We start from the raw sequence: 57,181 nt of genomic DNA on the forward strand, positions 1-57,181 counted from the left end.
AATCGCGGCGCCGTCGGCGTTCGACAGCCCGCGCACCTGGCGCAGGCCGAGCCGAACCGCGAGGTAGCGGCCGCCTGTCGGCTCCAGTGTACAGTCCCAGCGGCTGGCATTGATGCACGGTGGCCGCACCTGGACGTCGTGCGCCTGAGCGTCACGGACGATCTGCGCTGGTGCATAGAATCCCATCGGATACGCATTCAGCAGCGAGGCGCAGAAGACGTCGGGATGATGATGCTTCATCCAGCTCGACGCGTACGAGATCTTCGCGAAGCTTGCTGCGTGGCTTTCCGGAAACCCATAAGAGCCGAAGCCCTCGAGCTGGCGGAAGGTGCGTTCGGCGAAGTCACGGGGATAGCCACGCGCGACCATGCCCTCGACCAGCTTTTCCGAGAAATGCGATACGCCACCGGTGACCTTGAACGTTGCCATGGCGCGGCGCAGCTGATCCGCTTCGGCCGGCGTGAAGCCGGCGCCTACGATGGCGACCTTCATCGCCTGTTCCTGGAATAGCGGCACGCCGAGCGTCTTTTCCAGCACCGCGCGCAGCTCGGGCCTGGGATATTCAGGCTTCTCCAGCCCCTCGCGCCGACGCAGATAGGGATGAACCATGTCGCCCTGGATCGGTCCGGGTCGGACGATCGCGACCTGGATCACGAGATCGTAGAACCGTCGCGGCTTCATCCGCGGCAGCATCGACATCTGCGCGCGGCTTTCGATCTGGAAGGTGCCGAGCGTGTCGGCCTTCTGGATCATCGCGTACACCGCCGGATCGTCGTCCTGGAGGTCGGCCAGCCCGACGCGGATGCCCTTATCCTGCTCAAGCATGTTGAAGGCGCGGTTCATGCAGCCGAGCATGCCGAGGCCGAGCACATCAACCTTCATGAACTTCAGCGCATCGATGTCGTCCTTGTCCCACTCGATGATCTGGCGATCTTCCATCGCAGCGGGCTCGATCGGCACGAGATCGTCGAGCCGATCGTGCGTCAGGACGAACCCGCCGGGGTGCTGGCTCATGTGGCGGGGTACGCCGATCAGCTTGCGGGCGAGCTCCAGGGTCAGGCGCAGCCGGCGATCCCCGATATCGAGGTTTAGCTCCTCGACCTGCTTCTCGCCCACGCCTTCGGCGGACCAGCCCCACACCAGCCCGGCAAGCGAGGACGTCAGGTCTTCGGGCAACCCCAGCGCCTTGCCGACATCGCGCACCGCACCGCGAGCGCGGTAGCGCTGGACGACTGCAGTCAGCGCGGATCGGTCACGGCCGTAGGTCTCGTAGATCCACTGGATGATCTCTTCACGGCGCTCATGCTCGAAGTCGACGTCGATGTCGGGTGGTTCGCGCCGCTCGCCCGACACGAAGCGTTCGAAGAGAAGCTCGTGCTTGATCGGATCGATCGAAGTGACGCCTAGCACGAAGCACACGCACGAGTTCGCGGCCGAGCCACGCCCCTGGCACAGGATGCCGCGGCGGCGTGCTTCGCGCACGATCGCATAGACGGTGAGGAAATAGGGCGCGTAACCCAGCTCGCTGATCAACCGCATCTCGTGGCCGATCTGGTCGGTATAGGCAGCCGGCACGTTGCCATCGAACATCCGCTCGACCGCCTCGGTGGCGAGCTTCTGCAGCGCGTCCTGCGCACTGAGGCCATCGATCAGCCGCTCGTGGGGATATTGATAGGCCAGCTCACCAAGATCGAAGGTACAGGCCCGGGCGATATCGACGCTGGCGCGCAGCGCATCGGGATAATCACGAAAGCGCCGGACCATTTCCTCCGGCGATTTGAGCGCGCGATCGGCATTGACCTCGCGTCGATAGCCCAACTCGTCGACGGTGCATTTCTCGCGCACGGCCGTAACCACGTCCTGCAGGAGGCGAGCCTCGGGCGCATGGTAGAGGACGTCACCTGTCGCGACCGCGCGAACCCCGGCGACCATTGCCTGCCGCGCCAGCGCGTCGATCCGCACGGCGTCACCTGGACGCCGACGCTGGAACAGCGCCATGTATCCGCGCCGGCCATAGACCGACTTCAGGTCGGCAAGGCCCGCGAGGTTCGCCTGATCCGCCTCGTGCGGCAGCAGGATAGCGATGATTCCCGCCGACCAAGGCTCGAGGTCGTGCCAGTGCAGCAGGCAGCCCCCCTTCCCCGCCCGTTTCTTGCCGACGGTCAGGAGCCGCGTGATCCGTGACCAGGCGGGGCGATCGGTCGGATACAGGATAAGGCGCCGCCCGCAGGACAGATTGACACGCGTGCCGGCGATCAAGCGGACGCCGGTCGCCTTTTGCGCCTCCCAGGCGCGCACGACGCCCGCCACCGTGCCGATGTCGCTGATCCCGATCGCCGGGTAGCCGAGCAGCGCCGCTGCCGCGAACAGTTCGTCAGGGCTCGATGCGCCGCGCAGCAGCGAGAAGTGGGTGAGCACCTGAAGCTCGACATAGGGCGCGCTCATGCGAACACACCGTGGATCCACCAGCTGAGATCGCCGGTATCATCATGGGTGCCGTCGCCGCGCCGGAATACCCAGAAACGGCCGCCTGCCTCATCCTCGACGCGGTAATAGTCCCGTACCGCCCAGGTCTCGGCGTCGCGGCGCCACCATTCGCCGTGGATCCGCTCGGGGCCATCGCCGGCCACGACCTTGTGCGCCTCGCCACGCCACTCGAAGCGCCGCGGCGGTTGATCGGGCAGCAGCGCAATGACGCCCCATAAAGGTTCCGGTCTGGCGAAGAGCCGCACGGGCCGTCGCCATGTCGGCCACCCTGCCGGCATTTCGACCGGGTCGGCGCGCGCGACCGCGCGCTCGGGTACATGGCTCGGGATCGGCGCGATCCGATAGACGGCATTCGGGCCGATGCGGCCGGCGACGACATCGACGAGGCGCGCGGGGTCGCGCACCAGAACCTCGCCGGCTAGCACTGCGCCCAGATCCACTGCATCGAGCGGCTCGGTATGCGGCGCCACAAGCAGGAACTGCTCAAGCCCCAGTCCGGGATCGATGCGCTCGATCCTGAGCTTCATGAGGCGCAGGAGATGGGAGACGTCGCGTGTCGGCCGCGATGTCCCGACCGCCACGACCTGTTTGGTCCCATCGACGCACAGCCCCGACAGGCGGAGCGATCGCGCACCAAGCCCCCTTGCCTGCAGCACCTCGGCCAAATCGCCGAGTAAATCCTCCATCACCTGCGCGATCGCCTCGGCCGTCCCGATCGGCTCGAGCAGGCGGCGCTCGACGGCTGGAACGGTGACATCTTCGCGCGGCGTTATCGGCTCTGCCACGCCGCCGAGCGCCTGATCGAGCCGGGTGATGGCGGGCACGCCCAGCCGCCGCGCGAGCGGGCCGCGCGCGACCGGCAAAAGGTCTGCGATAGTCTCGAAGCCGAACCGCTTGGCAGCGCTGAGCGCCGTGCCGGTCAGCCGCAAGGCGGCAATCGGTAGGGGCGATATCGCCTGGACAGTACCACCGGCCGGCACGATCGTCAGATCTTCCCGGGCGTACCGGGCGAGCGCGTGTGCGGCACCAGGCGTGTCGGCGACCGCGATGCGCGCGGTAAATCCGGCACGCTCGCAAAAGGTGCGCAGGTGTCGGCAAAAGCGCTCTTCTCCCCCGTAGAGGTGATCGCAGCCGGCGAGGTCGAGCCATAGGCCGTCGGGCGGCGTCGCGGCCGCAATGGGCGACCAACGCCGAACGGCAAGCAGCGCCAGACGGTCGAGCAGGACCGCGTCCGCTCCTGGTTCGGCGGGCCGAACGTCGAGATCGGACACGAGAGCGCGGGCGTGGGTCGCGGCCATTCCGACATGGATGCCGAGCGAGGCCGCCGCAACGCACGCCGCCACGACTTCCTCACGCCGCCCGACCTTGCCGACGAGCGCCAGCGGAGCATGAGCGGTTGCGGGCCGTGTCACGATCATGGCCGGTCGGGTGACCGACTGGCTCTTGTACGGATGGCTCGCGGCTTCCGATCGCCGCCCGAGTTCGCGCATAGGCGGCTTCGCATGCGCCGGAAGCGCCGCGATTTGGCCAGCAACCTCGACCTTGGTCGGCGATTGCGCCCGCGCCCAGCGCGCACCCGGCCTCCATCCGCCACCCCTCGGGACAGAGCATTCACCCGGATCGTCGTCGATCGGGAGCTGGAGCGCTAACCGCTCAGGCCGCGGCGTGGCGTGCCGGTCCAGCCGTCTCAGCCGCTCGATGGCCAAGTGCGGCAGGAACAGCGAGACAACCCGTCTCATCGCACCCCTCCACGATCAAAGAGAAGGACCCGCCGGTGCGTTGACGCGCCAGCTCGACCGACCAACGGGCGCGTCCCACCCCGGCAACCGTGAGCCGCTGCGACGGGGCGCTGGCGACCCGCCAGCGCGTCCAGGCAGCGGAGGGCTCGCCGAGCGGGTCTTGCGATCGGCCCCGCCAGCGGCGCAGGAGCAGTACGGGAATGTCGGCTTCCGCCGCGACAAGCTGCAGGCGGCGGGTGGCGACCATCGAAACCTTTGCCGCCTCGGCCACCACCGCTGCCGGCGTACCATCCCGGATCGCGTCCTCGACGACCGCCAGAAGCGCGGCGTCGTCCCTGGTCTGAGCGTAGATCACGTTTGCCGAGTGCAAACCGGCTTGCGCCACGCCGGGCGCGTAGAGATCGTTCCGGCAGCTTGCCCAAAGCACTGGGGCACGCATGTTCTGCGCTTCTCGTGCGGCAACACCGGCAAGGAACAGCGTGGCAGCCGCATCGTCAACCAGGGAACAGGTGCGTGCGGCGACCTCGTGCAACGCTCCAGCCCGGAGCCCTCCCCCGTTCAGACGATTGTCCAGGTCACCAACCCCGAACGGCAGGACCCGGTAATCGGCGATCGGCATCGCAATGCTTCGCAGATGGGCGATGCTCTGGGGAAGCGAATCGAGGACGGCTGACATGGTGGCTAGACTCTATGTGTTCGCTTTATGTTCCGTTGCCGTCGACGCTTGGTCAACGGGTTTATGTCTGCCAGATCGGGACTTTTTCGCTTGACCACGTCCAATGGCGGGACGGTACGGAGTCGTAACGAACATGTGCGCTACAGCGCGATTCCGAGTGAGTTGCCAGTATCGCCGAGCACGATCACGAGCAGTCGCCACGAAGGCTGGCGGTACGTGTTGCGTGGAACGATTACCCAACAGACCAAAAACAAACCAAGAAGATTTTGCTTTCGTTCTGCCGTCGGCTGACTCATAGAATCGGGATGCCGATCCGCCCCGAGAACCGATGGCTTTACCCGATCGACTGGCGCCAACTGTCGGACGTGATCCGGTTCGATCGGGCCGGCGCGCGCTGCGAGCATTGCTCGAGACCGCATATGCGTCGGGTTGCACATCTTGGCGATGGTCGCTGGTGGGATGCCGACGCCGTGTGTTGGCGCTCCGGTCGTGGCAAGCGGATCGCGCTCAAGGGCGGCTTCAATCTGGCGTCAGTACGAACGACTTATGTCGTGCTGGCTTGTGCGCATCTCGATCACGATCCAGGCAACAGCATGCCCGGCAATCTCGCGGCGCTCTGCCAGCGTTGCCATATGCTCCACGATGCGGCCGAGCATAGATGGCAACGCTGGTGGAACGTCTTTCGTCTGCGCGCGATCCGAGACCTGTACGAAGACCCGCGCCTCACGCGAGAGCGCTGCGCGCGTTAGAAACCCGGTCGACCGCTTTGCGTTCGCTCGGGCGCCAGCTCGGCGACCGCCCCCTGCCCGCACCCCGGCTGATACACGTCGGCCACGTCATGATCGGCCAGTTTGGAGACCATCAGGCGGGCGTCCGCGACTTCGCCTTGTCGAGCAGCATCATTGTATCGCCGCTCGGTACGGCTAAAGGTCCGGCCAGATCCACAAGGGAGAGTAAGTAGCATGAACATTGGTGAGCTGGCGAAGGGCGTTGCTGGAACGACAGGCACTAGCGAGGCAGAAGCCAAGGCCGCGATCGCTGCCGTGTTCGAGCAGATCGCAGGCGCGGCCGCAAAAGGCGAAGAGGTCTCGATCGCCGGCTTCGGCAAGTTCTCGGTCAAGGATCGTCCTGAGCGCCAGGGCCGCAATCCGTCGACTGGCGAGGCGATGACGATCGCGGCGTCGAAGAAGGTTTCGTTCACGCCCGCCAAGGGTCTGAAGGACAGGCTCTAAGACTTGAGTGCCGGCGGGCGGAGCTTGCCGGCCCCGAAAGGGTGCGCGGATGTGCAATCGATACAGGCTGACGGCGAAGCAGGCAGAGATCGCCGCGACGTTCGGCATCCGCCCGCCTTACGAGCCCGACGAGACGTACCCGGTCCCCGACATCTTTCCGACGGGCAAGAAGACGCCGTTCTACGGCCAAGTGGTCATCCAGGACGGCGCCGACCGGAAGATCGAGCGGATGGAATGGGGTGTACCGACCCAGGTGCCGAGTAAGCGCGACGCAAGCGTGAAGCTCACCAAGTACGTGACTAACGTGCGCAATCTCAACTCGAGCTTCTGGCGGTCGATGCTGACAACGCCGGCGCGTCGTTGCCTCGTGCCGGTGACGGCGTTCTCCGAGTTCGGGATCGCACCTGGCGAGGACGGAAAGAAGCCGCTGCACTGGTTCGACGTGCCTAGCCGCCCGATTTTTGCGTTTGCCGGAATCTGGCGACCGACCGAGCGCGGGAATGCCTATGGGTTCTTGACCACCGAGCCGAATGCGATCGTCGCGCCGATCCATCCAAAGGCGATGCCGGTGGTGCTTCACGACGAAGATTACGATCGCTGGCTATCGGCACCATGGGACGATCTGAAGGGGCTCGTCGCCCCCTACCCTTCCCAGTTGATGCGGCTCGGCTGACGCGCCCATGATCCGCGTGATTTAACTGCCGCAGTTGCGGTTTCATGCGCTCCGCTGATGCGCGCTAGGCATCGTTCCAATCGTCGTGATGCTCGGGCACGCGGCTGATGAGCTCGCGCCCGTTCGCTGTCAGGTGATCGCGTGCCTTTTCGAGCAGTCGTTCGGCCGCGCGGCCTCGGTCACCGTAAACGATCACACGGCGGACCTTCTCCGGGATCGCGACGAAGGCGAGCCGTTCGACACCGCCCAGCGCCCATGTCGGCGTTCCGAACCATTCGGTCGCCGACCGCGCGTCCTCGATCCCTTCGGCAAGGCCCAGCTCGTGCGTAGCGGGTGCAAGCCGGATCGCTGCTGTGCCGAGCAGTCCGAGCGCAACCTTCGGCTTTGGGATGGGCTTGCGCAGCACATCGACAGGATCGAGAAAGGTCCGCTGGACGGCGACCAGGCCGCGGTCGTTTTCGACCGCGGCGATCATCGCGGGCATCACGCGTCTATCGGCACCGGAGCCGGATATGGTCGCCGGGTTGAAGCGCAAAGCCTTGGGATAGGGCGCGGCAAGGCCGCGGGCGACGAGATAGGTTTCAGCGAGCGTACCAGCGATCGGCACGCTGGCGTTCCAGATACGCAGGGCGAGCGCGCCCATGTCGCGCTTCGGCTTGCCCTTCGGCATCGCCACGGCAGAACGATCATGGAGCGCCATGCGCTGAAGAGCCTTCAGCACCTCGGGCACTGTGCAGCCGGCAAAACAGTGGAAGAGGATCGCCGAATTGCCGAGGCGGACGGACAGGCTGGGTGAGCCATCGTCATGAGCCGGGCAGCGGCATTCGCCGCGAGTGCCGCGCCACACCCCGCCGAGTTGTTCGACGATGGTCTTGGCTCGGATTTCGGCATCGAGCGGTAGTCTCGTCATCGGCCACGTCCCGTGAAGTTGGTCGGTTTGGGTCACTTTTGGCCTCCGGAATCACCGAAGGCACAGGCGGCATCCTCCACTCTGGATGGTCGGCATAAGAAGGTCGGCCGCGCTCGGCGCGACGATCTCTTTCGTCCGGTTGGCAACCAGGCGAGGATCGTCACCCGGCCGGGTCGGGACGGCCAAGCTGGCTCGACCGCAACGCGGCGGAGGTCGAGCCGTGCCGCCAACCCGCTTCCGACCCCCAATCAGCTATGCTCGGCTTCGGCCTTGGTCAGGATCGAGAAGGTGTCGGCGATCAGCTCGGTGCGGTAGGAAACCTCGTTGCCTTCGCCGTGGTTGCTCTCGCGGACCCGGCCGGTGACATGCACCAGATCACCCTTCCCGGCTGCTTCGACCTGGGGTCCAACATTGGAGAAGCACACGACGCTGTTCCACAGCGTGTCGGTCTTCCAGTCGTCGCCGTCGCGGCGGTTATAATTGGCGACGACGCTCACATAGGTGACCTTCTCGCGCGCCGTGATTTTGCCGATGCGACCGATGATCCGGAACTCGGCAATATTCTGTGGCATGATGTCCTCCTTCGTTGATGTTCGGATCGGATCCGGCGGGCCTGTGCGAGCCTAGTCGCGCTCCTCTTGCCGGTGCGCAAAGTGGTAGCGCGCCACATTCTCGGGCGTCGCGTATGTGTCGTAGGCCTTCGTCCAGTCGCGCCGGATGGCCTGCTGCGCCGTCCGGAGTGGCACGCGGCGCTCGCAAACCAGTCGCCATAAGACATAGGCCAAGGCATTCCTGTCGGCCGCGTTCGCTTGGCCGCGACGGGGCTGGAGCCACAGATCACGTCGGTCGAGCGGCGCGCCGCCAAGCGAGATCGGAATCAGATGGTCGAGTTCGTAGTTCGCAAAGGACTCGCCTGGATGCTGCGCGTCCATCAATCGCCGTTTGACGGGCGCGGTAACCGCAAAGGCGGGGCGGACCGATCGTGCATAGCCGGGTCGGCAGATCGTCGTGCCGATGTTCGCCTGAGTGATAGAGGGATCGACGGCCCCTGGCGTATCGCGGGGCAGCAGGATGCCGGTTCGGTCCACCCGCAAGAAGGGATTGCGGAGCGCCGTCGATAGGCCGGCAACGGCATCGCAGAAGTCATGAGTCGCGGCGACGCTGCAGGCCGAAACCTCACCTCGCCTCCCAGCCCGCTTGTCGTCGAACGGCCGATACCAGAAGCCGATGGCGATCAAGAGCGCCAACCCGCCCGATATAGCTTGCAGCTTCAAGAGCGAATGGCCCGTATATCCACCGTCGTCCCAGTCAACTCGAAACCACTCGACAACTGACTCAGCTAGGTGCTGGCCTAGCTGACAATTGCCTACAGCCGTTTGAAACACATCTCCTATGGTCATGATGCAATACCGTGCCTCTAGTCGCAATAGATTACGCCGTATCACTCCATAATCGCGAATGGATCGCTCCAGATGTGTTGTTGTTTGTCTTATGCTTCAGGTTTAGCCCTTTGATGTCGATGTCCTGTAGTCGCTGACATCTGCTTGGGTTCAATTCAGCAATGGTGCATTGGTGTGCTTCCGGCGAGTATCGTAGCGAAGGCAATTCAACTCTGTGCCGCCGGGCTAGCCGGGGCCGGAACGCCATCTCCCGCGTCGCTCGCAATCTCCGTTCGTTCGGGTGCGGTCCTCGCTAGGCAGCCCGGCAACGCAGCTGACGCAGAGGCGACGGTGCGTGATCTGATCGCGTTGGGCGCGGACTTCGAGGCGGGGCCGCTGGCGATCCGCGGCCGTGATTTCGCGACTTACGGTATCACGCCGGCAACGGTTTTTGATGCCTGCGCGCTCTCGCATATCGACGACGACCAGTCTTCTATCGGCTCCGTGGGCGCGCTCTCGGCGTCGAACGTCGCAGCCCTCGTTCGTCGCGCCTTTGGCTCGCGGATCACCGATACGATCCGCCCAATGAATGTCAGCTACGGCGCGCGGTATAGCTGGCACAAGTTCGGCCAGGCGGTCGATTTCGTTCCCGCAGGCGGCGTCCACGCGATCAACCGCGAGCAGATCCGGGCCCTCATGGCACAGAGCGGTATCCGTATCATCGAGCTGCTCGGGCCGGGCGATCGCGGTCACGCGAACCACTGGCATGTGGCGTTCGCGCGACCCGGACAGGTCATCGACCGGACCCGACCGATCGAAGGCGACGAGGACTGGATCATCACCGTCGCACAGGGCGACGCGCCGTCCACGCCGACGCCCGCCGGAGTTGAGGCGGCCCCCGCACCGACCGCGCCGGCCTCGGCCCTCGCCCTTGCCGCCAATGCACCAGCGCAGTGGGACGTGTTCGCAACCGAAGAGTGGCGCGCAGTTCATGGAGGTGGCTCATGATCAGATATCTGATGACCAAGCTGGACCGCACTACCGGCGCCATCGCGCTTTGCGTGGCCGGCGTCGTGGCGGTCGCGGCCCCACAACCCGCCTACGCGTCGGACTGGGGGTGTCAGGTGGTCCTCTGCCTCGCGACACCTGGTTCGCCGACGAAATATGTCGAGTGCGTCCCCCCGATTACGAAACTCTGGAACGCCCTCGCTGTCGGCGGCTCGTTCCCGACCTGCACCGGGGTCGGCGTCAAAATGAAAAAGGCCAAGCACGGCTACGACCTGACCGTAACGCAGGCCGATGGCGGAACGTCGCGGTACGCGCTCGACACCCGCTACCAGACGGTGACGCAGCAATGATCCACGCCATCGCCGCGATCACCATGCTTGCGCAGCAATGCGCGCCTGAGATCGCGACCGAGGCGGTTGTTCCCCTCGTCGTGACCGAAAGCGGCGGCGACGATCTGGCGATCAATATCAACAAGGGGCCGCGTGTCCGCGCCGCGTCGATCGCCGACGGTGCCGCGCTGGTGCGCCGGTACATGGCGGCCGGCTATACAGTCGATGTCGGGCTGGCGCAGGTGAACTCCGCCAATTTCGCGCGACTGGGTGTCACCGTCGAGCAGGCCTTCGACCCTTGTACGAACCTGCGGCTCGCATCCTCGATGCTGCGGGCGGGATATGGCCTCGCGATCCAGCATTATACAGGGCTGGACGCGATCTCCGCGACCTATTCGCTCTACAACACCGGCACGCTGACGCGCGGTTTCCGCAACGGCTATGTCGGTCGGGTCTGGTCGGCGGCGAGCGGCATGGGGACAATCCAGACACCCCCGCCCATCCCGGGCTTGCCGTCCGCGGCGGTTCCGACGGCGAGCCCGGCCAAGCCGGCGGCCGGCAACGAAAGCTGGGTGGTGGGGCAGATCGCTTCCAGCGCGGTCCAGGTCTTCGAATGAGCGCGGATAATAGCGTTGCGCGGGGAGGCCGCGACGCGGAGGCGCAAGCCGGACAGGCTGCGTTCCAGATCCCGCCCGAACTGGCGACACGCTATCAGGTGCGGATCATCGCGCCGTCCGAGGGCAGCGAGCGCCGCGTCGGCATGTTCCTGCCGACAGATCGTGAGAACCCGTCGATCGAGATCGCCGGCGATCGCATCATCGCGCGAAACGAGGACCCCGAGACCGTCTCGGCCTTGGTCACGATCGCCAAGCACAATGGCTGGGCGGGGATCGACGTCGAAGGTTCGCCTGAGTTTCGTCAAGCCGTGTGGACGGCGGCGTCGCGCGAAGGCCTGACCGTGCGAGGCTATGAGCCGAGCTTCGACGAACAGGCGCGAATGGAGGAGCTGCGTCACGCCGATGCTGCACGACGCGACCGTGAGGTGGCGGAGAAGCCGGCGCCGACTGTCGAACCCGTCGCTCCGACGGCGGCTGTCGGGGCGACGGAGGCGACAGTCCTCGCGCCGTCGGCCGACGCGGAGAGGAACGGCGCGCCTCAGCCGTTGCCAAGCGGAAGCAGCACCGAATTGTCCGACGCAGACAAACGCCTCCTGTTGACGGTGAGCGTCCACACGCAGGATCGCAAGGCGCTCTACGCGGCCGTCAGCGAGGACATGGACCCCTTGCGGAGGGAGGTTCAGGCCGAACGCATCGATCTGAACAGGGATGCGCTGAACGGGGCGCTGGAGCGGGCCTTGGAAAGCCCGACGCTGGTCAGCGCCTTCTCAAGGTCCGGTTATGAACCCGACGGTTTGCGCCAGATGGCGCGCGACGGCGCATGGGACGGCGAGGTCGCCGATGCGATCTACATCGTCCGCTCCGGGCTCAACCGGCACGAAGTCGCCCGCGGCGCCGGTGCGAACGTGCCGCTCGACGGCGCGCTCGCCGCCAGACGCGAAGATCGCCTGGCCGGCGAAGCGACGGCTGCGCCCGAGCGACAGCCCGAACAGGAACCCCATATCGTTCGGGAGGAGCGCCTTCATCAGGCCGCGCCTGAGCGGCGTCACGAAAATGACGAACTGGCCGAACTGTTCCTTCATGGCGGGGCGGAACGGATTGCTGCCGAACCGCGCCTCGCCAACGCGCTGCAGGCGCAGGCGGCGATGGATCAGCATCTCGGTGCGGCATTCGATGGGGACACGGACCGGATGGCGTCCGCGAGCGTCGAGAGCCGCCACATGATCTCGGACGTGCTGCGGCGCGGCCTGGATGTGTCGGTTCGCGAGCCGACGCCTGTTCGCCAGGTCGAGCCGATCCGCCCCACCCACGATCTCGAGAGGTAACCTCAAGCCATGGAGACCCGTATGAAGTTCACTCAAGGTATGGGCCGGATGTTGTCCGACGCCCGCGCGCGGCAGATCGTCGGTTTCGCCGGCGCACTTGTTCTCTTCTCGATAGCGCAACCCGCCGTTGCCCAGAGCGGTACGGCGATTCAGACCGGGCTCGGCACGATCAGGGACTGGATGACCACCGTCGCGTCGGTCGTCGGCGTCATCGCCGTCATGGCGGTCGGCTATGCCAAGCTGACCGGTCGGATGGATTGGGGAAAAGCGGTCACGGTGCTGATCGGTATCGGCATCATATTCTCGGCAGCGACGATCGTCGGCTGGATGGGCGGGTCGGCGTAACATGGACGACAAGTTCGCCGAGGATAAGGTGTTCCTCGCCCTGACCAGACCATCGGTGTTCATGGGATTGCCGCTCGAGGCGATCCTGCCGATCATCATGGTCTGCATGGTAATCTGGGGGATTTTCCACAATCCGTTCTACCCCCTGGCCTTGTTCGGCGCACTCTACTTCCCGGCGCGCATGATCTGTCACTACGATTTCAATGCGTTCCGGCTGTGGGGCCTGTGGTTCCAGACCGGCTTTCTATCCAAGAACCGCAAGTTCTGGGGGGGCGGGAGCTACTCTCCCGTCCGCCTCGCCAAAGGCGTGAAGCGGAAGCATTTCGGTAATGACTGATTTCAGGCTGAAGCATAAGAAGATCGCGGTTCGCGAGACGGATGACATTAAGTTCATTCCGTACACGCGGCACGTGGACGACACGCTGGTTGCGCTCGAAGACGGCTCGCTCATGCGCATGTACCGCGTCGACGGGCGGCCGTTCGAGACCAGCGACGTCGGCGATCTCAACTCTTGGCATAACAAGCTCAACATCGCGTGGCGCTCGATCGGTGACGATCGCGTTGCGCTGTGGACCCACCTCGTGCGGACAGCCACAGACCCCGTTCTTGGCGGCGACTTCCACTCCGACTTCGCGCGAACTTTGCAGGAGAAATACGCCGACACGCTGAAGGAGAAGATCCTCTACCACAACGAGTTCTACGTCACGATCATCGTCCGGCCGTCGAGCATGGCCGGCGAGCAGGTGACGCGGCTTCTCTCCAGGCGAAAAGCCAACGTCGAGATCGACGATCGCGCGCTCACGATCATGGCCGACAAGTGTCGCGACTTCGAAACGCTACTCGCCGATGTCGCGCCGGAGCCGCTCTCGCTGTATGAGCATAAGGGCATCCTTTTTTCACGACCGATGGAGGTGCTGCACTTCATCCTGACCGGCGACCGCATCCGCGTGCCGCTGCTCGACGGCAGGCTGGGTCAAGCCCTGTATGCCTCACGGATAGTGTTTGGTCGCGAGGCAGCCGAGATCCGACTGCCGCACACGTCGCATTACCTCGGCATGTTCGGTGTGCGCGAGTATGTCGCCAGCACGCGGACCGGTCAGTTCAACAGCCTGCTCACGCTCGACTTCCCGTTCGTGCTGACCCAGAGTTTCGCGCCCTTGGTGAAGTCGGTCGCGAGCGAGCGGTTCACCAAGAAATACAAGCAGATGGTGTCCTCGGACGATGCCGGCGTCAGCCAGGCGGAGGAGCTGCTCGACGGCGTCGACGATCTGATGGCGAACCGCTTCGCCATGGGCGAGCATCACCTCTCGATCGCGGTCATCGACGAGAACCCGAAGCGGCTGCTGGAGCGCTTGTCGATCGCACGATCGGCAGCGGCCGATACAGGCATGGTGATGGCGCGCGAGGACGTCGCACTGGAGGCCGCCTTCTGGGCGCAGCTTCCCGGCAATTTCAGGATGCGCGCGCGCCCCGCGGTCATCAACACGCGTAATTTCGCAGGCTTGAGCCCGTTCTACACCTTCCCGGCAGGCCGCAAGTCTGGAAACCACTGGGGCGAGGCGGTAACGCTGCTCAAGACGCGCGCGGGCTCGTCCTTCTGGTTCAATTTTCACCGCGCCGACATCGGGCATACGCTCATCATCGGGCCAACCGGTGGCGGCAAGACGGTGCTGCAGAACTTCCTGCAAGCGCAGCTCGAAAAGACCGGCGCGAAACAGGTGTTTTTCGACAAGGACCGCGGTGCCGAGATTTTCGTGCGCGCTTGTGGCGGCACCTATTTGGCGCTGCGCGACGGCGAGCCCACCGGCTTCGCGCCGTTGAAGGGCCTCACCCGGTCTCCGCACGACATCGCGTTCCTCCGGCAGTTCATCCGTGTCCTGGTACGCCGGGAAAACCGCCCGCTCAGCGTCGCCGAAGAGCGGCTGATCGACGAGGGTATCGAAGCGGTGATGCGACTGCCGGCGCCATCGCGCTCGTTCAGCGCATTGCGCGAGATGCTCGGCTACGCCGATGCCGAGGGCATCGGCGCCCGGCTGGAGCGCTGGTGTCTGGGCGGCCCGCTTGGCTGGGCCTTTGACGGTCCTCAGGACGAGGTGTCGATGTCGGCGCGGTTCATCGGCTTCGACATGACGGACTTCCTGGAGAACCCGGAGATCCGCACTCCGACGATGTTGTACCTCTTCCACCGCGTTGACGAGCTGCTGGACGGACAGCGTGTCGTGGTCGACGTCGACGAGTTTTGGAAGGCGCTTCAGGACGAGGCTTTTCGGGCGTTTGCGCAGGACGGCCTCAAGACCTTCCGTAAGCGCAACGCCTTCATGGTATTCGGCACGCAGTCCCCGGCCGATGCGCTGCGCTCACCGATCGCGCACTCGATCATCGAGCAGACCGCGACCAAGATCCTGCTTCCAAACTCGGACGCCAAGCGATCGGACTATTGCGATGGGCTGGGCCTGACGGACGCGGAGTACCGGCTAATTCGTGAGGATCTGACGCCGGAAAGCCGCACCTTTCTGGTCAAGCAAGGGCACACCTCGATCGTCGCGAAGCTCGATCTCGGTGGGATGCCCAATGAGCTGAAAGTGCTTTCCGGCCGCGAGGAAACGCTCGTCGCCATGGAGGAGGCCATTGCCCTGGCGGGCAACGATCCAGCGGCGTGGCTGCCGCATTTCTATGCCAACCAAAGGAGAAGCTGACATGTCGCTCAAGAGCATCATCATGGTTGCAGCCGCGCCGGTCGCGCTCGCTGCGTTCGCGTCGCCGGCCGCTGCACAGGGCATCCCTGTGTTCGACACCTCTACCTATGTGCAAGCGCTGGCCCAGGTCCAGAACATGATCAAAATGATCCAGCAGGGCGAGCAGCAGATCCAGACGGCGACGACGACGCTCAGCTCGCTCCAGAAGCTCTCCAACGTCAACGCCCTCGCCCCGCAATTGCTCAACGCGCAGGTGCGCAACATCCTGCCCAACACGACGATCGACGCCTCGACGTTGCTCGGTGGGGACCTGTCGAAAATCGGCTCGCTCGGTTCGCTCGCCTCGAAGATCCAGTCCCGTTACGTGCTGCCGGCAAGGTCGTCCTCAGACGCGGACGCGGCCTACACCCAGGCGCTCAGGGACGCGACCAGTTCATCGGCAGCCACGGCCGCACTGGGCGAGAATACGCTCAGCGTCGCCCAGACCCGGATGCAGGGCCTCGACCAGCTCCGCGAGCAACTGTCGTATGCCAAGGATCCCAAGGACGTGATGGACCTCCAAGCCCGGATCTCGGTCGAACAGGCGCAGCTTCAGAACGATATGCTCAAGATGCAGGCGATCCAGATGGCGCAGGCCGGTCAGGCGAACATGCAGATCAGCGCGGCGCAAGTGGCGGCCGGTCGCGACGAAGCAGCTTTCTTCAGTGCCAACACGATCAGGAAGTGATCATGCGCAAGATACTATCGCTCTGCTCGTTGCTCGTCGTCTGCGGATGCCAGCAGAACGTCGTGGTGCCTACCGCAAAGGAACTGATCGCCAGTCCTCAACTCCTCTCGCAGTGGCAGGCGAAGTGTGATGCGGGGGAGTACAGCCATATCCCTGCGGATCAGAAGGCCAAGATGTGCGCGACAACCGGCGACGCCACCATCTCGGTCGCCCAGATCAAGGCTGGTAACGAAGAGGCGGACTTCTTCAAGCAGAACACGATCCGCAAGAAGTAGATTCAATCGCTGCGCCTTGATCGCCGAAGATCGGAACCTTACCCAATGGCTGCCGGCCCACCCAACATCATGACGCTGTTCACGACGATGTATTCGTATGTGGAGACCGCCATAGCGACCTCGGTTGCGAGCTTCGGGGCGGGGCTCGTCAGTTTCGTTGCAGCGCCTTTGGCCCTGGCGGCGATCATCTACTTCCTGCTGCTCGGCTTCGCCGTGCTGCGAGGGGCTATCCAGGCCCCGCTTCGCGAGTTGGTATTCCAGGCCGGCAAGGTCGGGTTCGCCCTCGCGGCCGCCAGTGCGGTTGGCTATTCGGCGTTTGTGGTGAACGTGGTCACCAACTTGCCGAGCGAAATCATCGCGGCTGGATCGGGCACGCCCGTCACCAACCCGGGCACCACCTTCGATACCTATGTCGCCGATACCGGCAAGCTCTCGGAGAAGTTGGTCAATGCGAATCTGAAGGTTCAGTCGCAAGAGCAGAAGGGCATCACCGACTTTCGCACCCCCGTGATCCAGCTCAGCGCCACGCTGATCACCTATCTGTGCGTCGCCGTCCTCTACATCTTCGCGTTCCTATCGGCGTCGATAGGCTTTTGTATTGTCATTTTTGCCAAGCTGTCGGTCGCGATATGCGTGGCGCTCGCGCCGCTCGCGCTGGCATGTCTGCTTTTCAACTCCTCCCGCTGGCTATTCGACGGGTGGCTGAAGCAGACCGTCAATTTCATCCTGCTGATGGTCGTCATGGCGATCATGACGAAGTTCATCACCGGCCTCCAGGAAGCCGCGATGGACGGCATTATGGGATCGATCCCCGAAGACGGCTCGTCCTTCGTCATGGCGCAGAACGGCTATATCGTTCTGAAAGCCGCCGTGATGCTCGTCGCGACGATCGCCTGTGCGGCGATCTACATCGTCGGCACGATCTTCTTCTTTCAGTCGCCAGCCATCGCCGCGGGTATCTCGGGTGGTGCGTCATCTGGCGGCCATGGCTTCCTGCAGACCGGGGCAAACATGTTGACCAATCGGCTCATGTTCCGGCGCGCGACGCAGGCAAACCGTCCTCCGCCAAGAGGAGGCGGCACGGGCGGCTCGGCCTCTCGGTCCAAATAGGCCGGCTGGCCAGTCCAGAACCATGAAACACGGAACCGCCGGGCGCGGGACCTTACGAACGGAGAACGTATGAAAAGGCTGACCATCGTGGCGATCGGCGTGGTTGCGCTTGGCGGCTGCACCGGGACTCATATCAGACCTGTCTCGGTGTGCGACGGCAAACACCGGCGTCCCGCCAACCTCTACGGTTCGATCCTGCCGAGCTTGCCGGTGCCACTGCCGGCGTCACAGCAGGGCGCAGGGCAGTCGATGGTGGCGCCGCCATCACGCGAGCTAGCACCGGCGCCTCTTCCCGCACCGACCCCTACGCCCGGTGCCGGAGGTACGCCTGCCGCCCCAATCGGACCTGGGGCCATCAATATCCCGCGATCGGCGCCACGCACGTCCGCGCAGGACGTCGCGCCGACCTACTCCTCCTGCTGAAGGGATCGACGCCATGGGCGCGGTGAAGGCCGAAGATAAAGAGAAATACTACGAGACATCGAGGACGTGGGAATATGATCGTATGCGTGCGGCGATCCAGTCCAAGCGGCTCGCCTGGGGCGTTGCGGCGGGTGCCTGCACGCTCGCCGTGGCGTCGGTTGCGGCTGTCGCGATGCTCAGCCCGCTGAAGACCGTCGAGCCCTATGTCATCAGGGTCGACAAGAGCTCGGGCGAGACACAGGTCGTGACCGCGCTCAAGGGGCCGCAGCCGCGCACCTATGAGGATGCGGTCAACCGCTACTTTATCTCGCAATATGTGCGGTTGCGCGAAGGCTGGCTCAACGATGCCGCGCGCGAGAACGCCTATACGGTCATGCTCACCAGCGATACCGCCGAGAGCGCTCGTTACCTGAACAGCGTCCAGGCCAACAACAAGAACGCGCCTTCCAACATTTACGGCGACAAGGGCTTCGTCTCGATCTCGATCCGGACGATCAGTTTCCTCAGTCCTACCGTGGCGCAGGTCCGCTTCACGAAGATCATCACATTCGGACAGAACACGCCGATCGCGCAAAATTGGAACGCGATACTGACCTTCAGATACACGACAGCGCCGGAGCATGAGAAGGATCGGAATATCAATCCGCTCGGCTTCCAGGTCGTGAATTATCGTTCTGACCCGGAGGCGTGACATGAGCGATCAGCCAAATACGTCGGACAATGGCGACCGTCTCGCCGTCCCCTTCATGCCCGCGCTCCGCAAAAGGCTGGATCTGCGCCTGTCACCGCCGACGACGGAGTTGGTGCTGACGGAGGATGGCGCCAAGAACCGCTTCTGGCGCGGTGTCGGGGCGGTGTGGCACCGCCTCGTCGCGTTCTCGGTTCTGGGTGCCGCGGCAGTCACGCTCGCGCCACACGCCGCGTTCGCGTCGGAGACCCCTGTTCCTGGGGCCAAGGACGCCCGCGTTCGCAACGTCAACTACGATCCGGATCAGGTGGTAACGATCGTCGGCAGTTTCCGGCACGCGATCGAGATCCAGTTCGGGCCCGGCGAAACGGTCACGCAGGCCGCCTTGGGCGATACGGTCTCCTGGCAGATCGCGCCCGTGGGAAACATCGTCTTTCTCAAACCCCGAGAGAGGGCTGGAGGCACCAACCTGATCGTCGTCACCAACGCGGGCGGCGTGCCGCGCACCTATCATTTCAACCTCGCACTAGGGACGGGCGCCACGATGTACGGCGTACGGTTCCGCTATCCGCGCGAGGAACGGGCGATGGCGGCGTTGCAGGTGCAGATTGCCCAGGCCCAGGCCGCCAAGGCGATCGAGACGACCATCACCACCGCCGCGCTCGACCATGCCGTGATCGAGGGCACCCGGAATATGAATTATACCGTGCAGGGTGACAGCGCGCTGCAACCCACCGAAATCTCGGACAACGGCGAGTTCACCGTTCTGCGCTATCCAGGCCACGCTGACATTCCCTCGATCTTCGCGGTCGATGTCGACGGGACCGAGACGATCGTCCCCTACGATGTCCGCGAGGATTTCGTCGTGATCCATGCGGTCTACCGGCAGCTGCGCCTCCGGCGCGGGGCGACGGTGCTGTGCATCTACAACGAGGCGCCGCTGCGCAACGATCGCGGCGATCGAACGGGCACCGTCTCCAATGTCGTCGAACGCAAAGTGAAGGGGCAGTAACATGGTCGGGACCGTGATTGACCGCGGGGGCGATGTCGCTGCCGACACCGTTCCACCAGGCGAGGTGGATAGCCCGGTCGCGCGTAGCGGCGGGTGGGGCAACCTCGCCTTCATCGGTGCGGGGATCGGACTGCTCGGCGCCATAGGCGGCATCGTGATAGGCTATGGTGCGTTTCACCAATCGGCCAGTACCGCGGCTGCCGCGCAGCCCGCAAAGGCCAGTGACCGTGCCGTGGACGACGTGATGGGATCGCCGAATGCGCAGCGAGCGGCGCTCGCGGGTCAGCTCGGCCAGCCCGGCGCGGCGCAGACCGACATCTTCGGGCGGCCGATCGCCGCAGCGGCGGGAACGCAGGTCGCCGATGGCAACGGAAATCCGGTGCCGACAACGGCCGGGACAACCTCCGCTGCCGCGAACGGACAGCAATCTCCTGAGCAGCGACGTGCCGAGCAGGCGCGCGCCATGGCGGATGCGGCCCGGCGATCGCCGATCATGGCCTTTGGTAACACCGGGCTGGCCTCGACCGCTCTTCCCGCCTCCGCGCCCGATGCGGACGCTCAACAGAGAACGGACCTCGAGGACCGGACGCGCGGCGCTGGACAATCGACCGTCGCGCGGCGGGGTCTCGGTGCCAGTGGCTTCGGAGCGCCGGGCGAAGACAATCCGGCCGAGGCGGGCAAGGGTTCGACCGACTTCAGCGATCAGCTCGGCCATGCCGCGATCCAGACGGTCCGGGCAACGATGGTCGCGGACCGTAACCTTCTGCTGAGTGCGGGCACGGTCATCCCCTGCACGCTCCAAACGGCGATCAACTCGACGCAGGCCGGGTTCGTGTCCTGCGTCATCAACCACGATGTCTATTCCGAGAGCGGTCGCATCGTCCTGCTCGACAAGGGGACCAAGGTCCTCGGGCAATATTCCGGCGGCATCACGCAGGGGCAAGCGCGCCTGTTCGTACTGTGGACGCGCGCCCTGACGCCGCGCGGCGTCGCGATCGACCTCGGGTCGCCGGCAGCGGATAGCCTTGGTCGGGCCGGGTTGCCAGGCGGCGTCGATACCCAGTTCTGGGCACGTTTCGGCGTTGGGCTCGTCATCTCGGTGCTGGAGGATGCCTCGCAAATCGCCGGTCGGGCGGTTGCCAATGAGGGGAGCAACACCACGCAAGTCCCCGGACAAACCGGGCAGACTGTCCTTCAGCAAACTATGAACATCAAACCGATCCTGAAAAAGAACCAGGGCGACACCGCGGCGATCTTCGTCGCCAAGGACTTCGATTTCCGCTCGGTCTATGACGTGGGATTAAGGCGTTAAGGCCGTGGCATCCAGTCCGACGTCGCTGATCTACGAACATAATGCCGAGCCGATCCGACGGCACCTTCTGCGCGACGATGTGACCGAGCTGGTCATCAACGAGCCGGGGATGATCGGCCTCGAGACGCGGGGTGGCTGGGAGTGGCATGAGGAGCCCGCGCTCGACAATGCGGCCCTCATGACGCTGGCGAAGCTGATCGCGGGGCTGACCAAGCAGGACATCAACTCTGAATATCCGATCTGCTCCTCGGTCCTGCCGGGCGGCGAGCGCGCACAGGTCGTCGTTCCCCCGGCGGTCGAGCAAGGCTTCATCTCGATCACGATCCGCAAAGCGTCGGGCGTGACGATGAACATCGACGATTTCGAGCGTGCCGGCCTGTTCAGCGAGGTCCGCGCGCACGGCCTGTACGAAGAGGTCGACCCCAATCTGCTGCGACTGCGCGAGGCGGGCGACTGGCGCGCCTTCTTCAAGCTGGCGGTCGAAGCCCGCAAGAACATCCTCATTTCCGGCGCGACGGGCTCCGGCAAGACGAGCTTCTCTAAGGGTCTCATCAAGCTGATCCCGGACTATGAGCGGATCCTGACGATCGAGGACACGCGCGAGCTCGTCGTACCCCAGCGCAACCACGTCCACATGATGTACGCCAAGGATGGGAAGAGCCTCCAGAAAGCGGGCGCCAAGGAGTTGCTGGAATCGGCGCTGCGGATGCGGCCCGATCGCATCCTTCTACAGGAGCTGCGGGACGGCACCGCCTTCTTCTACCTGCGCAACGTCAATAGCGGTCATCCCGGTTCGATCACCACGGTCCACGCCAATACGGCCGAGGGCGCGCTCGAGCAGCTGACGCTGCTGGTGAAGGAATCGGAAGGCGGCAATGATCTCGACCGCCACGACATCCGGGCGCTGCTGCGCTCCCTGGTCGATATCGTCGTGCAGATGCATCGCCTGCCACCCGGTGAGGGCCAGCCGGCGCGCTATCGCATGACCGAACTATGGTTCGATCCGGCGAGCAAGCCGACCGACTGAAGGGGGTGCCAGCATGAACGGAAAATGGGTGCGAAGCGACGAAGGGTCGCAGCCGGGTGCGATCACGTTCCTCGGCGTCATCGGCATGTTCGTCAGCGCCGCGATCGGCGCCCTCGCCGTCCTGTGGCGTGCCCACCTCCTCAACGCGCATACGCCCTGGGTTAAGGTGCCGGCCGCGCTGTGGGCGCTGAAGGGCTATCCGATCGTCTATCAGCCGTTCCTGATCGGCTTCGGGATCGGCCTCGTTCTGACGGTCATCACCCTCGTCTCCACGCTGTTCAAACGGCAGAAGCTCCACGGCGAGGCGCGCTTCGCAAGGGCCGGCGAGGTCCGCAACGGCAAGATGCTCGCCTCGGCCGGCATCGTGCTGGGCAAGTTCGGCGGCAAGGTGATGCGCTTCGGCGGGCCCGAGCATGTGATGCTGGAAGCCCCAACGCGCGCCGGCAAGGGGGTGGGCGTCATCATCCCGAACCTGCTCGACTGGCTCGATTCTCTCGTAGTGCTCGACATCAAGCAGGAGAATTACGACAACACGGCAGGCTATCGGCTGAAGGTGCTCGGGCAGCAGGTACTGCTCTTCAACCCGCTCGATCCCACTGGCCGTACCGTGCGGTGGAACCCGCTGAGCTACATAAACCGGCGCGACCCGGTGGAGGTCATCAACGAGCTCCAGAAGATCGCGGCGATGCTCTATCCCGATCCGCTCACCGGCGAAAAGTTCTGGGCCGAGGGCGCACGAACCGCGTTCCTCGGCATCACCGCGTATATCGCGGCGACCGTCGACGACGGGGAGGACGCCCTCCCCTTCACGCTCGGCGAGGTGTACCGCCAGTTCGCGGCCAGCGATGCCCAGCGGCGTTTCCCGAAGATCATTGCCGATCGTAAGAGGGCCGGAAAGCCCCTGTCGGAAGGGTGCGTCTCGGCGATCAAGGATTATACCGGCTCGTCGGCGAACACGTTCTCCGGATTGCGCCAGTCGGTTACGTCCAAGATCAACGGCTGGCTGAACCCATATGTCGATGCTGCGACCTCAGAAAGCGATTTCGACCTGAGCGATTTCCGCGACAAGCGGATCTCGCTCTATCTCGGCGTGTCGCCGGATGACCTAGAGCGGGTTGCGCCGATCTACGGCCTGCTCTTCCAGCAACTCATCGACCGCAACGTCCGCGAGCTGCCAAAGGGCGACAAGCATAAGATCAAGGTGCTGCTCGCCCTGGACGAGTTCGCGAGCCTCGGCAAATGCACCGTGCTCGCGAACGCCTTCAGCTATGTCGCCGGCTACGGGTTGCGGATGCTACCGGCGTTCCAGTCGCTCGAACAGATCCAGGGCGTCTATGGGGACAAGGTGGCGGCCGACATCGAACGAAACTGCGCGGTGCGGCTTGTGCTTCGTCCGGCCGGTTTGCCTGAGGCGAAGAAGATTTCGGACCAGCTCGGCAGCTACACGTTCAAGGCGCGGTCGCGCTCGATGGGAACGTGGGGCGGCGGAGGCGGCTCCACCTCGGACTCCGATCAGCGCCGGCCGCTGATGCTCCCTCAGGAAGTCGAGTTGCTCCCAGAGGACGATCTGATCGTTTTCCGGCGTGGCATGTACGCGACCTATGGAAAGAAGGTCCGTTACTATGCCGAGAAGAAGCTTTCGGCGCGAACCAAGATACCGGCCCCGGAGATGCCCCAGATCCGCGTCGACCCAGCCGTCGCTGCTAACAGCCTTCGGGTGATCGAGGCCACGCAGGCTCCCGCCGACGACGCCTCGTCGATGCGAGGCGCCGCGACACCCTCAGAACCTGCTGCGACCAACGGCGCTCGTGCAACGGGTCGGCGTGGATTGAATCAGGCCGCGATCAGCGCGGCTTTGGCCGTTCCGCCAAATGAGCGTGTCGCCAAGCTCTTCGAAGGCGTCGTCATGGTGCGAGGCAAAGCTGCGTAATTATTGAGAATGCCTTTTCGGCGATTTTCTAGCGGGAATCGTTTTTGGGAACGAGTGATTTGTCCCCAATGGCGTCAAATGGGACATTCCAGTCAGTCAGCTTTCAGGATTGGAACGGTCGAAAGCCGCCGGTACGGGGTGTCACAACCGTTCGGTTTTGACCCTATTTAGCCCGCCTGTTCTCAACGGGATGTTGGCCTGCACGTTGTGGCAGGATCAGGATCAAGGTCAGGATCGCCACGGCCAGCACGGCGGAAGCGAGCGGGCGGCTGAAATCGAGTCCGCCCTTCGCTACCGGCTTGTCGAGGAAGTCACCCACGGCCGCGCCGAGCGGCCGGGTCAGGATGAACGCTGCCCAGAACAGGAATACCCGGCTTGCCTTCGTCGAGAAGTAGAGACAGGCGAGTATCGCCAGCATCGCGCCGAAGATCGTCGCCGCACCCAGATAGCCGAGGCCCCCGGTGTCCGCTGTCCAATCGCCGAGCGCCGTGCCGAGCGTCTGCGAGAAAGTGATGGTGAGCCAGTAGAACAGCTCTGCCTTGGGTTCCCGCACGGTATCGACCGAGATTGAGCCGAGGGTGCGATACCAGGCAAACAGGGACGCCAGCACGCATCCCAGCAGCATCGCCGAACCCCCGATATAGCCGATGCCCAATGACCGCGTGGCGAAGTCCGCCATCGTCGTTCCCGCGGTGGTCGATGCGATGATCGTCGCCCAATAGAGAAAGGGGTGGAAGCGCGTCGCCGTCACCTGCCACCAGACCAGCGCGAGCAACGCCGTCAGGAAAATCGCGGTGCCGACAAGATAGCCCAGGTTCATCGACATGCTGACGGTATCGCCGGCGGTTTCGCCGAGCGTCGTCGCCAGAATCTTGATGATCCAGAAGCCCAGCGTGATCGCCGGCACCTTGCTCAGGAGTTCGCGCCTGTGGCCGATCGTCATCATTTTTCCCCAGCTGGTAGTTCAACGACGACCCCAAATCCGGGCGGCGCGAGGAGCGAGGCCGTGCCCCGGTGCGCTGTCGCGACCGCAGCGACTAGCGCCAGCCCCAAGCCATGACCTTCCGACGATCGGCTACGTTCCGCGCGTGCGAACCGCTGGAACAGCCGGTGCGCATCTTCGGGTGCTACACCGTGTCCGTCATCGGCGACCGTCAGGCGAGCAATGGCGTCATCACGCTCCAGCTCGACGCGAACCGTCGTTCCCGGGGGGGTGTGGCGAAGCGCGTTGTCGAGGAGATTGGTGACAAGTTGTTGCAGCAGCCGCCGATCGCCCGTCGTCCAGATCGCGGGTGCAATCGCCGTGACGAGCAAATGGCCGCTTGCCTCCATATCGGGGCGGTAGGTGTCGACCAGTTCCTCGACCAGTTGGTCCAGTGGCAAGTCCTGAAAATGGGCTCGGGGTGACAATGCTTCCACCTCCGCGATGCGCAGCAATGCTCCGAAGATATCGAGCAGCTCGCGCGATTGTGCGGCAGCGGCCTCGATCGCCTGGCGTTGCCCATCCATGTCCCGTGCCGATAGCGCTTCATCGAGCCGGTTATGCAGGCGGGTCAGCGGGGTGCGCAGATCGTGGGCTACGTCGCTCGACACTTGGCGCAGATTGTCCATCAGTCCACCGATCCGGTCGAGCATCTGGTTGAGCGTCGCTGAAACGCGATCGAACTCGTCACCCGCGCCGGTGAGCGGCATACGTCGCGCCAGATCGCCATCGATGATAGCAAGCGCGGTGCGGTCGATACGCGAGAGGCGCGCGCGCGTCACCGCACCGACCAGCCATGCCCCGCCGATGCCGAGCAGCAGCATGATGCCGAATGCGCCGGCGAACAGCTTGAGCAGCGTCGCATCCATCTCGTCGATGACTTCGCGATCGGCCGCGACGACCAACCGGCTGCTGTCCGGCAACCGGGTGGTCAGGGCCTGTGCGATCCGGTGTTCGCTGTCTCGCCGGTAATGCAGTAATTCCAGATAGCCCGGCGCGGTCGGGGCGGTCGCGTCGAGCGACCCGGCCACGCGGCGACCCGCCGAGTCGACCAGCAGATACTCCAGACTGGCGGTGCTTCGCGCCGCTTCGCGCCGGCGGATCGCCGTCGCAACGCCAGTGGGGCCATCGTCGCCTTCGTCGATCAGCGCCCGGGTTTCGATCGCGACACGGTGATCGAGCTGGATTTCCAAGGCTTCGTGCGTCACCTCATAGGCGACGACCCCGATAACAAGCGTCGCCAGCGCGAAGCAGGATGCAACCAGGGCAACGAGCCCAAAGGTGGATCGCCACGGGCGGGTCATCACCCGCCGCGAACCATGTAGCCAGCGCCACGCACGGTTTCGATCGCATCATCGTCGAAGCCGGCGTTGAGCTTGGAGCGCAGGCGGCTCAAGTGCGTCTCGACGATGTTCGTCCTGGGATCGAAATCGAAATCCCAGACCCGTTCCAGCAGCATCGTGCGCGTCATCACCCGGCGAGGATTGCGCATCAGCTCGGCGAGCAACGCGAACTCGCGCGGTTGCAGCACGATCCGGCGACCGTCTCGCGTGACCGTGCGCCGGTGAAGATCAAGCTCGATTGCACCGATAACGAGCACGCTCGCTTCGGTCTGCGCAGCAGGACGCCGACCAAGCGCATGAACGCGCGCGGCCAGCTCGGAAAAGGCAAACGGCTTGACCAGATAATCGTCGGCTCCGCCTTCCAGTCCTTCGACGCGATCGGCGATGCCGCCCACGGCAGTGAGCATGAGAGCCGGGGTCATGTTACCCGCCGCGCGCAGCGCCTTGATAAGCGACAGGCCATCCAGACCGGGCAGCATCCGATCGACGATCAGCGCATCGAACTGGTCGCCAGTCGCCTGAAACAGTCCGTCCCGACCATCGGTGCTCGTGACGACATGATGCCCCAGCTCCGAAAGCCCGCGGGCGACGAAGCGGTTGGTCTCGTCATCATCTTCCACGATCAGGATTCGCATTACTGCCCTTCTAACCCGCCGGGCCGTTCGTCTGCCATCCACCACCCAGCGCCCGGAACAACGCCACCTGGGATTGCGCCACGATGAGATCGGACTGTGCCTGGGCAAGCGTGGCTTGCGCCCGCGCGCGCTCGGCATCGAACTGGATCAGGGAGGCGGTATCCCCAAGCCGAACACGGGCGGCTGCACGGCGGGCGTAGAGCGCGGATTGGATGCATGCGGCATCGAGCGCTCGGTTGCGGCGCACCTCGCCATCATAAGCAGCGAGCGCTGTTTCGACTTCGCGCAGCGCCCGCAATACCGCCACATCCCAACCGGCGAGCGCCGCACGCTCGGTTGCGCGGGCCTGTGCCAGTCGTGCGCGCGCCGGGGCCTGATTGGGGAAGGCCCAGCTTATCAGCGGCGAAGCTGTCGCGACGAAGCCACCCGTCAGCAGCCCGACTGCACCACCCAGGTTCACGCGCGGGTAGAGATCGGCACGGGCGACCCCGATCCGCGCCGCGGCAGCGGCGAGGCGGCGTTCGGCTTCGCGAATATCGGGGCGACGCAGGAGCAGCGTCTGCCCGTCGCCCACGGGCACCGCCGCGCGGAGCTTCGGGGGCACATTGCAGACGATGTTGAACCCACGCGCTTCAGCGGGGGGGCGGCCCTGCAAGGTCGCGATCCGGTACAGGGCATTCGCGCGCGCCGCCTCGAACGGGGCCAGCGTGGCGCGGGTGGATTCCAGCAGGCTGGTGGCTTGGGAGACTTCGAGCGGCGAGACTTCGCCAGCAGCAAACTGGTCGCGCACCACGCCGACCGAGCGTTCCTGAACCGCGATCAGCTCGCGCGAGACATTCGCCGCACGGGTCGCGCCGCACAGATCGACATAGGCGAGCACCGTATCCGCCACGACCGCGACCCGCAGGGAGTCCAGCGCCGCGGCCTGAGCATCGGCATCGGCCCCCGCCGCCAGCGCGCCCGAACGCAGGCGGCCGAACAAGTCGATATCCCAGCTTGCGGTCAGGGCAAGATCGTAATCGGTGGTCGGCACGTTCGATGACGCGCTTGGCTGCGTCGCGCTGTTATCGATCGTTCCCGCGCTCTCAATCGTGGTCTGGGGCAGCCGCGCGGCGCGCGCCTGCCGCAGTGCCGCGCGCGCACCGTCGAGATTGGCATAGGCGACGCGCAGATCGGCATTGGCGGCAAGGCTTGCCTGGACCAGTCGGTCGAGCGCCGGATCGTCGTACAGCCGCCACCAGTCATTCGGGACCGGGCCGATCGCCGCAATCGGGAGGCTCGCGAAAGCACCCGTGGCGGACGCGGGTGCGATCCTCGGCGGGGGCAGAGGCGCGGTCATGCACCCCGCGACCGCGAGCGCGGCGATCGGACCAAACCGGCGGATCATGCGGGAACTCCGGCAAGTGGGGCATCGGGCGCGGGCTTCTCACGGCCAAAGCGCGCGTATAGCGCGGGCATCAGGAACAGGTTGAGCACGGTCGAGGAGACAAGTCCGCCCAAGATGACGATCGCCATCGGATGCTCGATTTCATGGCCCGGCGCGTTGCCGGCGACGATCAGCGGCAGCAGCGCAAGGCCGGCGCACGCCGCGGTCATCAGGATCGGCACCAACCGTTCCTCCGCGCCGCGCAGGACCAAGCGGGTGCCGAACGCCTCGCCCTCGAACCGGCGAAGATGATCGTAGTGCGACAACAGCATGATGCCGTTGCGCGCCGAGATGCCGATGACCGTCACGAACCCGACCAGCGAGCCGAGCGACAGCACGCCGCCCGTCAGCGCCACGCCGACTACCCCGCCGACCAGCGCGAACGGCAGGCTGGTCGCGACCAGCGCGGTGATCCGCGCCGAGCGGAACTCCAGCCACACCAGCAGCAGGACGCCGAGCAGGCAGAGCAGGCCCGTTGTCCAGAGCCGCTGGCGTGAATCGCGCAGCGCCGCGTATTCGCCCAGCACCTGGGGATGGTATCCGGTTGCGAACGGCACCTGACCCACAGCCGTTTCGACAGCACGCGCGACGGTGCCGAGGTCCGCACCGGCGACATTGAGCGTGACGTCGATCCGGCGCTGACCGTTCTCGCGCTTGATCTCGTTCGGGGCCGGCATGATGCGAATATCGGCCACGTCGCGCAGCCGCACCGGCGCGCCGGCAGGCGTCTGGATCATCATGTCGGCAAGCGCATGGACATCGCCGCGCACCTTCGGTTCGCCCCACAGCGCCACGTCGAACGCTTTCTGGTCGCGGTAGATTTCGCCGACCTTCTGCCCCGCGACCAGCGTTTGCGCCTGTCTCCGCACTTCGCCCGCGGTCAGGCCCAGCGTGGCGAGATCGCCGGGCCGGGGACGGACCTGAATTTGCGGCACCAGCACCTGTTGCTCAACCTTGAGATCGGCAACCCCGTCGATCGCCGCCACCTTGGCGCGGACACGTTCGGCCGTGGCACGAAGCTCGACCTGATCGGGACCGAAGATGCGGACGACGACGGTCGCGCCCGCGCCGCTCAGCACTTCCTTGATGCGCTCGCGCAAATAGGTGAGCACGTCGCGGTAGAGGCCGGGATAACCATCGATCACTTCCTTGATACGCGCGACGCTGGCGTCATAGTCGACATTCTCGTCCAAGCTGATCCATAGCTCGGTGAAGTTCGGGCCGACCACCTCGTCCGCGGCTTCCGCGCGGCCGATATGCGCGCCGAAGTTGCGCACGCCGGGGATCGCGCGCAGCTCCCTGGACGCGCGGATCGTGATGCGGTCCATCGCCTCGATCGACGTGCCGGGCTTCTCAACGAAGTGCATCAGGAAGTCGGTTTCGCGAAAGTCGGGCAGGAATTGATCCTTGAACCCGGCATAGCCGACACCCGCCAGCAGCAGCCCGCCCGCGACGATCCCCATCGCCAGCGCCGGTCGCGCCACCATGCGCGGCAGCACCCCGGCGTAGCGGCGCTTGAGCGCCCCGACGAGCCGCGTGTCACGCTCCGACTTGAGCGGCGCGTTCGGCAGCAGGAACAGGCACATCGCGGGCGTCACCACCAGCGCGACCAGCAGCGAGGCGGCGATCGCCAGCACATAGGCGATCGCGAGCGGCTGAAAGAACGTGCCCGCCACGCCGCCCAGGAAGAAGATCGGCAGGAACACCAGCATCACGATCAACGACGCGAACACCACCGCCGATCGCACTTCCAGCGAGGCTGACAGCACCACGTCGAAGTTGGAGCGCGGATTGCCCGCTTCGCGGTTGAGGCGCAGCCGGCGGGCGATGTTCTCCACATCGATGATCGCGTCGTCGACCACCTCGCCGAGTGCGATGACCAGTCCGGCGATCACCATCGTGTTGATCGTCGCGCCGCTCCACAGCAGCACCAGGCCTGCGCCGAGCAGCGACAACGGGATAGCGACGAGGCTGATCGTCGCCTGCCGCCAATCGCGGGTGAAGACGAACAGCACCACTGCAACGAGCAGGCAGCCGATCGCGAGCGCGCGCGTCAGATTGTCGATCGAGCGTTCGATGAAGGTCGCGGGGCGGAAGATCGTCGTATCGACCTTCACGTCGCGCAGGCCCGGCTTCAGCTCACCGATCGCGGCTTCCACGTCACGGGTAAGCTGGAGAGTGTTGCCGGTCGGCTGCTTCTCGACGATCAGCATCAGGCCGGGGCCGTCGTCGATGATCGCGTTGCCGATCGGCGCGGCGAAGCCGTCGACCACGCGGGCGACGTCGCCGATGCGGATCGGCGCTTCGCCGCTCTGCTTGATGACCGCTTGTGCAAGATCGGCCGAGGACTGGATCGCGCTCGTCTGTTGCACGGCGAGGCGCTGCGTTGCCGTATCGACAAAGCCGCCCCCACCGACCAGCACCGCGTCGCCGGCCGCAGCGCGCAGCTCGGCGAGCGTCACGCCGGCAGCGCGCAGTCGGTCTGGATCGACCAGAACTTGCAATTGGCGGTCGCGGAGACCCCAGATCGCGACGTTGGCGACGCCCGGCACCGCCATCAGGCGCGGCCGGATCGTCCAGCGCGCCAGCTCGGAGAGTTGCATCTGATCGAGCTTTGTCGACGAAATACCGATCTTCATCGCCCGACTGGTCGACGATAGCGGCGGGAGCATCACCGGAGGACGAGCTGCGGCGGGCAAACGTGCCTGAACCTGCGTCACCCGCTCCTGTACGAGCTGGCGCGCACGGATCACGTCGGTGCCGCGGTCGAACAGGATCGACACCGACGACAGGCCGAGGACCGACTTCGACCGCAGCGTCATCAGATCGGCGACGCCGTTGACCGCCGTTTCGATTGGCACGGTAATCAGGCTTTCCACCTCTTCGGTGGAGAGGCCGGGCGCCTCGGTCTGAATCTCGACCATCGGCGGTGCGAACTCGGGAAACACGTCGAGCGGCACGTCGCCGGTCGCGCGTAGCCCAAGGACGACCAGTAGCGCGGCGAGCGCGAGGACGAGAACGCGCTGGGTCAGCGCGGCACGGACCAACCAGGCAAGCATCAGTGCGGCGTCCCGAACTCGGTCCCGAACAGCTCGGCCGCCCCGTCCGTCACGACTTCGGCACCGCGCTCCAGGCCGCGCGACAACAGCGCACGGCCATCCGTGACGCTCGCGACCTCGATCCGCTGGCGAACATAGGTGTCAGGCGCAGTCTTCCGGTACACCCATTCGCCGCCATAGATGTCACGGACGATCGCCGCGGTCGGGACCGACAGTCCATCCGCCCTCCCGCCAAGCGGCAACGCCACGGAGACGCGCTGACCGATGCGGTAGGCACGGTCGCGATTGTCGAGCGCGAAGAACAGATCGACGGTGCCCGCGACCGCATTGGCCGAGGGCGGGGCCTGGACCGGGCGCGCAGCGCGCGGAGCGGCGCGATCGTTACCGAGCGGACGCACGGTTGCGGTGCGGCCCCGTTCGATGGCGCTCACGTCGGTGCCGAACACCGGCACCCGCACCCACAGCGTCGACAGATTGCCCATCGACGCGATCGAGGGACCGAGCAGCCCGCGTTGGGCACGCGCCGCATCCAGTGCCGCCCGCGCGGTGGCGAGCGCCGCCGCGGCTTCGTCGCGTCCGCGGACGCTGCCCGCTTCCTCACGTACGAGAGCATCGGCGCGGTTATAGGCGATGACGGCGAGCCGCACTTGCGCTTGCGCCCGCGCGACCTCGCCTTCTGCCGCAACCTGACTGACTCCGATTTGGGCCAGGTTGCTCGTCGATCCCGTCGGCACACCCGCCCCGCCGGTTGCGGGAACGACGACCTCGCCGCTCGTCTCGCGGACTTGCGCGGCCGAGCCATCGCCAATTCTTACCGTTCGGATGCCGAGACGCTGTTGCGCTTGCGTCGTGAGGGTGAGCTTCAGCAGATCACTTTCGTGGGCGACCGCTGCGGCCTTGGCTGGGGGAGTCGGGGGTGAAGCCGGATCGCTGCCGCATCCAGTCAGGATCGCCAGCAGGGGCCATGTGGCGATCGGAAGGCATCGGATAGGCGTCATGCCACGACGTTAGCAGCGTCATGTTGGCGGCAGCTTGGGGCGACTATACAAAATCCCAATGTTCGGCAGGGTGATGGTGTCACAACCGGTCGGTTTTGACCCTCTCGCGTCTGCACGGCTTTGCAGAGTCTTTCCGTTGTCAGAACCCCGGTTCAAATGTCGGCTTCCGAGATTGGCCACTTGCCCTCGCTATGACCGGCTTTGGGTCGGAAGCCGCCGATCCGCTTTAACGTACTTCGTCTAACGGTCCTTGGTGAGCTCGACCGCAGTCGCACGTTCGTTGCTGGAAGCCGGGCGACTGTCACCGATGCCCGGTCGATCGCCTGTTTCGATACGTGTGGCCAAGTCGGTGTGAAGCGAGACCAGTTCGGGTGGGGAATGCTCACCAGCCGCAGGTCCTAGCCTGCACTCTGCATCGTCGAAGATATCTATGGCGCCCGCCAGCTCGGGTTCGCCGTAAAGTGCTGCGCTTTCACCTGCTCGCCATAGTTCGGCGAGTTCGTGGGACCGGATCATGCAAGCCGAAGCTGTCCGATCGACCGCAACGGCGGTGCTTGGTGGTCCCGGCGGCGCGGCACCCCTCCCCTTGATCTCGGCTCGCGTGAGTGCCGCCAGGCGGTAGCGCAGGACCCGGGTCTCCGGGGTATCCGTTGGTGAGGGCTGATATTGCCGGTTCAGGAGAACGATAAGCTCGGCTGTGCTGGCGGCCGACGCGGCGTTGCGCCAGTCCGTCAAAGACCGCTCGTCCGATAACAGATCCGCAGGCTGAGTCAGGATAAAGCGCTCGAGGAGCGGATCGCTGGCTACTGCGACAGGCAGGGGTGCTTGGTTACCGTTAGCGGCGGCATGGGCGAAGCCGATCGCCGTCGCAATCGTACCGAGCTGCGTCTTCATGATCTCGCGATCGTCGATCGATCGCCCTAGGATCATCTCGAGGATCGGCGTCAGATCCGTCACCGCGGCTTGGCCCGCATCGATCGTGTCGAGCCTGTGCACGATCTCTCTGTGTGTCGCCTCGATGCGCTGGCTGCTCTCGGTCAGCGCATGGAGTTGCTCCTGCACGAGCGTCAACGCGTCCAGAACGCCTGCGAGGGCAGCACTTACCTGATCCGTGCTCATCGTTCTGGCCCATCCCTATCGGGCGAACGCGCGTGGTCGCGAGTTGAGCGATCGCGATCCATTATCTCGCGAAGGACCTCCTCCGGCTTGCTTGGCGTCGGTGCTGTGGCCTGCCGTTCGGCCTTGTCCATAAGCGAGCGAAGGCGCTCGGATACCCTCGAAGGTCGATGTTCATGCGGCGTGTCTTCGGCTCGGTCGGAGCTCTCCCGGAGTGCTTGCTTGGCCTCGAGCTTTCCACGCATGACGCGAGAGCGTTCCAGTGCTGCGGTGATCGGATCAGGCCCGGGCTCCGCAACAGCGGGGCGCGTCCGAGCATCGACGATCGCGCCGAGCGTGCGGGAAGGTGAAGCAGCACGCATTGCCCGGGCGGAGTTGGGCTCGGGCGGCGGCAATGCTGCGACGAAACGTTCGAGGCTCTGTGCGACCACCTGATCGGCAAGGGAGGGCGAAGCCGACAGCTCCGCGACGGATCGCATATAGGTCGCGCGAACTATTGCCTGCCGACTTGCAAGAACGGCCTCGACCGGGTCGGGAATACCCTGGTCGCGAAGGCGCCGGGCACGTTCGGCGCGGCTCGCATCAAGCCGCGGAACCTGCCCCTTGTCGCGCATCTTTTGTACCGCGATGTGCTCATGCGCGGGGTCGATCCCGCGCGCTTTGGTCGGCGTGGCGTTGGCCTCGATGCCGCGTTCGCGGAGCTTCTCGGCGAAGCGTTGCCGCCATCGAAACAGATCATCCCGGTCCGGATGGAAGCGGCGCCCATCGAAATCGCGACGTGCGATCGTGATGTGAACGTGGGGATGGTCGCGATCGACGTGAAGGCCGGCAACCCACGACCGGTTCGCAAACTCCTCGCGTGCGAAGTCCAGGGCCGCCGCTTTCAAACGCTCCGGATCGGTCCCCGACGGCATCGAGAGGATCATCGAAATGGACGTCGCACCTTTTCGCCTGGCGTCCCCGTCCATCTCGAAGTTGTGCCAATCCTTCGCGAGGATCTGCATGTCGCGTCCGTCATGCAGCACGACGCCCTCACTGGTTTCAAGCCCGAGTTCCTCGTCGGACCCGTGTCCCAGGCGGCTGATGTAAGCGAAGTTGGCAAGGACATGTCCGCCGCCATGCTGGCGCCCCGTGATCCGCACCATGACCTCGGGGACGCAACGCGATGTGCGATCCGCAGCCATGATCACCTGGCCGCTCATCCGGGCCTGCGGTCCGCCCCCGAAAGCATGTTTCGCCTGCGCACTGGGACGCGACGTGGTCGGCGAGGATGCGGCCTTCGGGAACATCGACGCGACGGCAAGGCCGAGCATCGTGCCCCCGATTTTCGGGCCCTTCGCGTTGCCACCTCCAGTCCCAAGGCGATATTTCTTGGGCGGCGCGAAGACGCCCGCCATGGAGTCCATCGTTCCGGAAGAGAAGCGGAAGCTCACGCTGCTGAACCTCGGTAGGTTTCGGTCCAGTACCCGACCTCTGCCCCGATCGCGGCCGAGAGCGCCAGCCGGGTCGTAAACAGCAGCGTCTTCAACTCCTCACATTTTTCGATCAAGGGACCGGCGATGCGGGCGATGTCGAGCGAGCTTTCAGGCTGGTTGGCGGCGTTCATCGCATGGACTGCCTGATTGATGTTTCGGCCGATCAGAAGCACCTGCTTGCGCAATTTGACGATCTCATCTTGCGTGACAGGAGCCAGTCTCAGCACGCCCGCCTTGTCCCAGAGCTGCCAGCGAAGCGTGCGTTTGACCCACTCGTTTCGCGTCATCCTCATTGGCGCAGACACGATGTCGATACCTTCGATCTCGCTCCGATCGAGGCGGACGGTGACGCGAATGAGATCGTCGGGATCCCCCCTACCCTGAATCGGCATCACCGGAATGTTATCGTTCTCCGGAGCCAGCACAGCATGGCCAGTACGCTTGCCATCCAGCGACTCCGGGTCTGCCCATTCGCCGCAGCAACGCGGTCGATCTCGGCGACCAAATCGTCCTTCAATCGTAGGCCTACGTTCATCTTAAAAGCCCCGTGCAGCGGCGCCCCACAAGCCAATGTTAAACATTGGTGCCGTGAGGCATATCCTGCCATCCCTAGTAATTGCCGATCCTCATGAAACAACGACCCCTTTGGAGCTAAATCACTCCAAACGCGGAGGTGATAAATGATTGACTGTGTGCTTGCCACAAGTAGCCTTCGGTCTTGTGGTCCCGGCGCAAGGCATTTGCACGATCAGTCATAACTCCCTGCCATCTCCTGCACTGCCCGCAACATGGTAAGTTGCTCTCTATTGGAACCGGATTCGAAGAATGGCCCGATCAAGAAACGTCGTCGATCTCGCAACAATCGAGGCTCGGCGGGAAGCTCTAAAAGCGGAACTCGCTCATCTGGACGAACAGGCAAAGGCGGCGGAGCAGACGGCTCGGGACGCTGGTCGTCCGGTTCTTGCCGCAGCGCTCGAGCGGGTTAAAATCGCAGCGATCGACAAAGCAGATGCCCGGGCGATCGCGACGGCAATCTCGAATCACGGCGGCAAAGCGGTGGCCACCCAACTTGCGTCGCTCGTCTAGGATTATCTTCAGCTTCGCTCGAAGATAGCCTGTCTACCAAGCCATAAAATGGTCGCGTCGATCGGCAATTGCGCCGAGCGACCGTCATTCCCGGGCGTCCAAACCACTCGTCGCATTCCCACTCTCGGTTGTCTCGCTCCACCTTCGTTTTTGGAAAAGCTGGCATCTGGCGCCGGTCCGTTACCACATTGCGCTGGACGCCTGCATGCGCGAGGAGAACGATAGAAGAACTTAGCGCCATCCCAATCGTGCTTGGCAGCGTCCACCAGCAGCGGAGACATCCGGTTTGAGTTCGGCGACCGTCATCGGCATCCCCACCGACGAGAAGGTGTTCGAGAGCAATTGCGTGCCTCTGTTCGCAGGCATCATTAACGATCCGAACGTCAAGCTGTTGGGTACGCGTGGCAAGAAGCAATTTGGGCTGGACCTGATCGGGCGGCGCGATCGGGATCCTGCCCAGCCGGTGGGAATTCAGTGCAAGCTTATCACCCGCGGCGCAAAGCTGAGCGAGAAGATCGTTCGCGCCGAGGTGACGCAAGCACTCGCGATCGTCCCGCCGCTGACCGAATTCTATGTCGTCACGACCGCGACCGACGAACCGGCGCTGGATCTTCTCGCGATCACGCTGAGCCAGGAGCAGGCCGGCGTAGGGCGCAGGATTGATATCCAGGTGTGGGGATGGGACACGCTGCAGGATAAGATCCGCGCCGACCCCCGCGCACTGGTCGCCTTCGACCCGGAGTACAGCGCGTCGACGAACAAGCTGTTGGCGCTCGGCAACGAGAGCGTCCAGGGCCAGTCGCAGCTCTACGCACAGAACGAACGCCTCTTCCAGCACATGGAAGCGATCAGTGCGATCATCGCTGTGGGGCCGGTCGATACGGCGCGAAGCGCATTCGAGCAGCATCTCGATCTTCAGGTCGATCAATATCGCGACCTGATGAACGCGGGGAAGTCGCGGACCGCGCTCACACTGCTCGAAATGCTCGATGGAACCCTGGACGCGACGCGTTCGGCCGCGATCCGGGCGCGGGTCAAGGCGAACATCGCCCATGCACGCCTGCGGCTCGGTGACGAGGCACGCGGTGCCGACCTGCTCGCCGAGGCCTATGCGCTCAACCCGGCGGATCCGAAGGTGCGCGCAAACTATATTCTCGCACTCTCGCTGCAGGGAAAACTCGAGGAAGCATGGCAGTTCGCCGAACAGGTGCTGCGCGACGATCCGACCAATTCCGGCGCGGCAGGGCTCGCGTTCCAGGTCGCATCCATGTCGAACGAAACGCGTGACCCGCTCGCAATCGTGCCCGCCGCACTCCTCGACGATCTCAATGTCAGCATCCATCGCATCAGCTATCTGCGTGCCAAAGATGCGCCAGACAACTGGTGGCCGCTCGCGGCAGAGACGCTGGTGCGCTTCCCAGACGACGGAACCGCGATGCGCATGGCGGGGGACGCGCTCATCGATGAGGCGCTGAGCGACCGTTCGCGAGAGCGTCGCAGCTTTCTGGCAGAGGGACGGCGCAGCAAGCTGATAGCGGGTGCCGCGCTGTTGCAGCGGCACTGGGATACCGTCCGTCTGTACGAGAACGCGACCGACCCGAATTGGATCATGGTCTCCTACAATCTGGTAACCGCCTACCGCGCGCTCGGCGAGTTCGATCGCGCCAAGGCCACGTCCGATCAGATGCTCGCGCTTGGCAGCACCGATCCTGAGACCTTTCTCACGGCCGCATGGGTGGCGATCGATCAGGATGCGTTTGCCGAGGCCGTACGCCTGCTGCGCAGCGGTCCGTGGACTGCTGCGGCGACGCTGCCGCTGCTCGTCGCCCTCTCCAACCAGAACGAATGGTCGGACGTCCTCAAGACCGCGACGCCTGAGCGTCGCACAACGCTCGCGCCGCCGGATCGCCAGCTGTTCGATACGCTTCTCTTTCGCGCCCGGCACGCCGCCGAACCAGCCTTCGATCTTGCAGAAGCGGTCGATCGGTTGCTCGAGGCATGGCCGCTCGGCGTCTCGGCGCACATCGCGGTCGCCGATATCTACCGACGCGACAAGCAGGAGGACGCCACTCGGGTCGCCGCGAAGGCGAAGGCACTGATCACCGACCAGGCAAGCTATTCCGACCGGGTCATGTTCGCTCAGCTCTCGCTGTTTCGCAAAGCCTGGGACGACGTCATCGCAGTGCTAGACGGGCACGTGCGGTTGGACCAGCCATCGGACGAACTCGGATGGTTGTCCCTGGCTTTTGCTAATGCAGGCCTGCGCCCGAGAACTGCGCAGTTCTTCAAATCGCTCGGGGCCAGCGTCATCGCTCAGTCTCGCTTCTCCCGCCTGGCAGGCGCGGCTGAACACCACCGTGGAGATCTGAGCGCAGCCGAGCGGTACCTGCGTACCGCGATCACAGCGGATCCAACCGACCTTCGCGCCCTGCTGCTGCTCGCCAATACACTCGTGCGCGCCAATCGCGAACCGGACGCGATCGATCTCATACGGCAGATCGACGACGATGCGGTGACGGGCTCGCCGGACGACATGATGCGCCTCGCCCACCATCACCGCCGCAACGGCGACGTCGAGCGCGCGCTTCGTTTGGGGTACACGGTCGCTGCCGGTCACCGCCAGGTCGAGGAGGTGATGGCGTCCTATCCCGGGCTGATCTTCCTCGACGAAGCGTTGCCCGCCCCGATTGGGCGTGCCGGCCCCGCTCAGCCGGATTTTTGGTTCGAACTCGAGGGTCTCGATGGAACGCGCGACGCCGCCGGCGTCATTGATGCCACGCTGATCGAGGGGGTCGACAGCTATGCGCCCGACCATCCGCTCGCTGCCGCGCTCAATGGCATGCAGGTCGGCGACGAGTTCGTCATGACCGCCGAGATCGGAACCGATCGTCGATATCGGGTTCGGCAGCTCAAACATAAGTACATCTGGCTGCTGCATGACATCATGGCGACCCACGCCGCGCGTTTTCCGGACGCCACCTCGTTCGTCGAGATGTCGATGAAGGAGGGCGACGTGCAGCCGGTCCTGGACTTGGTGCGGGACTATTCGAAGAAGGACGACATCGTCGTCGACACCTATGCCGACTTCCCCGTGCCGCTCGCGGCCGTGGCCGCGATGTCGCACAAGCATGTTCTCGCGCTGGCGGAGCATCTTAGTGCGAGCGGCAAGAATCTGCGGACGTGCATCGGTGCGCAGGACGAACGTGATGAGGCGATGCAGTTCGTACGGCGCGCCCGGGGCAAGGGTGCTGTGCTGGATACGCTGACGGTATGGCAGCTGCGCGAATTGGGGCATCTCGCCGCCGCCGAGACCTACTTCGGCCGGCTTTGCATCCCGCGATCGACCTTCGACGAAATCCTCGAAGTCCGCGCCAAGATCGAATCAAATCGCGGCCGCGAGTTCATGACGATGGGCTATGACGGCGACCAGGCTTGGCGCCGGGTCCATACGCTGGAGGAAACCGAGGCGCAGCTCGTGATGGTCAACGGTGTCATTGCCGACCTCGAAGCGCATTGTGAGATTTTGCCGGTAGATGGATCGGACGACACCCGGCTCGAGCAGCTGATGGGTGCCTATAGCGCTCGCAAGATCTTCGACCCGGCTCACCTTGCTAAAGCCCAAGGCCTCATCATCGTTTCCGAAGATTTGAACCTGCGCCAGTTCGCGGCGCAGCAGAAGGTGATTGGCGGTGCCTGGCTCCAGGTCGTGCTGCATGTTCTAGGTAGCGAAGGCGTGGTTTCCGAAAAGGATTATCTGATCGCGGTCGGCATGCTCGGCGCCATGCGGCACGATCATGTCTGGGTCGACGCGAAGATTCTGATCGGCATTTTGACACTGGATGATCCCCGCGCCTTCGCGCTGTACGAGGCTGCGATCCGCTTCATGGGCGGGCGGAAGGCCGAGATGCGATCGCACCTCGGCGTGACGCTCGATCTGATGCGGACCATCTGGCTGACGGCGCTACCGGACTGGGAGCGGGGCCGCGCAATCGGCAGGCTTTTGGACCAACTGGCGCGCTCGCGACCAAATGACTGGAAGGCGGTGCTTCATCTAATTGATGCGAACCTTGGCGAATTGGCGGCCGAGGGAGATATTCTCGCCGGTCGGGGCCGAGACTATCTCACCGGCTGGATAATAGGGCACTTCCACGATCTCGATGCGATTCGATCCTACGAGAAGATCATCACCGAAATCCGGACAGCACGTCCTCTACGGCGCGCGAGAAAGCGAAACGCGAGGCACCTCAAAACGACTTAGCGATAGTGTACTAGTTTAAACGAGGCTTCAGGTTGCGCTCGCTTCACGCGACCCAGCAGGATACCCCGAAGCAGTCTGACGGCGCCAGATGAGGCTGCCCCCTCCCCTGCCGGCCCACCACAGATTGCGTCGTGTTGGTGGCTGGCGATCGCCCGTGCGCCACTGCACCCGGGCGCCGCGCGTACGGTGTTTCGGGCGCCGTCGCGGTTCTGCCAAGCGAGGTATCACGCCCTATCCATTCGATCGTGGGGCCGCCTTTAACGAGGTTCTGCAGCGCGCGGGCGGTCAACCAGGATTGCGTTGCGTCGCCGCGCTAACGGCCATGCAAGGCCCCTGCCCTACCTATTGACTAGCGCCATCGATCTCGCGTTCGTAAAGCAAGAGCGCCGCATCAGCGACGACGTCGGCGAGCACGCGTTTGCGTGCCGGGTCCGCGTCACGAAGAGCATAGAGTCTCGCAGCGGTCTCGGGATCTACCCTCACGTTGATCGCGATATTGCGATTGCCGGTTACGCGTGGCGGCCGTTGGAATGTCCCGGCTTGGGGACGCTCTTGAGGCACGGGCGCCGCTACAGGCGGGGCAGCTACAGCTGGGACAGCCGGACGCGACGGAAAGCCGGCCCCGTCGCTGATCTCGCGTAGCTTGGCTGGATCCTTGTTCGGGGGCGTATCATCGAACTCCGAGAGATCGAGCCGGGACCGGGTCATGCTGCCTCCTTCACGGTACGCGCCTTACGCAGCCTTGCGATCACCGCTGCCGCATAGGCCTCGGCGTTCTCGAGCGCTGCCTTCATGTTACCGACGCCTTTGTCGTTGATGGTGCGAAGCGTTCCACCAGCGGCGAACATCGCCCGATAGGCCTCGCGATTGTAGATCATGACGGGAAGGACTGGAATTTCAGCATCGTTGAACTGCTCCGCGATGTCCTTCTGATTGTTCGAGCGCAGCGCCGGCGGGATTTGGCTGAACAGGATCGCATAATCGATCTCTGTCCTGGTACCGCGCGCCGTCTGCTTGACGAGCTTGATAGCGCGGGCAGCCTGGGTGGCATCCAGATGCGACCCCTTGCAAGGAATGATCACCAGATCGCTTTGCGCGATTGCGAACGTGACGGTCGCGGTCGCCGCGCCTTCGAGGTCAACGAGTGTGAAGCGCGCCTCCGACGCGCCCCTCTCGATCTCATCGATGATCGCGTTTTCGTCGCGGCACCCGACGACAGTTATCGCATCCGGTCGTCCCGGTAACTGGCCCCAGTCGACCAGCGGAAGGTTCGGGTCAGCATCGATCAGGCGTACGGTACCCCCCGCCTCCGCCAACTCTCCGGCGAGCAACAATGTCGCGGTGGTCTTGCCCACCCCGCCTTTCGGCGACACGAAGCTGATGACTGGCATGCTGCTCTCCCGTTGCGGCCAGGTTGCTACCATGTAGCAGCCAGCGTTCATGAAGCGGCTGTATCGCAACCTAGCAGCTAGCGTCTAGCGACTTTGACGCAATCTGACAGCGAGCCGCTTGCGGTATGATTGCGATTTGACCGCAACCAGGCCGCGATTTGGATGCGAGTTTATCGCGATCCAGTTGCAGCTTGGATGCGACAATGTTGCGGTTAGAAAGCTACATGCACGCGATCTGGTTGGTAGCAGGTTGCTGCTTGCTACCAATTAGCGATACGGATCCTTGCGATACCGCCGAGACGCGGTTGTAAAGACGCGAGGGACAGGGCCACACCGTGTATGAACATGCTACGTCATAGCTATCGGGTTGCTACCCGAACGCAATCCGCGATCATGTCGCTACAAGGTCGCTAGCTTGTTGCTACCAGGCGGCTACCAGACGAAGGAACAATTCCCCCAGTTCGCGTGTCGCCAAATCAACTGATGAATCCGCAGTGCCAAGCCACATATCGACAAGAGATTGAGACGCCGAACGCGACAAACACGATAGGCGTTCACCAAAGCGCAAAATGGCGAAATCGATCGTGAAGTACCCACGGCCCGATCTCGTTCGACACGACCTGCACCAAACCAGATATAACGACGCTCAAGACGAAGACCCAATCCTCTAATCGGGCGGCCGAAGCCGCCCGGACGATGTTCATTCCTCCCAGAGCGGCTTGAGCTTGCGGGTCCGCTTTACTGCGGGGAGGGCTGCCCGCTCGGGCATCCCGTGTGCTGCGATCTCCGCTTGGATGCTTGCAAATTCAGCGAGCCATGCCTGGGTGCGTGCGGTTTGGACGTGCATGTGAACCTCGGTCTGTTCGTTGAGACGGATGCCGACTGACGATCGGGTGGGGTCAGGGTCACAGGACCGCGCAGCGGCCGCGCGAGCGGGGCGTGGGGGTGCCGATTTTGTCGTGGCCGAAGCGCCGCGAAGGCCGCGTCAAAATTGGGGGAACCGCGCATCCTTGACGCTGGCTCCGCCCGGTCGTCACGATGGACAGAGTCGACGACAGAGCCTTTCCGACGTTGGTAGGGCAGGGGAGGCGCCGACCCACGCGACGGTCTTGCCTCCCACACGCACCAGTCACCCTTCCCGGACAACCGTCGATGTCCAGATAGCGACCGTCAGCTCGCCTCAACCAAATTCTGCGGCAAGTCGTGAGCGTTGATGCCTCGATCTTATAAGAGAGAATGCCGCCTTCATGACGGACGTTGCCACCAGCGAAGTCGATCCCGCGTTCCCGTCGCGCGCGCTCGGCTGCGCTCATCTCGGGGCGTTGAGTGGGGAGGGGGGCCTCGACTTTCGTGATCCGATCCTCTCGGCAGAACGAAGAGCCCCGGCGCCATCGCGCCGGGGCGGTACGTCATCGTTCGTCGACGCGCATGATCGTGAGGATGCGCGTGGTCTTGAAGGGATCGGTCGGATCCTCTGAGCCCGCACTAAGGTCGTGATTGTAATAGTCGATCTTCCAGTAGCAGTCGGCGCCTTCAAACCGGAACCGGCCCAGGTCGTGCTCGCCGTACGGGTCGATCGCTTCGTCGAAGGCAGCAAAGTCGCGAACCGCGCGGAGCAGCTCCGCCCGCTTGCGGAAGTTTCGGAAAAGAGTGACGTCGCCGATCAGGTCTGCGATCCCGCTGGTCATCACGACACGGTTGTTGCCCGGGGCGGTGAGATGCTCGCGCAGCCAGTCGTTGAGGCGGGCGATCTCCGCTGCGCCACCCTTGGTGTGGTTCGATTGGGGCGTTTGCTCGGCCATGATGGTCTCCTGCCATTGACCCCGACGATCGGGGCCTTTCGACAGGCGACAGGACGGCCGGGGCATAGGTTGCTCGCGCACCCATAGGGTCGCAACGGAGTGGAGAAGCCCGCTGGCGGGCTTGCGCGGGGGGGCGCCCCGGCCAGGACGTAGAAGCCCGAAATGCCGCGCGGATCGTCGACAGAGTGAGACTTCAGGTCCAGGCTGATGCTAGACGACCACGCCGATCGGGGCGTATCGTTCGACCATGGAAACGGCTGCCAACATCGTTGCCCTGTGGCCCCGCTGGATGGACAGCGTGGGCGATATGCTCAGGATGAAGGCGTTGGTCCGGATCCGTTGCTGCAAATGCGGGACGTTGATGCGGGCCGAGCTGGAAGACATCGTGGCACGCCACGGCTGTGACTATTCGCTCGTCGACAAACTGGAGCGCTGCCGGATGGTCGAGTGCGAAGGGTCTACGTTCTATCTGGCGTCGCGAACCTATGGCCGGGAATGGGTGACACTCCTGCGCGACCCGCGGCTGATGAAGGTGTTCGAGGAACTGCCGCCTGTCCGGACGGCGTGGAGCTGATTGCCCGCCTCCAGACGAGATACCGTCTCAATTTGAATTCCGCACCCAAGCGGTGGGTAGAAGGGGGCAGAAGCTCTCTGTCCAGCAGGGCTGCCGTGCTTGCGTAGCCGGGCCGGGGCGGGCTCGATGCCCGCTCCGGCGCCTTCACGGTTGACGAGCGGAGAGGGGAGGGGGGCCGAAGCCCCCCGGGAGACTCAGGCGTAAGGGTCGTACTCGTTGACGATCGTGAGCGAGCTGTCGTGATCTTCGGCGGTGATGACGCAATATTGGGTGCCGACGGCGATGACCATGGTTGCCACCATCAAGGTTCTTGCAAGGCCCATGGCGTTTTTGCGGGCGATCCAGATATCGTTGAACATGTCCGAGGCTCCTGTGAAGCCGGCGGGGTTCATCCCCGCTCGACAGGCGCCCGACAGGACGGGGAAGGGCCGCGATCACTTTTTTCGCTTGCGAAAAAAGCCGTAGCGAAGCGCCCGGACCCCTTGCGGGTTGATCGTACAAGGCCCTGAGCCGGCCCAAGGATTGCGCCTCAAGAGCGGGGTGAAGCCCGCCTGCCCGGAACGTCGTGCTCAGCGTTGGTTTGCCGGTAACGCGCCCCCTCGCAGGCGCGGTGGACACCTGCCCAGTCCGTGCCCCCTCTCCGCGCTCCAATGTCGACGGGCGCAGTGCGCTGCTCGGCGGTGCAGCCCCGGCCGGGCCAAGATGGAAGGAAGTTGCCGCTTTCTGGAAAGAAGTTTCCGCGCTGCGCGTCCGTCAGTCGATCGTCACCCGAACGGGCCGAGACCGGCTCCGGGCTCGGTGGAGCGAAGCGGAATAGAGCGACGGTCCCGGCTTCGCCGGGAGACACCAACTCGTCTCGAGACACCGACACAGGCTACCCGGCTTCATGATAAGGCTTTAGATTGAATGGCGATCCCTACCGTCCCGTATGAATTGGTAGTCGACGACGATCCGCTCATTCTCAGGCATGTATGCGACATTCCGGAGGGAGCGGGTTTTCGCTTTCACGAAGCGGGTACGGGTAAAGAGGCCAAGACCTCCTGAGCGATCATACCGACAGTGTGACGCCCTGTTTTCAGACGTGGCGATGCCCGGCGACAGCGACGGGCGCGTGCTAACCCATTACTTTGCCGAGCATTGGCCCTGGATCGAGATCGTGATCGCAAGCGGCAACGTGACGCCATGTCCGGGGGACATGCCCGGCAAAGCGACGTGCATCGGCAAGCCTTTCGACGATCGCATGCTCCAGCAACGTCTCACGGAGACGCTGCCGGACAACAAGCAACTCGAGCAGCGCAAGCACGCGGCTTAGCTGGGTCTTCGTGAACTTGTGACCTTGCGGTCCTGATTGCCGGTGAACGCGAGAAGAGGCCCGGAGCGCCAGCTCCGGGCCCGTCCTGCCCCCCTCAGAAGGGTACGTCATCCGCCTCATCGTCCTGCGCGGCGCCTTGGCGTTCCTGGCGGTTCTTGCCGTAGGAGAGGAAGGTCACTTCGTCGGCGATGATCTCGACACCGTAGCGCTCGATGTTCTGATCGTCGGTCCAGCGGGTGTAGTGGATGCGGCCCCGGACCATGACCTTCTGGCCCTTCTCGACATACTGCGCGACGGTCTTGCCGACGCCGTTGAAGCAGGTGATCCGGTGCCATTCGGTGTCCTCGACCCGGCGACCTTCGCCATCCTTCATGGTCTTGCCGTCCTGGTCGCGCTTGGGGCGCGAGGTGGCGAGGGAGAAGTTGGTGATCTTGGTGCCGCCCTGGGTGGTGCGTACTTCAGGCGTGGCGCCGACGTTGCCGGCGAGGATGACGAGGTTCTGCATTTCGAGGTTCCTTTTTTGCTCGCCGGGGGGTCCGTCCCCTCGACTGAACACCAAAAAAGACGGCTAGGACGCCCTCTCCACCGGAAGCGCGAAGACGCGCAGGGGAACCCCGATCGAAGGGGTGGTGCGGGCAGCCGTGGCACACGGCAACTCGGCCCGAATGATCGCGGGTTGGAGGGGGTGGACGGCCGGATTAGGTCGTTCAGGAAAGAGAGGGGATGGACCCCCACCGGCGGGCAAGGGACATGGAACCGTGAAGCAGGACGCCCTTGTCGCGTTGCCCGTCCGGCAGTGCCACTATGCCTTGATCCCGCTATCCGGGCGGACCTGACACCCTCCCTCGCTGGTGCTCGCGCCCTGCGCCGGTGTCTGTCGTGAAGGATGATGGTCGCGGCGTGGACCTTGGTACCGTCTTTCGCCGTCACGGCGCGCGCGCGTCGTGCGTGTCGAGATGACGATGGGGGGGGGCGTGCTGCGCAGCACCCCGCCCGGACGGCAGGAACCGAACGCGGCTGTCGTGATTCCGGCAGCGCATCCCCCCTGGCATAGAGCGGCGAAGCCGGCGCAGAGACCAACGCGGTGAGGTGGCGTGCGGCCTCAACGAGAGGCACACGGCGCGGGGCAGACTCCGGCCTCGCCCCACGGAACCGCTCCGCGTCGGAATCGCGATGCGGGCACGGTAAGCCCCCGTCAGTCGATCGTCACCCGAATGGGCCAAGATCGGCTAAGGGGCTCGGTGAAGCGAAGCGGAATAGCGCGCTGGTCGCGACACTATTGGCCCCGAACCTTCGCGAGCTTGCCCTTAGGAACCAGTCATCACCGCTCGGCTGTTCGCCCTGGGAAGCCTGCACGACCGATCATGACCTCGACAGCGCGATCCGCGTCGTCGTCATGCAGGCGGGGGCCGGAGCCGGCGACGGTGACGGTGACGGTGACGAAAAGCCTCTTGCCGCTCGCGCGAGGAGCGCTGCGATTGTCCGTCATGACGACGTGGCAGGTATCGCCGTCAGACGAAGCGCGAAACGCGAAACGCGAAGCGACCGCAATGCGCAGCCGTCTGTTACGGGTTGGGCGAGGCATCGGTTTGCTCCCAGATGGGGTGGAAGTGAGTGGAATCTGCGGGGAGGCGGCAAAGGGCGAGGCCGCTGGCTTTGCCAGCGGCCTCGCCGAAGCTCAGGCGACCTCTCGGTCGCGCTGAGCGTTCTGAGCTGCGGGCGGGGTCCCCAGCGGACCGCGACGATCGACCACGCGAATGCCGGCCTTCTTGGCGTCGATGACCAGACGCTCGGTCACGCCGTTACCCTGGAAGGCGATGACGTAGCGGGGCTTCAGCGAGAGCATCTGCTCGTTGCGACGGAAGCCGGCACGATCACCCAGCTTGCGATCGAGACCGAAGCGGACTTGCTGGATGCCGTTTTGCTCGGCCCACGACGCCGCGATGCGCTCGATCCCCTTCATGTCGCCGCCATGGACGAGATACATGTCGCCGACACGCTCCCAAACCGCACCCAGGGTACGCAGCAGATTGTCGCCAAACGCCTTCATATCCTCATCGGTCCGGAAGGTCAGCCGTCCCCCGGCAAACACTACGGGCGTGCCCTGTGCAGTGTTGGCGTCGCGGACCCGCTCGCGCCGAGCCTGGAGGAAGGCGCGTCCGTCAACGATTGCCGACGTAACCCCGAGCGAAATTCGGTTGCCGGTCGACGGGATCCAGGAACGGCCGGTTTCGCGGATATAGTGTGCTGCTGCGGTGTCGCGCATGTGTTCGTAGCAGGTGGCGGCTTCCTCGATCTTCTTGGCAAGGTCGATCTTGTCCTCGAGGTTGGCGGTGTTGATCTCCGAACCGTCCTGCTCGGCCAGGAGGAGCCTGATCTCGTCGGTGAGACGGTCGATGATCGCGTGCTTCTTCGCCGCGGCCCGGTGGAAGAGGTTGACCAGGCCCCAGCCCATCTCCTCGATGTCGCGCTCGAGCGACGTATTCTGGAGGGTTGCGAACAGGTCGCTCCAGATGGCGGTGGTGGTCTGCTCCAGTGCTTCGGTCGAGGGCGGGCACATGCCTGAAATGTCTTCGGCTCGGGGTTCGAGGTGTCCAAGCTCCAGAGCGGAAAGTGCGGCAGCGAGGGAAGTGGTCATGGGGTCAAGCCCTTCATCTGATCGAGGCCGGCGGCCTATCCGCCGGATGCGCACCTCCTGGGCGGCCGAATGAGAGGCGCCCGCACCGACGCGAAGCGGAGGGAAGCCGCAAAAACCGGGGTGGTGCGGGCAGCCGCAAAGCGGCAACTCGGCCCGGATTTTTGCGGTTGCGGGGGTCTCGCGGCCGCCCATGTGCCGCATCCCTCTGGCGGAAGGCTGTCGGGCGTCAGGTGGCGTCGGGCGCAGACGTGACCACGCTTGCTGCTACGATTGAAGTGGGGTTCAACCCGAACGTCGCAACGTCGTCGAGAAGTGCCTGCCCCGTTGCACACAAGCGGACCATCGCCGCTGGGGTGATCCGTGGGCGCTCCATCGGCGCCGATCGCATCGACCATGATGCGGATCTGGTCGACCAGATCCTCGCTCCGGGTCGCGGCATAGCCCGCACGCCGTAGCTTGCGAGAACAGGCCCGGGACGGGCAGGACGGAGGCATCGCCGCCATCCGGGACAAAGCGCCAAGGATCGACGTCCACACCTTCAGCGACAAGCGCTGACATAAGTGGGATGCTCCGTATCGAGGCTCTTCCATCCGTCGATCGTATGCGACGCATCAACAAGCGGAGCGGCAGGCGCTGACGACATCTTCCGCCTCGACCGTGATTTCCGCACGGTAATGGGCAGGGTATTCGCTAAGGGGCCGGTGAAGGCCTTCAAAAGACCGGACTCCTGAAGGCTGGCGAAATGGGAGACCCAAGCGGTTCGGGTCATTCGTAGCGGGGACACTCGGCCGGAAAGGCGAGAAGAGGCCAGCCATGTGGACATGTGCCTCGAAGCGCCCAGCGGAGAGGACACTGCTGATCTCGCGCGCGTGATCGCCGACGTTCCAATCGCGATCGAGATGCGCCCGAACCTACAGCGCCATCGTCCATCCGTGGTCCTCGTGACCCTCGTGACCCTCGGCAAAGGTGACGCCACAGGCGGTCAGTGCCGGTTCGGTGCAGAGTTCGCCGGAATCTCAGTATGATGGTGATGGTCTTTGGCCAGCGCGTCGGACGCGCGATGAAAGTCGTCGAGCCAGCGCCCCATCGAGACGCGTTGCTCTGGGATAAGCGCGGCTTGCGCCGCCTGAAAATCAAGTAGCGCCAAGGGCGCGGTCTCGATGATGCGGTCGACTTCGGCGGGTGAGAGGAGGCCGCGTTCGCGGATGAACTCCGTGATGCTGCCGGGACGCGGTGTCGCACCGCGACGGCCAAGCACCGGCTTGCGCCACAGGCCCTCGACATTGCGAAGGCGAGGCTTGGCTCGCGCTTCCATCAATACGATGATGCGCAGCTCCTCGGTTGAAAGCTCGAGCACCTCATCGGGCTTGATGCTGCCACAGAAATAGCAGCTCGATTTGGGCGGGACGGGGAGTCCGGCGCGCGCGATGCGCGCCTCGCAGTCGGCGCGCGCCCACTCCCATTCCCGCAAGGGGTAGCGGTAGGCATAGCGAGGATCCTCGCACCCAACCGCGTGATGGTAACGCTGCGTGTCGCGTCCGGAGGCGTCGTAGCCGATCAGCTTTACCACGCGCCCGCCTGCGTCCCAGCAGCGGCGCGCGGGTTCCCATTTGGCGGTCCAGGCATCTTGCGGGGCCGCCTTCCATTTCTGGCTGCACGACCCGCCACCAAATACCACGGAGGGCAGGGTGGCGTTGGTCAGCATGTTCTCGGCGATGCCCGCATAGGGCGGCCAGTGTTTAAAGTTGCGGGGCTGATAGCGGACGATCTCGGATGGGATGCCGCGTTCCGACATCCAGGCCCGGAACACGGGGATGAACGCATAAGTCGCCGATTTTTCGGCGCCGGGATCGGCGAAGAGAACCATGTCGACGGGCTCGCCGCGTTCGGCGAGCTCGACGATCATGGCGGTGGAGTCGACGCCGGCCCCCCAGGCCGCGATGACGGGCGGGCGATCAACCATTGGTCGTATCCCGGACGATGATCGCCGCATGAACGATGCGGTAGGCGCGCTTGCGAAACGCCGGGATGCGGCAGATCGCGCGGCTTTCCGGGTCGCGGAACAGCGGCGTCTTGCCCTTGGGGTTGGCAACCACCTCGAAGCGGCTGCGGTCGCTGCCGTCGCTGAAGCGCATGGGCTCATCGAAGATGATGATCTGCCCAGGCTTCGGGGTCGGCTTGGCCCGGTCGAGCTTCTTCGCGAGCAGGTTGGCGCGGCACCGCGCGCGCCAGGCCAAGGCATATTTGCTGTCCGTAGCGGTCAGCTCGTCGAGGATCGCGGCCGGGCACTCGCTCTCGTTCGGCCCGACCGTTTCATCCATGTCCTTATAGCCGAAGGTGCATCCGTCGCGCGCGCCGGTGCTGGTCTTGGTGAGGCAGACGATGCCGAACACGATCCGTTCGGCGTCGTCGGCGAGGCGCTCGCAAGCGGCGTAATAGGTTGATCCGACCATGGCTGACGCGAGAACTGTCAGCCGATGCGTGTCACGCTGGTAGGTGAACTGGTTGTCGAGATAGGAGCGCGCGGAGGCGTGGCCGCCCATATCGCGCATGAAGAGCCAACCCATGATAAGTCTCCGATGACGTGAGGGATCAGGCGGCAGTGGCGAGGCGCGGAGCGCCCACGTCGCCAACCGTCGCGGTGAGCCGGCGCTGGAACGTGGCTGCATCCAGCAGCTCGGCGATCGGCGCGCGTTGAACGGGGCCAGCGTGTTCGCCGCCCCGGCAGCGGTTGAAGGTGATCTCGCTGTCGGGGAGGAAGCTGTGCGGCCGCACCCGGATCGAGAGGTCGGCGTGGCGCAGCTCGGTCGTGCCATCGTCCGCGATACCCCCCATGTTGCTATCGATACGGACGTCATGGGCCTCGAGGCCGATCGTCTCGGCGAGCGAAGCGAGCGCGAGGCGTGCCTGCCGATGGAAGGTCCGTTTTGCCGTAGCGTCGCCGGCGACGCTGTTGCCGGCGATGGCGAGCAGCGCGGATTCGGCGATGACGGTGCCCCGATCTTCCGCACAGCGCAGGCGCAGTTCGTTAGTGCTGGGCGCACCAAATCCGGCGACGGATGCCAGGTTGCGGATCAGCAGCAGGATCGACGCATCACGGTCGATCGGCTTGCCGGCACGCCGACAGTCGTCAACGCCCGCGTTCAGGGCATGGAGCGCAGCGGGCAGGGTGCCCAGCGCGTCAGGGGAGAGCGCTTCGTTGTGGCGGTAATGGGTGTCGTAGAGCATGACCGAACCTCCTGAACGCACACGCGCGCTCATAAGGCCGAAGGCTCCCTCTCCTCCGTGGACGGTGCCTTGGTCAGAGCATCCCTCCTACAGGGTCGGCCGAGCGGGAGGCCGCGTCATAGCCGGACTGCCAAGCCGTGCGGAGCTTGCTTCCTCGGCGGTAATGGCAACGGTCGTTGCCCATGACAAAGCAGCGCCATCCTGATTTCTCGGCTTCCCACAGCGGGTCTTCTCGCGTGGGACCGAGCAGGTCCATGAGTTCGACGCGCGTCGCGGCGTTCATGGCGGGCCTGCATGGTCGCCGAAGGCGCCGGCAGGGAGCGTCCAGCGATCCGCCAGGATCGTGAGACGCCAGACCGGATCATCGGCTTGCGCCAATTCGTCGGGATGGAGCGTCGCAGCCGGAAACGCCGTGCCACGGTCAGCGAGCTGCGTGACGGTGAGCGAGCGATGGATCGTCTTCCCGCTCGCGGCTTCGCGAGCCGCGAGCCGTCGGAAGGCGGCAGGGAAGACGAGGCGGAGCGTCGCCCATTGGTCAGGCGAGCCGAAGATGCAGGCTCGGCAGGACAGGCGGCCCCAACCCAGAACGTAGGCCGGGTGGGGACGGATCCGCGCTTGCGCGATCGCGTCCCAGATCAGGCGCTCGGTCCAGTCATGGGCCGGGCGCCAATGATCGACCGCACGCGCGAGGGTAGATGTGCGATGCGGCTCGAGCCGTCGCATAGCGCGCACGCGAGGGACTTTCTTCGGCGCGCTCGCCGGTGATGACGAGCGTGCGACCGTCAAGGAAGCGCGGCTGATTGCGGATCGCGGCCGCGAGGTCGCCGATCTTCAGCGCGGGGCTGCACCAGCGCGCGCGAAGATCGGGAGACGTCTGGGGAAAGAGCCCGCGCGTGCCGGCAGGGCCGTTGCCTCCGGCCCGGCCGACGCCGGTCGGCGTTTCGAACAGGACGGGTGCGGTCGGCGCGTCGTCGCGCGCCAGTTCGCGGGCGAAGCCGCCCTCGCGCCACGAGACGTAGAGCGCGACGCCAAAATGGTCAGCGATCGCGCGGACATAGGCGGGGGTGCACGGCCATTCCATGAAGGTCGGGCCGTGGCCATCGACATCATGGTGATGCAGCTCGATCGAGTGTGCCGGCACCCCGAGGCTGAGGAGGTGGAGCAGGGCGGCAAGGCTGTCCTTGCCGCCACTGAATGCCACGATGAAGCGCCGGTAGGCGCCGAGGTCGGGGAGGGCGGCCGGAGCGGTCATGCTGCTTCACGGATCTGTTCCTCGGGTTCGGCCGAGGCGTCGAGGCCGGTTGCGCGGAGTAGATAGCCGGCTGCCGCTTCTGCCTTCGCCGCGGCGGTCATGATTGCGCGGCTATCCTTGCGCAGCACCTTCAACCACGAGCCGATGTAGGCGGCATGGTCGTCCATATGCGACGTCGGCAGACCGAGATCGGCACCGAGCAGCGCTGAGGTCATCTCGGCGCAAAGTTCTTCGAACGCGTAGGCGTCGTCGCCGAAGCGCTTGCCGAATGTGCGATCGAGCCGGTCGGGATGGCCGGTCCAGTGGCCAGCCTCATGGGCGAGCGTCGCCGCGAAGTAGGCGCGGGTCGAGAATAGCTCGACGGGCGGCATGGTGATGCTATCGGCGGTGCGGTCGTAGAACGCGCGATCGTCGCGCATCTGGACGGTTGCCGGTAGCGCATCGAGGAAGCGCTGCGCGCGCTCGGGCAGCGCATCGGCCGGGGGCACGATGCTGACAGGGCTCGGGTAGAAGTCAGGAGACAGCCCGTCGATCTGGTCGCAATTGAACACGGCGTAGGAGCGCAGCACGCGCCGCATCTCGTCGGTCGTGTCGCCGGTGACGACGGATTCGACGCTTTTGCTGTAGGATCTGTAGAAGATCGCGATCTGCGACCGTTCGCCCTCGCGGACCTGGCCGCCAAGGGCCTGCGCCTGTTTGTACGTCATCCAAGTGCGCGAGTTGTAGCCCGCGCCCTCAGCACACAGCCACAGCCAGAAGCAGTTGATGCCCTTGTAGGGGTCGCCGGTCGCGCGCAGCGGACGGCCGCCAAGGCCGGGGCGCCACGGCTTGACCCAGGGACGTACCCCGGATTCGAGCTTGTCGATGATCGTGTTGGTGATGATGTCGGCAGGCGAGGGCTTGTCGGTGGTCTGTGCCACGATCGTTCTCCTGATTGAATTGATGCAAACCCGCTTGAGCATCCTCCCCTCTGGAAGGGCTGTGCCGGGTCACAAAAAGAGGGGCGACACTTGCGCGAAGAGTGCCGCCCCCAGGTGCCTCGAAATGTGCAAGCCGGCGTCACGCCGCTTGGCTGAAATCATCCTCTCCCTCGTGATCGATCACTGCATCGTCACCGGTGTCGAGGTCGGTATCCTCGTCCTCGTCCGGATCAGTGCCGGTCTCGTCTTCGGCGAAGCTCGAGCGCAGCAGCGTGCGTGCCGCCTTCTCTTGTCCCTCGAAGCGCATGGCTTCCGGCAACCAGGCGGTCGCCTTTTCGCGGATCTCGGCTTCGACGATGCCCTGGCCGTTACACAGCGAGGCACAGGTGCCGGCAAGGTCGCCCTTCTTGGCGTCCTTGTAGCGGCCGCGCAGGATCGGGCCGCCAATCTCCTCGAGCGCGTCGAGCATGACGGTCTTCTTGACCCGGCCGAAGAAGTTCTCGGCCGTCGGGCGCCACCAATTCTCGACCTGGATGTCGAGGAGGCGACCAAGATGGTCGTGGAAGCCGTTGCTCCGATAGCCCTCGGCAACGTTGAGCGTCGGTTCGAGAGTTCGTGCTATCGAGTATGCAACCCACGCGCCCCGGGCTTCGTCGTCGAGCGCGCGGAAGGCGTCGAAGCGGGCGGTCATGGTCGGCAGACCCGCCCAGCTCGTGTCGAGCTTCTGGCGCTGATCGTCGATCGTCTGCGACGCCAGCGATCCCTCGTCGCGGAAGGCGAAGATTGGGAAGCCCGCGGCGCTCGACTTCAGGGTCGAGTGGTTGGGGATGTGGGCCTGCTCGAACACCACGTTCTGCGCCATCAGGAAGATGGTCAGGTCGAGTGCGAGTCCCGGGTCGCTGGCGACATGGGCGGCGAGGATCTGGCGGCGCTGCGTCGCCAGTTCGTCGATCAGCGTGGCGCTGAGTTTCGGACCTTGCTCGCCGTCCCCGGCATCGCCGTCCCCGGCTGCGCCGCCCGACTCCTTGGGCGGGGCGTTTGGATCGACGACCGGCTTTTCGCTGAAAAGGCGGGTGTGGACGCGGGGTTCGCCATCGCCCCCGATATAGACGAACGTCCCGATCTGGCTTTTAAGGGCCGGATCGATCTCGTGACGGGCGTCCTCGATGGTTTCCAGCTCGCGCTCGATCGCCTCGATACGCGCGTTCGCCGCCTCGGCCTCGGCGCTGCCGTCGGGCAGTTCCCGCTCGAGCTGGTCGATCAGCGCGTCGTTCTCGGCCGACAGAACCTCGACACGCGCGGTCTCGTCCTCGGTGAGGGCGCGGGCGGGAGCGTGATACTCGTGAAGCTGGCGCTCGAGGTCGTAGGGAACGTGCGTCGCCGCGATCGGCGTGACGAACGCGAGGCCTTGGTCTCGCGCCAGTTCGGCCGCTGCGGCTTCGAGCTTCGAGGCGGCAAGCGTACCGATCAGGTCGACGTCGATCCAGTTCTCATCGCCCTCCGTGGCGAACAGGTCGCCCTCGATGCGACCGCCTGCGGCAACATAGGCTTCGCGACCGACGAAGCGGGCCTTGGCGTCGTTCGCCTTGACGGTGCCGTTGAGGATGGCGCGACGGATGTTGTCGGGGTTGTCGCCATAGTAGGACGTCTTCATCTGGGCGAATACGCGCGTCTGGCGATCGACGTCGGTGGTGACGGCGTAAGCCTGCGCAACGCCGAGCGTGATCTCGCCGGCTGCGAGCGCCTCGAAGACAGGCGGGGCCAGCTCGGCAAGGCGCACGCGCTGCTCGACGAAGCGGGTGGTCACGCCCTGACGCTTGGCGACGTCCTCGGCGGTCATGCCCTTCTGGATCAGGAAGTTGAAAGCGGTACACTCGTCGGCCGGATTCATCGGCACGCGCTGGAAGTTCTCGGCGAGGCTTGCCTCGATCGCGTTGTCGTCATCGCTCAGCACGAGCACCGGGACGGCGTGGTAGGCGGGGAGGGTGCCCTGCTCGATCAGACGTTGGAGGGCGCGCAGGCGCCGACCGCCCGCCTTTACCGTGAACGTGCCCGCCTTCTTGAGCGGGGTGACGACGAGGTTCTGCAACAGCCCCTGGGCTGCGATGTTCGCGGCGAGGGTGTCGATCCCTGCGTCACGGTTGGATTTGCGCACATTGTCCTTCGACAGCGTCAGGTTCTTGACCTTCACGGACTGGATCATCGGTCGTCTCCGTTTGGAAATGGCGCGCCGCGTCCCGCGGTCACGCGAGCCTGGTCCTCCAAGCTCACAAAGCCGAAGGCTCCCTCCCCTCCCTTTGATGACCCAGGAAGAGAGCCTCGATCGTGTCAGGCGGTGATACGGTCGATCACGGTCGCGGCAGTCGCGACGGGAATGAACATCCGTGTCTTGTGCTGGATGATCTCGGTGAAGCACCCGGCTGCCTTCAGTTCGGGCAATCGCGTGTGCGGCCAGTCGAGCAGCTCAAGGCGCTGCTGGCCTGCGACCAGGCTGCGCTTCAGCCTGTACGCACCGAGCGCGGTGATCTCGGCGGTGCCTAGGACGTGCTTGGCGGTTTCGGCCCCTGACACCGTGATGGTGGCGGCGATGCCGAAGGCGTCCGCAAGCTTGGTCACAAGCGGGGCGGGAACGATGCGGCCGAGGAAGGACTGGCCGTCATCGGTGTTGAGACGCCAGACCTGGACGTGATCGTCGGGCAGGCGATCCCAGACCGGCAAGAGCAGGCCGGTAACGAGGTAGAGCGTGTTGGTGTGGGTCTTGCCCGACATCTCCTCGACTTCGGCCTGCCACAGCGCGGAAAACTCCGCTTCGCTCGCCTCCTCCCACATCGTCTCGAGGAGAAGATCCTGTCGCATCCGCTCGGTACGCGTCGGGCGGACCAGCTCGTAGCGGCGCACGATCTCGCCATCGTCGTCGGTCAGCGAGTAGGTGCTGCACCGTATGGCGGCCTTGCCAGACTTGCAGTTGACGATGGGACGGGCGTCGTCGCCGATGATCCGCATGGCGGACGCGAGCGCGAGCGGCTTGTAGCGTTCATCGGTTTCCAACCGGAGGATCTCGGTCTCGGCGCCGCTGGTCTGGTCGCGCCGAATGACGGTGCGATCGAGGATCGTGATGCGCTCGGCGTTGATGCTCTCGACGCCAAGATCGAGCGTGCCCGCCTCCTTGGCCGCCTCGATCCGGGCCTCGATCAGCCCGAGATATTCGTCGAAGATCGCGTTCTGCATGGCGATGCGCAGCGCGAGGATGCGATTGAGCCAGCGCTGGATCGGGGGCATCTCCTCCTTGAGCCCGCCACCTTCGCCCTCCAGCTCGAGGCCGGTCAGTTTCTGAAACTCGTCCAGCGTGGTGGAGCGCAGCTTGCCATTGGCGAGCAGGCGAAACCACTGTTCGAGCGACTCCTTGGCATAGTCGCTTTCGAGGTTGTCGCGCGGGTCGAACAGGCCCTGACCGCCGGTCTGGCGCTGGCCGCGGGTGAGCGCGCCCAGGCTGTCGAGCCGGCGCGCGATCGTCGAGATGAAGCGACGCTCGCCCCGGCAGTCGGTCGATACCGGCCGGAACAGTGGTGCGGTCGCCTGGTGGGTTCGGTGCGTGCGTCCGAGCCCTTGGATGGCGGCGTCAGCACGCCAGCCCGGCTCGAGGAGGTAGTGATTGCGGCGCGACTGGTTTTCGCACGTCAGGCTCGCATGATAGCTGCGCCCGGTGCCGCCAGCGTCGGAGAAGATCAGGATCTTCTTCTGCCCCCGCATGAAGGCGTCGGTCTCG

General features: G+C 64.7%; 53 protein-coding genes (2 of these 53 only partly in view). 23 read left to right on the forward strand and 30 right to left on the reverse strand.

Features of this window, described 5'->3' with window-relative positions; genetic code table 11:
- The 3 genes in view from LRA87_RS16505 to LRA87_RS16515 are tightly spaced (each overlapping or abutting the next) and all read right to left on the reverse strand, a layout consistent with a single transcriptional unit that may run on beyond the window.
- Window positions 1–2,445: the 5' portion of an error-prone DNA polymerase gene (locus LRA87_RS16505; RefSeq protein WP_230781703.1), read on the reverse strand. It extends 822 nt beyond the left edge of the window; the window shows 2,445 of its 3,267 coding nt (coding positions 1–2,445); it begins with the start codon at window positions 2,443–2,445; its stop codon lies beyond the left edge, outside the window.
- Window positions 2,442–4,226: a Y-family DNA polymerase gene (locus LRA87_RS16510; RefSeq protein ID WP_329958606.1), complete on the reverse strand. Its 1,785-nt coding sequence runs from the start codon at window positions 4,224–4,226 to the stop codon at window positions 2,442–2,444. Before LRA87_RS16510 ends, LRA87_RS16505 begins: the two co-directional genes overlap by 4 nt.
- The gene (locus tag LRA87_RS16515; RefSeq protein ID WP_230781704.1) at window positions 4,141–4,902 is read right to left on the reverse strand and encodes an ImuA family protein; all 762 of its coding nucleotides are present in this window, start codon (window positions 4,900–4,902) and stop codon (window positions 4,141–4,143) included. Before LRA87_RS16515 ends, LRA87_RS16510 begins: the two co-directional genes overlap by 86 nt.
- Before the next feature lie 419 nt (window positions 4,903–5,321).
- Here LRA87_RS16515 and LRA87_RS16520 point away from each other — a divergent pair, with 419 nt between their 5' ends.
- From LRA87_RS16520 to LRA87_RS16530, 3 genes are all read left to right on the forward strand, one after another.
- A complete protein-coding gene (locus LRA87_RS16520; RefSeq protein WP_230781705.1) occupies window positions 5,322–5,651 on the forward strand; it encodes a hypothetical protein in 330 nt (109 codons plus the stop codon).
- A 213-nt stretch (window positions 5,652–5,864) separates the two neighbouring features.
- On the forward strand, window positions 5,865–6,134 hold the full coding sequence (locus tag LRA87_RS16525; protein ID WP_230781706.1) for an HU family DNA-binding protein: 270 nt from the start codon (window positions 5,865–5,867) through the stop codon (window positions 6,132–6,134).
- Window positions 6,135–6,141: 7 nt separating this feature from the next.
- Window positions 6,142–6,807 (forward strand): SOS response-associated peptidase, encoded by a 666-nt coding sequence (locus LRA87_RS16530; RefSeq protein ID WP_230781707.1) that lies wholly within the window; start codon window positions 6,142–6,144, stop codon window positions 6,805–6,807.
- A gap of 64 nt (window positions 6,808–6,871) precedes the next feature.
- Here the strand turns inward: LRA87_RS16530 and LRA87_RS16535 are convergent, their stop codons facing one another.
- The 3 genes from LRA87_RS16535 to LRA87_RS16545 all read right to left on the reverse strand — a co-directional run bounded on the left by LRA87_RS16535 (window position 6,872) and on the right by LRA87_RS16545 (window position 8,964).
- The gene (locus tag LRA87_RS16535; protein WP_230781708.1) at window positions 6,872–7,717 is read right to left on the reverse strand and encodes a DUF7146 domain-containing protein; all 846 of its coding nucleotides are present in this window, start codon (window positions 7,715–7,717) and stop codon (window positions 6,872–6,874) included.
- Window positions 7,718–7,965: 248 nt separating this feature from the next.
- Entirely contained in the window at window positions 7,966–8,289 is a 324-nt protein-coding gene (locus LRA87_RS16540) for a single-stranded DNA-binding protein (RefSeq protein WP_230781709.1), read from the reverse strand.
- A 51-nt stretch (window positions 8,290–8,340) separates the two neighbouring features.
- Window positions 8,341–8,964, reverse strand: coding sequence for a hypothetical protein (locus LRA87_RS16545; protein ID WP_230781710.1), 624 nt, complete (start codon window positions 8,962–8,964; stop codon window positions 8,341–8,343).
- 483 nt (window positions 8,965–9,447) lie between these two features.
- Between LRA87_RS16545 and LRA87_RS16550 the strand changes: the two genes are divergently transcribed.
- The 15 genes from LRA87_RS16550 (at window position 9,448) to LRA87_RS16620 (ending at window position 23,920) form a co-directional block, all read left to right on the forward strand.
- Window positions 9,448–10,104, forward strand: coding sequence for a muramidase (locus LRA87_RS16550; protein WP_230781711.1), 657 nt, complete (start codon window positions 9,448–9,450; stop codon window positions 10,102–10,104).
- On the forward strand, window positions 10,101–10,454 hold the full coding sequence (locus LRA87_RS16555) for a hypothetical protein (RefSeq protein WP_230781712.1): 354 nt from the start codon (window positions 10,101–10,103) through the stop codon (window positions 10,452–10,454). Before LRA87_RS16550 ends, LRA87_RS16555 begins: the two co-directional genes overlap by 4 nt.
- Window positions 10,451–11,050, forward strand: coding sequence for a lytic transglycosylase domain-containing protein (locus LRA87_RS16560; RefSeq protein WP_230781713.1), 600 nt, complete (start codon window positions 10,451–10,453; stop codon window positions 11,048–11,050). Before LRA87_RS16555 ends, LRA87_RS16560 begins: the two co-directional genes overlap by 4 nt.
- Window positions 11,047–12,375 carry an LPD7 domain-containing protein gene (locus LRA87_RS16565; RefSeq protein WP_230781714.1) on the forward strand — a complete coding sequence of 443 codons (1,329 nt, stop codon included), beginning with the start codon at window positions 11,047–11,049 and terminating at the stop codon, window positions 12,373–12,375. Before LRA87_RS16560 ends, LRA87_RS16565 begins: the two co-directional genes overlap by 4 nt.
- A 21-nt stretch (window positions 12,376–12,396) precedes the next feature.
- Window positions 12,397–12,720, forward strand: coding sequence for a TrbC/VirB2 family protein (locus LRA87_RS16570; RefSeq protein ID WP_230781715.1), 324 nt, complete (start codon window positions 12,397–12,399; stop codon window positions 12,718–12,720).
- Between the two features lies 1 nt (window position 12,721).
- Window positions 12,722–13,057 (forward strand): type IV secretion system protein VirB3, encoded by a 336-nt coding sequence (locus tag LRA87_RS16575; RefSeq protein ID WP_230781716.1) that lies wholly within the window; start codon window positions 12,722–12,724, stop codon window positions 13,055–13,057.
- On the forward strand, window positions 13,050–15,416 hold the full coding sequence (locus tag LRA87_RS16580) for a VirB4 family type IV secretion/conjugal transfer ATPase (RefSeq protein WP_230781717.1): 2,367 nt from the start codon (window positions 13,050–13,052) through the stop codon (window positions 15,414–15,416). The genes LRA87_RS16575 and LRA87_RS16580 overlap by 8 nt, the downstream gene beginning before the upstream one ends.
- A 1-nt stretch (window position 15,417) precedes the next feature.
- Window positions 15,418–16,143, forward strand: a complete 726-nt coding sequence (locus LRA87_RS16585; protein ID WP_230781718.1) for a type IV secretion system protein — start codon at window positions 15,418–15,420, stop codon at window positions 16,141–16,143.
- 2 nt (window positions 16,144–16,145) lie between these two features.
- The gene (locus tag LRA87_RS16590) at window positions 16,146–16,418 is read left to right on the forward strand and encodes a hypothetical protein (protein ID WP_230781719.1); all 273 of its coding nucleotides are present in this window, start codon (window positions 16,146–16,148) and stop codon (window positions 16,416–16,418) included.
- 69 nt (window positions 16,419–16,487) lie between these two features.
- Complete coding sequence (locus LRA87_RS16595) at window positions 16,488–17,528, forward strand: type IV secretion system protein (RefSeq protein WP_230781720.1); 1,041 nt, start codon at window positions 16,488–16,490, stop codon at window positions 17,526–17,528.
- A 436-nt stretch (window positions 17,529–17,964) separates the two neighbouring features.
- A complete protein-coding gene (locus LRA87_RS16600) occupies window positions 17,965–18,642 on the forward strand; it encodes a virB8 family protein (protein ID WP_230781721.1) in 678 nt (225 codons plus the stop codon).
- A 1-nt stretch (window position 18,643) separates the two neighbouring features.
- Entirely contained in the window at window positions 18,644–19,651 is a 1,008-nt protein-coding gene (locus LRA87_RS16605) for a TrbG/VirB9 family P-type conjugative transfer protein (protein ID WP_230781722.1), read from the forward strand.
- 1 nt (window position 19,652) lies between these two features.
- Window positions 19,653–20,963 (forward strand): type IV secretion system protein VirB10, encoded by a 1,311-nt coding sequence (virB10, locus tag LRA87_RS16610; protein WP_230781723.1) that lies wholly within the window; start codon window positions 19,653–19,655, stop codon window positions 20,961–20,963.
- Between the two features lie 4 nt (window positions 20,964–20,967).
- A complete protein-coding gene (gene virB11, locus LRA87_RS16615) occupies window positions 20,968–21,990 on the forward strand; it encodes a P-type DNA transfer ATPase VirB11 (protein ID WP_230781724.1) in 1,023 nt (340 codons plus the stop codon).
- A 13-nt stretch (window positions 21,991–22,003) separates the two neighbouring features.
- A complete protein-coding gene (locus LRA87_RS16620; RefSeq protein ID WP_230781725.1) occupies window positions 22,004–23,920 on the forward strand; it encodes a type IV secretory system conjugative DNA transfer family protein in 1,917 nt (638 codons plus the stop codon).
- Between the two features lie 163 nt (window positions 23,921–24,083).
- Here LRA87_RS16620 and LRA87_RS16625 read toward each other — a convergent pair whose 3' ends face one another.
- The 9 genes from LRA87_RS16625 to LRA87_RS16665 form a co-directional block, all read right to left on the reverse strand.
- Entirely contained in the window at window positions 24,084–24,863 is a 780-nt protein-coding gene (locus LRA87_RS16625) for a COG4705 family protein (RefSeq protein ID WP_230781923.1), read from the reverse strand.
- Entirely contained in the window at window positions 24,863–26,206 is a 1,344-nt protein-coding gene (locus LRA87_RS16630; protein ID WP_230781925.1) for a sensor histidine kinase, read from the reverse strand. Before LRA87_RS16630 ends, LRA87_RS16625 begins: the two co-directional genes overlap by 1 nt.
- A complete protein-coding gene (locus LRA87_RS16635) occupies window positions 26,206–26,880 on the reverse strand; it encodes a response regulator transcription factor (protein WP_230781726.1) in 675 nt (224 codons plus the stop codon). Before LRA87_RS16635 ends, LRA87_RS16630 begins: the two co-directional genes overlap by 1 nt.
- 10 nt (window positions 26,881–26,890) lie before the next feature.
- Entirely contained in the window at window positions 26,891–28,267 is a 1,377-nt protein-coding gene (locus tag LRA87_RS16640; RefSeq protein WP_230781727.1) for an efflux transporter outer membrane subunit, read from the reverse strand.
- Entirely contained in the window at window positions 28,264–31,365 is a 3,102-nt protein-coding gene (locus tag LRA87_RS16645; protein WP_230781728.1) for an efflux RND transporter permease subunit, read from the reverse strand. The genes LRA87_RS16640 and LRA87_RS16645 overlap by 4 nt, the downstream gene beginning before the upstream one ends.
- Window positions 31,365–32,363 (reverse strand): efflux RND transporter periplasmic adaptor subunit, encoded by a 999-nt coding sequence (locus tag LRA87_RS16650; protein ID WP_230781729.1) that lies wholly within the window; start codon window positions 32,361–32,363, stop codon window positions 31,365–31,367. The genes LRA87_RS16645 and LRA87_RS16650 overlap by 1 nt, the downstream gene beginning before the upstream one ends.
- Window positions 32,364–32,603: 240 nt before the next feature.
- Complete coding sequence (locus tag LRA87_RS16655) at window positions 32,604–33,482, reverse strand: hypothetical protein (RefSeq protein WP_230781730.1); 879 nt, start codon at window positions 33,480–33,482, stop codon at window positions 32,604–32,606.
- A complete protein-coding gene (locus LRA87_RS16660) occupies window positions 33,479–34,912 on the reverse strand; it encodes a relaxase/mobilization nuclease domain-containing protein (RefSeq protein WP_230781731.1) in 1,434 nt (477 codons plus the stop codon). The genes LRA87_RS16655 and LRA87_RS16660 overlap by 4 nt, the downstream gene beginning before the upstream one ends.
- Window positions 34,909–35,379 carry a hypothetical protein gene (locus LRA87_RS16665; protein WP_230781732.1) on the reverse strand — a complete coding sequence of 157 codons (471 nt, stop codon included), beginning with the start codon at window positions 35,377–35,379 and terminating at the stop codon, window positions 34,909–34,911. The genes LRA87_RS16660 and LRA87_RS16665 overlap by 4 nt, the downstream gene beginning before the upstream one ends.
- 400 nt (window positions 35,380–35,779) lie before the next feature.
- On the opposite strand from LRA87_RS16665, the gene LRA87_RS16670 reads away from it, so the two are divergent.
- Together LRA87_RS16670 and LRA87_RS16675 are read left to right on the forward strand one after the other, a co-directional pair.
- Entirely contained in the window at window positions 35,780–36,040 is a 261-nt protein-coding gene (locus LRA87_RS16670; RefSeq protein ID WP_230781733.1) for a hypothetical protein, read from the forward strand.
- Window positions 36,041–36,326: 286 nt separating this feature from the next.
- A complete protein-coding gene (locus tag LRA87_RS16675) occupies window positions 36,327–40,298 on the forward strand; it encodes a tetratricopeptide repeat protein (RefSeq protein ID WP_230781734.1) in 3,972 nt (1,323 codons plus the stop codon).
- A 704-nt stretch (window positions 40,299–41,002) separates the two neighbouring features.
- Here the strand turns inward: LRA87_RS16675 and LRA87_RS16680 are convergent.
- Window positions 41,003–41,740, reverse strand: coding sequence for a ParA family protein (locus tag LRA87_RS16680; protein ID WP_230781735.1), 738 nt, complete (start codon window positions 41,738–41,740; stop codon window positions 41,003–41,005).
- A gap of 1,358 nt (window positions 41,741–43,098) precedes the next feature.
- On the reverse strand, window positions 43,099–43,491 hold the full coding sequence (locus tag LRA87_RS16685; protein WP_230781736.1) for a DUF3768 domain-containing protein: 393 nt from the start codon (window positions 43,489–43,491) through the stop codon (window positions 43,099–43,101).
- A 247-nt stretch (window positions 43,492–43,738) separates the two neighbouring features.
- On the opposite strand from LRA87_RS16685, the gene LRA87_RS16690 reads away from it, so the two are divergent.
- On the forward strand, window positions 43,739–44,065 hold the full coding sequence (locus tag LRA87_RS16690) for a hypothetical protein (protein ID WP_230781737.1): 327 nt from the start codon (window positions 43,739–43,741) through the stop codon (window positions 44,063–44,065).
- Between the two features lie 194 nt (window positions 44,066–44,259).
- Here the strand turns inward: LRA87_RS16690 and LRA87_RS16695 are convergent, their stop codons facing one another.
- The gene (locus LRA87_RS16695; protein WP_192003422.1) at window positions 44,260–44,424 is read right to left on the reverse strand and encodes a hypothetical protein; all 165 of its coding nucleotides are present in this window, start codon (window positions 44,422–44,424) and stop codon (window positions 44,260–44,262) included.
- Between the two features lie 728 nt (window positions 44,425–45,152).
- On the opposite strand from LRA87_RS16695, the gene LRA87_RS16700 reads away from it, so the two are divergent.
- Complete coding sequence (locus tag LRA87_RS16700) at window positions 45,153–45,377, forward strand: hypothetical protein (protein ID WP_230781738.1); 225 nt, start codon at window positions 45,153–45,155, stop codon at window positions 45,375–45,377.
- 94 nt (window positions 45,378–45,471) lie between these two features.
- Here LRA87_RS16700 and LRA87_RS16705 read toward each other — a convergent pair whose 3' ends face one another.
- From LRA87_RS16705 to LRA87_RS16715, 3 genes are all read right to left on the reverse strand, one after another.
- Window positions 45,472–45,882 (reverse strand): single-stranded DNA-binding protein, encoded by a 411-nt coding sequence (locus LRA87_RS16705; protein WP_131534417.1) that lies wholly within the window; start codon window positions 45,880–45,882, stop codon window positions 45,472–45,474.
- Window positions 45,883–46,698: 816 nt separating this feature from the next.
- The gene (locus LRA87_RS16710; protein WP_230781739.1) at window positions 46,699–46,866 is read right to left on the reverse strand and encodes a hypothetical protein; all 168 of its coding nucleotides are present in this window, start codon (window positions 46,864–46,866) and stop codon (window positions 46,699–46,701) included.
- Between the two features lie 189 nt (window positions 46,867–47,055).
- Window positions 47,056–48,015, reverse strand: coding sequence for a DUF2493 domain-containing protein (locus LRA87_RS16715; protein WP_230781740.1), 960 nt, complete (start codon window positions 48,013–48,015; stop codon window positions 47,056–47,058).
- A 248-nt stretch (window positions 48,016–48,263) separates the two neighbouring features.
- Here LRA87_RS16715 and LRA87_RS16720 point away from each other — a divergent pair, with 248 nt between their 5' ends.
- Window positions 48,264–48,470 carry a hypothetical protein gene (locus LRA87_RS16720; RefSeq protein WP_230781741.1) on the forward strand — a complete coding sequence of 69 codons (207 nt, stop codon included), beginning with the start codon at window positions 48,264–48,266 and terminating at the stop codon, window positions 48,468–48,470.
- Window positions 48,471–48,997: 527 nt separating this feature from the next.
- Here the strand turns inward: LRA87_RS16720 and LRA87_RS16725 are convergent.
- The 9 genes from LRA87_RS16725 to LRA87_RS16765 all read right to left on the reverse strand — a co-directional run.
- Window positions 48,998–49,978 (reverse strand): hypothetical protein, encoded by a 981-nt coding sequence (locus tag LRA87_RS16725; protein WP_230781742.1) that lies wholly within the window; start codon window positions 49,976–49,978, stop codon window positions 48,998–49,000.
- Window positions 49,971–50,648 (reverse strand): DUF6927 domain-containing protein, encoded by a 678-nt coding sequence (locus LRA87_RS16730; protein ID WP_230781743.1) that lies wholly within the window; start codon window positions 50,646–50,648, stop codon window positions 49,971–49,973. Before LRA87_RS16730 ends, LRA87_RS16725 begins: the two co-directional genes overlap by 8 nt.
- Complete coding sequence (locus tag LRA87_RS16735; protein ID WP_230781744.1) at window positions 50,608–51,243, reverse strand: hypothetical protein; 636 nt, start codon at window positions 51,241–51,243, stop codon at window positions 50,608–50,610. The genes LRA87_RS16730 and LRA87_RS16735 overlap by 41 nt, the downstream gene beginning before the upstream one ends.
- A gap of 73 nt (window positions 51,244–51,316) precedes the next feature.
- On the reverse strand, window positions 51,317–51,526 hold the full coding sequence (locus tag LRA87_RS16740; protein ID WP_230781745.1) for a hypothetical protein: 210 nt from the start codon (window positions 51,524–51,526) through the stop codon (window positions 51,317–51,319).
- Window positions 51,523–51,966 (reverse strand): hypothetical protein, encoded by a 444-nt coding sequence (locus tag LRA87_RS16745; protein WP_230781746.1) that lies wholly within the window; start codon window positions 51,964–51,966, stop codon window positions 51,523–51,525. The genes LRA87_RS16740 and LRA87_RS16745 overlap by 4 nt, the downstream gene beginning before the upstream one ends.
- Complete coding sequence (locus LRA87_RS16750; RefSeq protein ID WP_230781747.1) at window positions 51,896–52,495, reverse strand: hypothetical protein; 600 nt, start codon at window positions 52,493–52,495, stop codon at window positions 51,896–51,898. Before LRA87_RS16750 ends, LRA87_RS16745 begins: the two co-directional genes overlap by 71 nt.
- Entirely contained in the window at window positions 52,492–53,415 is a 924-nt protein-coding gene (locus tag LRA87_RS16755) for an ArdC family protein (RefSeq protein WP_230781748.1), read from the reverse strand. Before LRA87_RS16755 ends, LRA87_RS16750 begins: the two co-directional genes overlap by 4 nt.
- A gap of 139 nt (window positions 53,416–53,554) precedes the next feature.
- Window positions 53,555–55,618: a ParB/RepB/Spo0J family partition protein gene (locus LRA87_RS16760; RefSeq protein ID WP_230781749.1), complete on the reverse strand. Its 2,064-nt coding sequence runs from the start codon at window positions 55,616–55,618 to the stop codon at window positions 53,555–53,557.
- A 125-nt stretch (window positions 55,619–55,743) separates the two neighbouring features.
- Window positions 55,744–57,181, reverse strand: the final stretch of a protein-coding gene (locus LRA87_RS16765; RefSeq protein ID WP_230781750.1) for a strawberry notch-like NTP hydrolase domain-containing protein. The gene runs 2,783 nt beyond the window's last position; only the last 1,438 of its 4,221 coding nucleotides appear in the window; its start codon lies off the right edge, out of view — the gene reads right to left on this strand; its stop codon occupies window positions 55,744–55,746.

Source organism: Sphingomonas sp. Leaf37 (assembly GCF_920939475.1).
GTDB lineage: Bacteria > Pseudomonadota > Alphaproteobacteria > Sphingomonadales > Sphingomonadaceae > Sphingomonas.

What these genes read in the sequence shown, in the direction of transcription:
- LRA87_RS16510 (WP_329958606.1), bottom strand. Translation starts at nt 4,226, where the DNA reads ATGAGACGGGTTGTCTCGCTGTTCCTGCCGCACTTGGCCATCGAGCGG.
- LRA87_RS16515 (WP_230781704.1), bottom strand. Translation starts at nt 4,902, where the DNA reads ATGTCAGCCGTCCTCGATTCGCTTCCCCAGAGCATCGCCCATCTGCGA.
- LRA87_RS16520 (WP_230781705.1), top strand. Translation starts at nt 5,322, where the DNA reads ATGCGTCGGGTTGCACATCTTGGCGATGGTCGCTGGTGGGATGCCGAC.
- LRA87_RS16525 (WP_230781706.1), top strand. Translation starts at nt 5,865, where the DNA reads ATGAACATTGGTGAGCTGGCGAAGGGCGTTGCTGGAACGACAGGCACT.
- LRA87_RS16535 (WP_230781708.1), bottom strand. Translation starts at nt 7,717, where the DNA reads ATGACGAGACTACCGCTCGATGCCGAAATCCGAGCCAAGACCATCGTC.
- LRA87_RS16540 (WP_230781709.1), bottom strand. Translation starts at nt 8,289, where the DNA reads ATGCCACAGAATATTGCCGAGTTCCGGATCATCGGTCGCATCGGCAAA.
- LRA87_RS16555 (WP_230781712.1), top strand. Translation starts at nt 10,101, where the DNA reads ATGATCAGATATCTGATGACCAAGCTGGACCGCACTACCGGCGCCATC.
- LRA87_RS16560 (WP_230781713.1), top strand. Translation starts at nt 10,451, where the DNA reads ATGATCCACGCCATCGCCGCGATCACCATGCTTGCGCAGCAATGCGCG.
- LRA87_RS16565 (WP_230781714.1), top strand. Translation starts at nt 11,047, where the DNA reads ATGAGCGCGGATAATAGCGTTGCGCGGGGAGGCCGCGACGCGGAGGCG.
- LRA87_RS16570 (WP_230781715.1), top strand. Translation starts at nt 12,397, where the DNA reads ATGAAGTTCACTCAAGGTATGGGCCGGATGTTGTCCGACGCCCGCGCG.
- LRA87_RS16575 (WP_230781716.1), top strand. Translation starts at nt 12,722, where the DNA reads ATGGACGACAAGTTCGCCGAGGATAAGGTGTTCCTCGCCCTGACCAGA.
- LRA87_RS16580 (WP_230781717.1), top strand. Translation starts at nt 13,050, where the DNA reads ATGACTGATTTCAGGCTGAAGCATAAGAAGATCGCGGTTCGCGAGACG.
- LRA87_RS16585 (WP_230781718.1), top strand. Translation starts at nt 15,418, where the DNA reads ATGTCGCTCAAGAGCATCATCATGGTTGCAGCCGCGCCGGTCGCGCTC.
- LRA87_RS16590 (WP_230781719.1), top strand. Translation starts at nt 16,146, where the DNA reads ATGCGCAAGATACTATCGCTCTGCTCGTTGCTCGTCGTCTGCGGATGC.
- LRA87_RS16595 (WP_230781720.1), top strand. Translation starts at nt 16,488, where the DNA reads ATGACGCTGTTCACGACGATGTATTCGTATGTGGAGACCGCCATAGCG.
- LRA87_RS16600 (WP_230781721.1), top strand. Translation starts at nt 17,965, where the DNA reads ATGGGCGCGGTGAAGGCCGAAGATAAAGAGAAATACTACGAGACATCG.
- LRA87_RS16605 (WP_230781722.1), top strand. Translation starts at nt 18,644, where the DNA reads ATGAGCGATCAGCCAAATACGTCGGACAATGGCGACCGTCTCGCCGTC.
- virB10 (WP_230781723.1), top strand. Translation starts at nt 19,653, where the DNA reads ATGGTCGGGACCGTGATTGACCGCGGGGGCGATGTCGCTGCCGACACC.
- LRA87_RS16620 (WP_230781725.1), top strand. Translation starts at nt 22,004, where the DNA reads ATGAACGGAAAATGGGTGCGAAGCGACGAAGGGTCGCAGCCGGGTGCG.
- LRA87_RS16625 (WP_230781923.1), bottom strand. Translation starts at nt 24,863, where the DNA reads ATGACGATCGGCCACAGGCGCGAACTCCTGAGCAAGGTGCCGGCGATC.
- LRA87_RS16630 (WP_230781925.1), bottom strand. Translation starts at nt 26,206, where the DNA reads ATGACCCGCCCGTGGCGATCCACCTTTGGGCTCGTTGCCCTGGTTGCA.
- LRA87_RS16635 (WP_230781726.1), bottom strand. Translation starts at nt 26,880, where the DNA reads ATGCGAATCCTGATCGTGGAAGATGATGACGAGACCAACCGCTTCGTC.
- LRA87_RS16640 (WP_230781727.1), bottom strand. Translation starts at nt 28,267, where the DNA reads ATGATCCGCCGGTTTGGTCCGATCGCCGCGCTCGCGGTCGCGGGGTGC.
- LRA87_RS16645 (WP_230781728.1), bottom strand. Translation starts at nt 31,365, where the DNA reads ATGCTTGCCTGGTTGGTCCGTGCCGCGCTGACCCAGCGCGTTCTCGTC.
- LRA87_RS16650 (WP_230781729.1), bottom strand. Translation starts at nt 32,363, where the DNA reads ATGACGCCTATCCGATGCCTTCCGATCGCCACATGGCCCCTGCTGGCG.
- LRA87_RS16655 (WP_230781730.1), bottom strand. Translation starts at nt 33,482, where the DNA reads ATGAGCACGGATCAGGTAAGTGCTGCCCTCGCAGGCGTTCTGGACGCG.
- LRA87_RS16670 (WP_230781733.1), top strand. Translation starts at nt 35,780, where the DNA reads ATGGCCCGATCAAGAAACGTCGTCGATCTCGCAACAATCGAGGCTCGG.
- LRA87_RS16680 (WP_230781735.1), bottom strand. Translation starts at nt 41,740, where the DNA reads ATGAACGCTGGCTGCTACATGGTAGCAACCTGGCCGCAACGGGAGAGC.
- LRA87_RS16685 (WP_230781736.1), bottom strand. Translation starts at nt 43,491, where the DNA reads ATGGCCGAGCAAACGCCCCAATCGAACCACACCAAGGGTGGCGCAGCG.
- LRA87_RS16690 (WP_230781737.1), top strand. Translation starts at nt 43,739, where the DNA reads ATGGAAACGGCTGCCAACATCGTTGCCCTGTGGCCCCGCTGGATGGAC.
- LRA87_RS16695 (WP_192003422.1), bottom strand. Translation starts at nt 44,424, where the DNA reads ATGTTCAACGATATCTGGATCGCCCGCAAAAACGCCATGGGCCTTGCA.
- LRA87_RS16700 (WP_230781738.1), top strand. Translation starts at nt 45,153, where the DNA reads ATGCCCGGCGACAGCGACGGGCGCGTGCTAACCCATTACTTTGCCGAG.
- LRA87_RS16705 (WP_131534417.1), bottom strand. Translation starts at nt 45,882, where the DNA reads ATGCAGAACCTCGTCATCCTCGCCGGCAACGTCGGCGCCACGCCTGAA.
- LRA87_RS16710 (WP_230781739.1), bottom strand. Translation starts at nt 46,866, where the DNA reads ATGACGGACAATCGCAGCGCTCCTCGCGCGAGCGGCAAGAGGCTTTTC.
- LRA87_RS16715 (WP_230781740.1), bottom strand. Translation starts at nt 48,015, where the DNA reads ATGACCACTTCCCTCGCTGCCGCACTTTCCGCTCTGGAGCTTGGACAC.
- LRA87_RS16725 (WP_230781742.1), bottom strand. Translation starts at nt 49,978, where the DNA reads ATGGTTGATCGCCCGCCCGTCATCGCGGCCTGGGGGGCCGGCGTCGAC.
- LRA87_RS16735 (WP_230781744.1), bottom strand. Translation starts at nt 51,243, where the DNA reads ATGCTCTACGACACCCATTACCGCCACAACGAAGCGCTCTCCCCTGAC.
- LRA87_RS16740 (WP_230781745.1), bottom strand. Translation starts at nt 51,526, where the DNA reads ATGAACGCCGCGACGCGCGTCGAACTCATGGACCTGCTCGGTCCCACG.
- LRA87_RS16745 (WP_230781746.1), bottom strand. Translation starts at nt 51,966, where the DNA reads ATGCGACGGCTCGAGCCGCATCGCACATCTACCCTCGCGCGTGCGGTC.
- LRA87_RS16750 (WP_230781747.1), bottom strand. Translation starts at nt 52,495, where the DNA reads ATGACCGCTCCGGCCGCCCTCCCCGACCTCGGCGCCTACCGGCGCTTC.
- LRA87_RS16760 (WP_230781749.1), bottom strand. Translation starts at nt 55,618, where the DNA reads ATGATCCAGTCCGTGAAGGTCAAGAACCTGACGCTGTCGAAGGACAAT.